Below are 42,915 nucleotides of genomic sequence, written 5' to 3' on the forward strand. Positions count from 1 at the left end.
CCATGAGTCACCCCAAAAAGACAGAAAACTACACAATTCCAAACGCTGTGAACAGCCCCTCTGTAACTCATTGAGCGTAAACGATTATTTCTGTGGGTCGACGACAATGGCATTCGCATTTTGATGCAATTGCCCTGGCAGCGAGCAGAATAGGTTCTCATGTGACAATTTTTGTATTATAGTGACGTCGGCGGTTAGCCTTTTTCAGTTCCGCCGTCAAGCGTGGCTGTTTTTAAAGGGATTTTAACCTGGCATGGAATTTGAGTGCATAAACATCAACGGGCCATCCGTTTTACACCAGAAGGAGTCACACCATGAAAAAGTTACAAAAGGGCTTTACCCTGATAGAACTGATGATCGTTGTCGCGATTATCGGCATTCTGGCGGCCATCGCCATTCCGCAGTATCAGGATTACATCATTCGTTCACGTCTGGCAAAAGTAAACGCATCTCTAGACCCGATCAAGCTTGCCATTGCAGAGTATGCGCAATTCAATGGTGGATCGCTGGCCGCTTTAGCAGGTGCGGCCGACGTTACTGGTGCCGCTTGGACTAATCCGCAGACCTCCGGCGGTTTGGGCCTGGCAGGACAACCGACGCTTGCGCGCGAAGTTAGTAACATGGCCTTGGCTGCCGGAACAGGTGATATAACTTTGACACTACAATTTATCGGTACGTGTGCAGATGGCCTTAACTTAGCAATTGTACCAAACGTCGGCGCAACTGCGGTTACTTGGAATTACATTGGTGCTGGCACAACGCTAACCGGGGTATGCAGGGCCGAAGTAACCAAGTGGAGATGATTTGCTCTGAGTTTGGTTTTATTTGAACAAAAGCCCGCTGTAAGCGGGCTTTTGTTTGTCTGGATAAACAATGAATTTACGCGTTCTTTCAAGTCGGGGCGCCATGTCAATTTGCTTGGCGGGTGGTATTGCGCTGGCGATCGCGGCGCTCTATCTGCCGTTTTTAAGTAATCCAGCCGTTTTCGACGACCACAACCTCTTTAACAATCTGGATGTCTATGATGCCGCCCAAGTAGTTTTCTCTCGGTACACGCGAACCTTCCCCAATTTTACGATCGGTTTTATTCACGTCCTCGCCAGTGGTGACCTGACATGGAACCGTTACTTCGGTGCCGCTCTCCATGGCAGCGTGGTACTTTCGCTCTATTTCTTGCTCGCCCGGGCCATTGCCCGAGTTCCTGATGCCACCGATGATGCAAGAAAATGGCTGCCTGTTTTCGTCTGCCTTTGGATTGCGCTCAATCCGACCGCCGTCTACGCGGCCGGATATCTGATCCAGCGGACGATCGTTCTGGCAACCCTGTTTGCGATCGTCTCGATCAATCTCTACCTGCGCGCGCAACAGCGAGAAAGAAACGTCGACGTTCTCTCCGCTGCGCTGTTTTCCGGCCTGTCGATGATGTGCAAAGAGCATGCGCTGCTGCTTCCGTTCGCCACCGTTGCACTAACACCTTTGGGATGCGAGTGGAGCAGGGCGGCGGTCAGGCGCGCCCTGGGCTATCTTGCGTTGACTTTGCCGTGCTCTGTCTGGGCACTACTCTATCGTCCGATGATCGATCTGGGAACGAGCTACGAGATCTACACGGGCCAAGTGCTGTCGCAATTGGCCCGTTCCGGGGGGGGGCTTGATTTTCCCGGTGGCGTTTGGGCGATGAGCATCGCGACACAATTGTTGTTGTTCTGGAAATATTTGTTTCTCTGGGTCGTTCCCAATCCGCAGTGGATGTCGGCCGATTTGCGCATCAATTTTTCCGGTCTCTGGTCAAGTCGGTGGGCGTATGTCGGAGTATTCACTTCCTTGACCGTGTTTCTTGCCGCGGCTGTGATCTGGCTACGTACGCGGGCCGTGTCCAGGATCGGGCAATTGTCGGCGGTCCTGTTGTTCGCGGCGATTTCGTTCGTGGTTGAATTGTCTGTCGTGCGCGTGCAGGAGCCTTTTGTCATCTATCGCAGCTATCTGTGGATGCCGGCTTACGCGCTGTTACTTTGTTTCGCGTTGAGTTGGTGCGACGCCCGGATAACTCGGAGCGGCGCTCTTTCGCGGCGTCTCTACTGGGGTAGCCTGGTGCTGGCGTGTTTGGCACTGTTTCCTCTGGCGCAGGATCGTCTGCGCAGTTTTTCGAGCGAGGAAGCGTTGTGGCAGGATGCGCTGCTCAAATTGCCGCGCCCCGATGTTCCAGGCGCCGACCGCATCTACTACAACGTCGCTGGCGAAGCCTACAAACGCAAGGACTATGCCGAGGCGCTGCGGCTTAGCGAAAAAGTTATTGTGCAGAACCCTGTTGCTTTTCAGGGTTATCTGGCCAAAGGGACGAGCCTGCTGGCGTTGCGCGAGCTTGACGCTGCCTCACTCGCCTTTGACGAGGCCACGGCGCACCGACCGCCGCCAGAGTTCATGGGTTATATCGAGTTCAAGCGCTGTGGCGTGCTCGAAGCGCGTGGCGATCGTTCGGCGACGATCGCCTGCCTCAAGCGCTCGGCCAGGATGGGCTACGAGATGGCGCGCTTTCGCCTAAAAATGGCGGGGATAGAGGACGTGCGTTAAAGCCCGAAATCCGGCGGAATCACCGCCGTCAAAACCATCTGCGCCGTCCCTGGCCGCGTGCGCTTACTGAGCCACCAGAGCGCGCCCTTCTTGATCGTCCAGTTGGCTTCTTCACCGGAGAGGAGCAGCGCCGCGGCCTGGCCGAGGAGCGGCTGGTGTCCGACGACGAGAACGGCGCGCTCGCCGCCGTCCGGCCAGTCGATGGCGGCTAACAGGTTCGAGACCGTGCCGTCAGTGCCGAGGCGCTGGTCGGTGGTGAACGGCTGGCCGAGGGCGTGGGCGGTTTGCTGACAGCGCAGCGCCGGGCTGGACAGGATGCGCAGCTTCTTCGGCGCGTGTTGTTTTAGCCACTCGGCCAGTTGAGCGGCCTGCTTTTCGCCACGAGCAGTGAGCTTGCGCTTCAGGTCGGGGGCACCCTGTTCAGCTTCGGCGTGCCGCCAGAGCAGAATATCCATAAAGTATTTCCGGGCCGCTTAGTGATCGTAACAGCGCAGTTTCTCGACGTCGGGGATAGTGATCTTGCGGCCTGCAACGATGATCAGTCCCTTTTCGGAAAGTTCGTGCAGGATGCGCGAGAAGTGTTCCTGGGTAAGGTTCAGGCGCGAGGCAATCACTCCCTTGTTGGTCGGCAGGGTGACGACCAGCGACTTGACGTCGCTTTCCATGTTCTCGCGCAGCAGGTAGCCGATGATGCGCTGGCGACCTGAGTGCAGCGAATACGATTCGACGTCGGTAATCAGGTGATGCAGGCGGAGCGAGAGCCCGGCGATCATTTTGCGGCCGAGTTTGGGGTCTTTTTCCAGCTCTTCGAGGATGACGGTTTTCGAAATGTGCAGCAGCAGCGAATCGGAGAGCGCCTGCGCGAAAACCATATAGGGTTTTTCCATGAACATCACGGCTTCGCCAAAGGAGTGGCCTTGGCTAAGGATGTCCACCACCTTCTCGCCGCCTTGCGCTGAGGTGAAGGCCAGTTTTACCTGGCCATAGACGATCAGGTGGAAACCCGTCGAGACGTCGCCCTTATGAAACAGGATGTCGCCGCGAACCGCGTTGACCTCGCGCGTTCCACGGGCGATACGGGCGATTTCATCCTTTTCGAGACCATTGAACAATGGCACATGCGAGAGCAGCGCCTCGATGTTGATACTCTGATTCCCATGCATGCGCGGCCTTCGAAATGACGTCAGTTTGCCGTGACGGTCGGCAACGGCGCAGGCGGCTCGACCCTGGGGGCGGCAGTAAATACCAGCGCGTCCTGGCGCATTTCGAAAGCACCCAGCAGCGGCCCGAGGCCGTCTTCCGGAACCTTGTCCAGATTGGCGAAACCTTCACAGGTGCGGGTTTCGACGACGAACATGCGCCCGTCCTGTTTGAGAATCCAGGCGTTGTTGCCCGGCGAATAGACCTCGACCCTGGCGTTAAGCCCGGCCTCTGACATTGGATGGCGACGCATGCAGTCCGGCATGCGCGCTGCGACAATCGAGTATTTCGCCGTTTTCTGCCACGGGTAACTGGTCACCCGAATCAGGCTCAGGGAATGGGCGCTACCCTTGATCTGATAGGTCGCACGCAAGTCAGAGCAGGCGGTGAGCACTGGCAACAGGAGCAAGAACAGCCATGTTCGGAGCAGCATCACTGAAAACCTTTCAAAACATTCGCAGGTTAAACTGCCCGTAAACGTATGGATAACCCGGGTGCGTTTAAATTTGTTGGTCAAAGAAGCCTAATCCCAATAACACTACCGTAAGCTGAATATCAGCCATTTCTTTTTTTTGCCACAAGTGGTTGCAAGAGCAACGCAGGATGGCACGTCGTCCCGGCGACCGCCGGGACCCAGCTCGGAGCGCCATTCTGGACACCGGCTTGCGCCGGTGTGACGGTCGCTGGCAACAACCACCAACAGTTTTAAACGCACCCGGATAACCCCCCGTCCGGCGTAGGCCGGAATCCAGTGGCACACTTCTGGATTCCGGCTTGCGCCGGAATGACGCAAATTGGCGACTGGTCAAGCAAGCAGTGCCCAGTGTAGCGATTCTCCGGCGCGCAGTGGAACCAATGTGTCGCCATCAGCATAAGGGAAAGCTTCCGGCAGCGTCCAGCGCTGCTTTTCCAGTGTCACTTTGGCGGTATTGCGTGGCAGGCGATAAAAATCTGGGCCGTTGAAACTGGCAAAGGCTTCCAGCCTGTCGAGCGCACCTGCCGCAGCGAAGGCTTCGGCATAGAGTTCCAGCGCTGCTGGCGCCGTGTAGCAACCGGCGCAACCGCAGGCCGTTTCTTTGGCGCCGCACGCGTGCGGCGCCGAATCGGTGCCGAGAAAAAACTTTCCGTTATCCGAAATGGCTGCGCTGACCAGCGCCTGGCGGTGACTTTCGCGCTTTAACACCGGCAGGCAGTAGTAGTGCGGACGCAAACCGCCAAGAAAAATCGCGTTGCGGTTATAGAGCAGATGATGCGCGGTGATGGTCGCCGCCACATTGGAGCCGGCGGCGGCGACAAACTGCGCCGCCGCCTTGGTGGTGATGTGCTCGAACACCACGCGCAAGCCTGGATAGCGTGTCAGCAGAGGCTGCAAGACCGTGTCGATAAAGACGTTCTCACGGTCAAACAGGTCGATGGCCGGATCGGTCACTTCGCCGTGGACCAGTAGCGGGAGTCCGAGCCTCTCCATCTGTGCGAGCGCTGTGTCGCACTTGACGAGGTCGCTCACCCCGGCATCCGAATTGGTCGTCGCCCCGGCCGGATAGAGTTTGACGGCCTTGACGAAGCTGCTCTGCGCGGCGCGCCGGATCTCGTCCGCCGGTGTGTTGTCGGTGAGGTAAAGCGTCATCAGGGGTTCAAAACTCAAGCCTGTCGGCAAGGCAGCGAGTATGCGCTGGCGATACGCTGCAGCCGCGTCGACAGTAGTCACCGGCGGTCGCAGATTGGGCATGACAATGGCACGGGCAAATTGTCGTGCGCTATGCGGCAGGACGGCAGCCAGCGCGGCGCCGTCACGCAGATGGAGATGCCAGTCGTCGGGGCGGGTGATGGTGATTTGCATGATTGTGTTCGCAATGGGATAGGCGATTTTAGATTAAAAGCAGTCAAGCGCAACGGGCACCAGCGCTACTTCAACGACAAGGCCAGTTCATACAGCGCATTTTTCCCAACACCGGTTATGGCCTGCCCCAGCTTCGCCGCCTGCTTGACTGGCAAGCCTTCGGCGAGCAGCAGCTTGAGCACGCGCTCGCCTTCACCATCATCGCCGACGGGCATTGCGCCTGAGACGAGCAGTACGAATTCGCCACGTTGGCGGTTGGCATCGGCGAGCAGCCAGTCGTGCGCCCCACCCAGCGGACCGCTGTGTATCGTCTCGAACAGTTTGGTCAGCTCGCGAGCCATGACTAGCGTGCGTTGCGGGCCGAGTACCGCAGCCAGCGCAGCGACTGTTTCCAGGATACGATGCGGCGCTTCATAAAAGACCAGGGCGTAGGGCAAGGCCGCCAGTCCGCGCAGCGCATCTTCGCGCTGCCTGGCTCGAGCCGGCAAAAAACCGTAGAAGAGAAAATGCGGCTCAGTGAGCCCGGAGGCCGACAGGGCAGTGACGGCAGCGCAGGGGCCCGGCAGCGGCACCACGCGGAAACCGGCCAGGCGCACCCGCGCCACCAGCCGTGCCCCAGGGTCGGAAACAGCCGGCGTTCCGGCGTCGGAAACCAGCGCTACCGATTCACCCTCGGCCAGGTGTTCGATCACCTGCTGAGCCGCTGCTTCTTCGTTATGCTCGTGTGCTGCCAGCAGTCGGGCGGTGCAGCCGTAATGCCTGAGTAGTGGCGCGCTATGGCGCGTATCCTCGGCCGCCACCCAGGCTACCCGACGCAGGACATCAATGGCGCGCTGCGTCATGTCGCCCAGATTTCCAAGCGGCGTCGGGACTACATATAATGCGGGAGAGTCTTCCGTCATGGCGGTCATTTAATCAATGGGCGACAACAATACCACGAGCGAATGGACTAAAGTCAGCCGCAAAGCCAGTGACGGAGGCAAACTCGCCGAAGATCTGTCCGCCCGTTTTCTCGAACAGCGGGGCCTGGCGGTGCTGACCCGCAATTTCCGTTGTCGTGGCGGTGAAATCGATCTTGTCTGCCGCGACGGAAAAGCCATCGTCTTCGTCGAAGTACGCCTGCGTCGCAATGACGACTACGGTGGCGCGGCGGCGAGCATCACCGCGCGCAAACAACGACGCATCATTCTGGCGGCCAAGCTTTATCTCGCAGCGCACGGCAAAACCGAGTGTGCTTGTCGCTTCGATTGCGTATTGCTCGATGGTGAAAAAATCGTCTGGGTACGTGATGCGTTTGCTGCAAATTAGCCTGCTCCTGCTCGGCATGGGTCTGGCGCACTGCGCCGGGGCCGAGTCGGTAAAAATCCTCGTTCAGAGCTCGCCGCTGGCCGGCAGCCAATACTATGCCGCCGCCAGGGTATGGCCGCAAATCAGGCTGGGCGACCGCCTGACCCTGAGCCGCGAGCCGGGCAACCGCCACGACCGCAATGCGGTCCGCGTCGACTGGAACGGCCAGCAACTCGGCTACGTCCCGCGTGCCGAGAACCGCGCCGTGGCACGGGCGCTCGACGCTGGAGAGAAGCTCGAAGCGCGTGTTGCGAAATTGCGTGACGACCCCAATCCCTGGCGGCGCGTCGAGTTTGAGGTCTATCTGGTGCTCTGATGTTAGACTAGGCACCCGTTTAACCTTGACAACACCCCTACCATGGATTTGATTTCACGTATCGGCCAGCACTTCCAGGACAGCGCCCAGACCAAACTCGACGCCAGCGAAATGCTCGCCGCCCCGATCGCCCAGGCCGCCGAACTGATGGTCGGCTGCCTGCTCGGCAACGGCAAAATTCTGGCCTGCGGCAACGGCGGCTCGGCTGCTGATGCACAGCACTTTGCCGCTGAACTGGTCGGCCGTTTCGAGATGGAGCGCCAGGGGCTGGCAGCGATTGCGCTGACCACCGACAGTTCGATCCTGACCGCAGTCGCCAACGACTATGGTTACCCGGCAGTCTTTGACCGCCAGGTGCGCGCACTCGGCCAGTCCGGCGACGTGCTACTGGCCATCTCGACCTCGGGCAACTCGGCCAGCGTCATTGAAGCCATTCACGCGGCCCATGACAACGAACTGCACGTCGTTGCCCTGACCGGCAGAGGAGGTGGCGAAATCGCCGGCTTGTTGCGCGACACAGACGTCCACATTTGCGTCCCCAGTGAGCGTACGGCACGTATTCAGGAAGTCCACTTACTGACCGTCCACTGCCTGTGTGATGGCATTGACTGTCTGCTGCTAGGAGTTGAAGAATGAAAAAAAATGTCATTGCCGCGCTGCTGCTCGGCGCCACCGTCCTTCCCGCTCTGCAGGGCTGCTTCCCGATGGTCGCCGCAGGCGTCACCACCGGCGTTCTGGCGACCATGGACCGGCGCTCGCTAGGCACCCAGACCGAAGATGAATCGATCGAATGGAAAGCCAGTTCCCGCGTTGGCGACAAGCTCGGTGACAAGGCACATCTGAACTTCACCAGCTTTAACCGCAAGGTGCTGATGACCGGTGAGGTGCCCAGCAGTCTGGACAAGGCCGAAGCTGAACGCATCGTCACCGGCATTACCAACGTCCAGGGCGTCTATAACGAACTGGCCGTCGGCCCCGTCTCCTCGTATTCGGAGCGCAGCAACGACTCCTTCATCACCTCCAAGGTCAAGAGCCGCTCGGTCGATTCCGGAAAATTCAACCCGGTGCACGTCAAAGTCGTCACTGAGGCCGGCGTAGTCTTCCTGCTCGGGATGGTCACTCAGCCCGAGGCCGATTCGGCGATCGGCGTTGCGCGCACCACCGCCGGGGTCAAGAAGGTGGTCAACCTGCTGGAGATCATCACTCCGGCGCAGGCCAGGGAGCTCGACCTGACCCAGTCGAGTAACGGCAAGCCAACGGCTGTGAAAGCCCCTTAATGACGAAATAAAGGAGAAAGAAAATGATCGACAACCCCGTTCGCTGGTTTGAAATTTACGTGCAGGATATGGCGCGTGCAAAATCGTTCTATGAATCCGTCTTCCAGGTAAAGCTCGAAAAACTCAATACCCCAGATGCTGAAATTGAAATGTGGGCCTTTCCGATGCAGATGGGGCGCATGGGGATCACCGGTTCGCTGGTCAAGATGAACGGCGTTCCTTCAGGAGGCAACAGTACGCTGGTGTACTTCGCTTGCGAGGATTGTGCAGTCGAGGCGGCGCGTATCGCGCAATTCGGTGGGCGCGTTGAGCGGGCGAAGTTTTCCATCGGCGAGTACGGCTTCATTGCGCTGACGCTCGATAGCGAGGGGAACATGATCGGTCTACATTCGATGCAATAGCGTGTGGCATTCGCAGGCTAAATGACGACCTGTGAGCCCAACTCAACGACCCGGTTCGACGGAATCTTGAAGAAGGCGGTGAGACTGCTGGCGTTGCGGAACATGACGGCGAACAGCAGAATGCGCCAATACGCCATTGCTCCGCCGAAGCGCGGAACCAGCGTCTCTCTGCCGAGGAAGAATGAAGTGTCCATCATGTCGAATTCCAGCCCGAAATGTGCGCACAGGGCGAGCGCCGCCGGCAGGTCAGGCTCATCCTTGAAACCATACTGGACCGTCACCTGCCAGAAGCGCTCACCAAGCTCAGCAACCTCGACCCGGTCAATCTCGGGCACATAGGGCACGTCAAAGATGCGGATGGTGACGATCACCATGCGCTCGTGCAGCACCTTGTAGTGCTTTAAACTGTGCAGCATGGCGCGCGGCACGCCTTGCGGCCGGCCGGTCATGAAGACGGCGGTTCCCGGAACGCGCGCCGCGCCACCCAGCGCCAGACTTTCGATGAAAGGCGCGAGTTCGATCGCGTCCTGCCCCAGTTTGTCGTGCAGCAGTTCGCGTCCCCGCTTCCACGTCGTCAGCACGGCGAAGACGAGCAGACCGAAAGCCAGCGGGAACCAGCCGCCAGCGATAATTTTGGTCGAATTGGCCGAGAAGAAGGCCATGTCAATCAGCACAAAAGGCAGAATGCAGCAGAATGCCTGCCAGGATTTCCATCCCCACTGATTGCGGGCGACGACAAAAACCAGCAGGTTGGTGATCAGCATGGTGCCGGTGACGGCGATGCCATAGGCCGCCGCAAGATTGCTTGACGAGCCAAAGCCGAGCACCAGAGCGATCACCGAAGCGAGCAGCAACCAGTTGATGGCTGGCAGATAGATCTGGCCCATCTCACTTTCCGAGGTGTGACGCACCTGAAAGCACGGCAAATAGCCCAGTTGCATGGCCTGCAAGGTCATCGAAAAAGCGCCGGAAATCACCGCCTGCGAAGCAATGACGGTAGCCACGGTAGATAGCATAACCAGCGGGAAAAGCGCCCAGCCAGGCGCCAGCAGATAAAACGGATTTTCGATTGTTGCCGGGTCGCTCAGGAGCAGTGCGCCCTGGCCGAAATAATTGAGCAGCAAGGCCGGCAATACCATGGCGAACCAGGCCCGTTGAATCGGCTTGCGCCCGAAGTGCCCCATGTCGGCGTACAGCGCCTCGCCGCCAGTGAGGACCAGAACCACCGCGCCAAGCGAGAAAAAACCCAGGCGCGGATTAGTGATCAAAAAGCACGCGCCCCAAACCGGATTGAGCGCCCGCATGACACCCGGTTCAGCAATGATATTGATCAAACCGAGCACGGCCAGTACGCCGAACCAGATCAGCATCACCGGCCCGAACAAGCGGCCAACGCTAGCCGTTCCGTGACGCTGGAGGACGAAAAGAAAAACCAGAACGAGCAGCACCAGCGGAATGACAAATGGTTTGAAGGTCGGAGTCATGACCTCGAGCCCCTCGACTGCCGAGAGCACCGAAATGGCCGGGGTGATCACCCCGTCGCCATAAAACAACGCGGCGCCGAAGAGACCGAGGGTGACAATCGCATTGCGTCGCCAAGAGCCCTCCTTTTCCTTGTGCAAAGCCAGCGCCATCAGGGCCATGATGCCACCTTCGCCGCGGTTGTCGGCGCGCATGATGAAGAGGACGTACTTGCCGGTCACCACCATCATCAAGGCCCAGAAAACCAGCGACAGGATGCCGAGCACGTTATCCGTGGTGATCGGTATCGGGTGATGCGGACTGCCGAAGACCTCCTTGAGGGCATAGAGCGGGCTGGTGCCGATATCGCCATAAACGACGCCGAGCGCAGCGAGCGCTAGAGCATTGAGTCGTTTTCGGTCAGACGGTGCTGAATGACTCATCAAATGGATCCGGAAAGATTGAACCTGAAACTCATTTACTCATCGCAAAGACGACTGAAATCACGGCAAGAAGCGGTAGCCGACACCGGTTTCGGTCAGTAGATACTTTGGTTGCGTCGGGTCGTCTTCGAGTTTCTGGCGCAGGTGGCCGACATAAACCCGCAGGTAGTGATAGCTCTCGACACTTGACGCTCCCCACACGTCGCGCAGCAGGTGACGCTGGGTCATGACCTTGCCGGTATTGGCCAGCAGTACGCAGAGCAGGCGATATTCGATCGGCGTCAGGTGCACCACTGCGCCGCTACGCGTTACAAGGCGTCGCGAGAGATCGACCCGCACCGCGCCAAAGTCGATGATCGGTGTCGCCGCCTCGCCGCCCCGACTCTGTCGTCGCAGCAGGGCGCGCGCCCGGGCGCGCAGTTCGCCCACGCCAAAAGGCTTGGTTAGATAGTCGTCGGCGCCGACGTCGAGCGCCTGGATCTTGTCCTTTTCGTGCGCACGCGCCGAAAGAACGAGGATAGGCACATCCGACCAGCCGCGCAGGTGACCGATGAAATCGATGCCGTTGCCATCGGGCAGACCGAGATCAAGAATCACCAGATCGGGCTTCTGCTCACCTGATTGAAGCAGGCCCTGCGCCGATGTTGCCGCCTCAAAGACGCGGCAGCCCTCGTCTTCAAGCGCTGTGCGCACAAAGCGGCGAATCAGCATTTCGTCCTCGACGATCAGGACCACTGGGGCGACACGTGCACATTCGTTCAAAATTTCGCTCACGGCTGGCGCTCGCCATGCTGGAAAATGACGTCCTCTTCGATAAGCGGCGGCAGGCCAAGAGGCAGGCTAAAGGTCACACAAGCACCGCCCGGTGCGCGATTGGCCGCCGTAATCGTACCGGCATGGGCGTCAATAATGGCTTTGCAAATCGCCAGACCAAGGCCGACGCCCGGGGTGGACGACTCCAGCTCGCCACGCACGAACATCTCGAACGTTGCGCTGTTTTTTTCCACGGCAAAGCCCTGCCCGCTATCGCAGACGGCGACCTCAACCCTGTCGTCCCGCGCCTGCACGACGATCTCGATGGGTGAACCCGGCGGTGAATATTTCGCGGCATTTTCCAACAGATTGCAGAGCACCCGTTCAATCAGCACGGCGTCAAACTCGACCAGCGGGAAATCCTTGGCCAGCGACACCTTGACCGGGTGCTCGGCCAGCGCGCGGCCGAGCAGCTTGATGCTGGCGCCGATGACTTCCTCAATGGGCTGCCATTCTTTTTGCAGCGTTATGTCGCCTGCATGCAGACGAGCCATGTCGAGCAGATTGCCGACCAGGCCGGCCAGCCGTTCGGCCTGCTGGCGAATGGCTTCGGCCGTTTCCTGCGCCACCTCGCCCAGCGGCGGTTTACTGACGGTCAGCGAATCGGCCAGCCCAACCAGCGCCGTCAGCGGGGTGCGCAGGTCGTGCGAAATGGCGGAAAGAATCGAGCTGCGCAGGCGTTCCGAAACCACCTGCACTTGGGTATGCTGGGCGACCTCGACGTAATGCAGGCGCTCGACGGCAATGGCGGCCAGCGAAGCCATCGTTTCCAGCCGCTCGCGCTGGTCGAGCAAAGTCTCGGCACAAGAATCCGCCGGCACCACCGCGATGACGCCACGCACGCGCATTGGCGCCTTCAACGGCAGGTAGAGAACGGCGTAGCCGCTGTCGGCCAGTTGCGGGCATTCGACGGGTTTGCCACCGTCAAAGCTCATGATCGCCAAGCGCGGCTCGATCTGCAAACGGACGTCTTGCTGCCCGGCGCAGGGCTGCAAACTGCCCGTGCTGTCGGGCAGAAGAATCATGGCATCGGCGTCAAGCACGCTGCGCAGGAACTTGCGCGTGATTTCGGCGACCTGCTCGACCATAAGCGCCCCCGACAGGTCGCGCGCCATTTCGTAGAGTGCACGTGATCGCAGGGCCTCGCGGTCTGATTCATCGGCCTGCTGGCGCAGACCGCCGGTCAGCCGGCCAGTAATGAGCGCCACGGCAAGCATGACGACAAAAGTGACCAGATACTGCCCATCTTGCACTTCAAGGGAAAAGCGCGGCGGAACGAAGAAGAAATCAAACAGCCCGACACTGAGGAAGGCAGCCAGCAAGGCCGCTTCCAGACCGAGGCTGACCGCAACGAGCAGCACCGTGAGCAGAAATAGCATCACGATATTGGCCGGATCCAGAAAACCGAGCAAAGGCGTAGCGATCAGCGTCGTTGCCGCGCAGGCGAGGACAGCCAATACGAAGCGCTGCCAAGTGGCAAGTGAGGACATCGTCATTTTCCCGAATAATCCGCCTGCAATCAAGCGTTCGGCGATTGTCCCGCGCTGAAAGTAAAAATGGTGTAAAGATTGGGCTGGCGAAACATCAATCGAAGTAGCTGCGCGCCGCTTCGAAACGCTGAGCGTAGTAGTTGGCATTCATCTGATCGATGCGCACCCGGCCGTTACCCGAAGGTGCGTGGACGAAGCGGTTTTCTCCGATATAAACACCGACGTGCGAGAACGGTGCGTTGCGCGTATTGAAGAAAACCAGGTCGCCCGGACGTAGGCTGGCGCGCTCGATCGGGCGACCCTTGCCAGCAATGTCGGCGGCGCTGCCGCCAATCTTCAGCCCCGCGCCATGGCGGTAGATGTAGGACACCATACCGCTACAGTCGAGCCCGGCTTCAGGATTCTTTCCGCCAAAACGGTAGCCGGTGTCGATCAGGCCGAGAGCGAACAACGCAACTTCATTGCCCTTCTCGCTGAAAGCGGCGCGCTGGGCATCGGGCGGAGGTGGTGCGCTCGCGCACGCCGCTAGAAGCAGGAGCAGCCCACCGGCGATCAGAGTTCGGATCTGCATAACAATCGCTGCTACACCCCGTTCTGCTTGAACCATGCGAGCAGCCGCTGCCAGCCGTCGGCGGCTTCCTGCGGGCGATAGCTTGGCCGGTAATCGGCGTGAAAGGCGTGCGGGGCGTCAGCATAAACGTGGATCGCTGATGCCTTGCTGGCCGCATTGCCGGAATCGACTAGCGCCTTGCGCATCTGTTCCAGCGAATCGAGCGGAATACCCTGGTCCTGCCCGCCGTAAAGCCCCAGCACCGGCCCCTTCAACTGGTCGGCAATATCGATCGGATTTTTCGGGGTCAGATCGCTGACCGGCCCGACGATGCGTCCGTACCACGCCACGCCGGCCTTTACCTGCGGGTTGTGCGCGGCGTACAACCAGGTGATGCGTCCGCCCCAACAAAAGCCGGTGATGCCAAGTCGGGCGCTATCGCCGTCATGCGCTTTGGCCCAGGCGACGCAGGCGTCCAGATCGGCCAGCACCTGCGCGTCTGGCACCTTGCTGACCAGAGTGCTAATCAGTTCCTGAACATTGGTGTATTGCCGCGGGTCGCCCTGACGCGCATACAACTCGGGGGCGATGGCCAGATAGCCCTGCTTGGCGAGACGCCGGCAAACATCCTTGATGTGTTCGTGCACGCCAAAAACTTCCTGCACGACCAAAATGACCGGGAAATTGCTCCCTTTGGCTGGCTGAGCGCGGTAGGCGGGCATCTCGCCACCAGCGACGGGCACCTTGATCTCGCCAGCAATCAGGCCGCTGGCATTGGTGGTGATCACCGCTTGCGCCATAACCGGTTGCACCGCGAGCGCAAAACCCGCCCCCAGCGCCGAGACAATGAAACTGCGACGACCGAACGGAATAGCGGGAACGAGACTGTCAAAATCAGCACTTGGCCTGGCATCTTGAATCATGTGTATTTCCTCGGCAGGTGAGAGGTTTGTGTATCATGGGAAAACCTGAATTCCATGGACACGGAGAAGCGCAATGAATTCCCTTGGCGGCTACAACATCGAAGATCTGCAACCCGGCATGAGCGCCAGTGTGGCGAAAACAGTCACCGAAGCCGACGTGGTACTGTTTGCCGGAATCTCGACCGACGTCAATCCAGTACATCTGGACGAAGAGTTTGCAAAAACAACCCAGTTTGGCGGACGCATTGCGCAGGGCATGCTGTCTGCCGGTTTCATCTCGGCCGTGCTGGCCAACAAACTGCCCGGCCCAGGCACCGTCTATCTTGGGCAGACGCTTAAATTCAAGGCGCCGGTGCGCATTGGCGATACCGTCCGGGCGACCGTCACGGTGCGTGAAGTCACCACTGGCAAACGACGCTGCGTCCTCGACTCGGTGTGTTCGGTTAATGGCAAAACCGTGATTGAAGGCGAATCGACGATGTATTGCACGACTGCGGCTTGAGCCTCGAAACTTCAGTTCGCCGCCAGGCAGACCCGGTTGCGGCCCTGCTGCTTGGCGGCGTACAGCGCCTGATCAGCCGCCGCCACGGCCTGACTGGCCTGCGACTGCCGTTCAGGCAGGAGCGAGGCCACGCCGATGCTCACCGTCACGTACTCAGCCACCGTTGATGCACAGTGCGCAATGTTCAGCGCAGATACCGCCGCACAAATACTGAGCGCGACTTTGTGCGCGCCCTGAATCGCCGTGTTCGGCAGAACCACGACAAATTCCTCGCCGCCATAGCGCGCCAGCAGGTCCACCGACCGCACCATCTTGGCTGCCGCGGCCCTGGCTACCGCTTGCAGGCAGGCATCTCCGGCCTGGTGCCCGTAATGATCGTTGTAGTTTTTGAAAAAATCGACATCGATCATCAGCAGAGCGACCGGACTGCGTTCACGAATGCCACGATTCCAGTCCTCACTGAGCCGGGCGTCAAAAAAATCCCGGTTGGCGATACCGAGCAAACCATCCGTCTGCGCATAAACTTCGAGTTTCTGGTTGGCCACCATCAACGCCGCGTTGGCCTGTTGCAACTCGGCGGTGCGCGCGGCAACCCTTTGTTCAAGAAAACGGTTTGCCGAAATCAGCTCAAGATTCAAACGGAACACCACCTGGTAAGTGTTGCGCAGCGCCTTGATCATGGCCTCGGCGCTCTTGTCCCGGGGCCTGAGCAATTCCAGTTCAAAGGCCCGCTCCGGCGTCTCATCTCGGCCGATCGAGTCCAGTTGTCGCGCCATCGACTGATCAACACCGAGAACGTGTGCACACAACCAGGAGGTCAGAAAGGACAGGAAGACTTCCGCCGGGTTGCTCAGTGCCGCCCGGGCGCCCCACAAGGCGCGCACCTGCCCGATGAAATCATCATGCAGTTTGAGGTGCAGCATGACGTGCCGGGCATCAACGCCCTGCCCCTGCATCAAGGCCTGCTCGACCGTAAAGTGATGCTGCGCATAGTCCATCAACTGCGAAAAAACGCTTTCCACGGTATTGTCGGCCGTCCCCTGCTCCCCCTCCCTCTCCGTCAGTGATTCACTCAACCGGTTGAACAGATCAACCAGCCCGTGGTGCTGCTCATCAATCGGACCGACGCCGGTATAAAACTCTTCCCCCCATACGAAGGTTTGCATGACTCGACCTTAGCGTGCCTTTGAGAAAGTCGCTCAGCGCATGAAGCGGAAGTAGGCAATCAACTGCCGCAAGCTCGAAGCACCGGCCTTCATCTCCACTGTTTTCTCGGTCACCGCGGAAATCGCCACGGTTGTCTTCTCGATACCGGCGACGATGTCCTCGACCTGGCCGGCGATTTCATTCCCCGCGGCCGCCTGCTGACGCGTTCCGTCGGAAATATGCCGGGAAATAGACGCTACTTCCTCGCCGTGGTGGGCTACCGAATCGAGCCCGCTACGCGCCGAGTTCATCGCCACATCGGTACTGGCGACGTGTGTTCCCGCCGCTTCCATAGTGCCCAGCACAAGTTGCGTAACACGCTGAATCTCCTGAACGCTGGTCGCAATCTCAATCGTTTGCCGGCTTGATTGCTCGGCCAGTTTCCTTACCTCATCCGCCACCACGGCAAAACCGCGGCCCGCTTCTCCGGCTCGCGCCGCCTCGATGGCGGCATTCAGTGCCAGCAGGTTCGTTTGATCAGCAATACCGCGAATGACATGGCTGACGCGATCAATGGCAAGGATGGACTGGGAAAGCTCAGCCATCGTCTTGCTGGCATCCCCAACGGTAGACACGACATTGGCCGTCGCCGCCATGCTTTGGCCCATGCTCGAAGACGCCTGGCCGAGCAATCCGTGCGATGCCTCAACGGCCTGCGTTGCCTGCTGCGCACTGTCGGCAATTTCATTGACTGAAGCGACCAGTTGCTCGACCGCAGCCGCAATGCGGCTCACGGCGTCGGATTGTGCCAATGTTACACGGCGGGTATTTTCCATTTCACTGCTCAGCGCCTGGGCACCCTCGCCCATCAGGTCAGCCGACTCGGAAATTTCGGCCATCATCGCCTTAATATGCGTCTGCATGGTAATCAGTGAATTGTTGAGTTTGCCCAGCTCATCCTCGCGCGTCAGGGGGATATCGTCGGTCAGGTCGCCCTGAGCGATGTTGTCAAGTCGGCCAACAATCCGGTCGATGACGGTCAGCACCTGACTTTGCCCGACTAGCAGCGCAATACTGGCAGCGATGCCGGTGATGCCAAAGAATTGAAGCAGCGTCCGGACTGCATCCGGCGAAAAGCCAATCGACGAACCGGATTGATAGACCACCCAGCCGACAATCTGCATACCCAGCAACAGAGAAACCAGGCCGTTGAGCTTGACTTTCAGTGAAATGCGTTTCCACCAGACCGTCTTCGGAAGCGACGCCTGGCCGTCTTTCAACTGTTGATAGAAGGCCTCGGCCTGCGCGATCTGCTGCTTGCTCGGTGCCGTGCGCACCGACATGTACCCGATGATTTCGCTGGCCTTGAGGACCGGGACAACCAGCGCATCAACCCAATAGAAATCACCGTTCTTGCACCGATTTTTTACGATGCCGCGCCAGGGGCGCCCCTCCTTGACCGTATCCCACAGCCACTGAAAAGCGCCGGGCAGCATGTCCGGGTGACGAACCAGGTTGTGGTTCTTGCCAATCAATTCTTCGCGCGTAAAACCGCTTATCTTGACGAAGGTCTCGTTAACGTAAGTGATCGACCCTTTAAGATCGGTGCGTGAAACGATGTAGTGCCCTTTCGGAAACGGCACCTCAGTCGTGGTGATCGGCAGGTTGGTTTTCATAAACGACTCTCCATATTGGCGAATTGGTGTTACCAACCCGGATTCTCAGTCATATACGCCGGCTTGTCATGACATAATCGAAAGAGTAGCTGAAAAATAAGGCACTTGGGCCTCCGTAACCGTCAAAGCTCACATTCCCAAACCCAACTCACATCAAGACAATGTCGTATTGTTCCTGCGCATAGCTGGGTTCGGCCTGTACCGAGATGGGCTTGCCGATAAAGTCGGAGAGCATGGCCAGTCCCTGAGACTCTTCGTCAAGAAAAATATCGATCACTGAAAGGCTGCCGAGCACGCGAAATTCGCGGGCGTTGAACTGCCGCGCTTCACGCAGCAGTTCGCGCAGAATCTCGTAGCACACGGTACGCGCCGTCTTGACTTCGCCACGACCGCCACAGGTGGGACATTCCTCGCACAGCACGTGGGCCAGCGATTCGCGCGTGCGCTTGCGCGTCATTTCAACCAGGCCAAGCGCGGTAAACCCATTGACCGTTAAGCGCGTGTGGTCACGCGCCAGCGCCTTGTTGAACTCGGCGAGAACGGCCAAACGGTGTTCATCACTATCCATATCGATAAAATCAGTAATGATGATGCCGCCAAGGTTGCGCAGGCGCAACTGGCGGGCGATGGTTTGCGCCGCTTCGAGATTGGTCTTGAAAATGGTGTCATCAAAGTTGCGCACGCCAACGAAACCACCGGTATTGACATCGATGGTTGTCATCGCCTCGGTCTGGTCGATGATCAGGTAGCCGCCCGATTTCAGTTCGACGCGGCGCGCCAGCGCCTTCTGGATTTCGTCCTCGACGCCGTGCAGGTCAAACAGCGGGCGCTCGCCAATGTAATGGTTGAGCAGCGGCGCAACCGTCGGCGTATATTCGGCGGCAAAGGCCGTCAGCTTCTGGAAGTTCTCGCGCGAGTCAATGACGATGCTCGCCGTTTCCGGGTTGACGAAATCACGCAGTACGCGCTGGCCGAGCGACAGTTCCTGATAAAGCAGCGCTGGGGCCGCAGCAGTTTTTGACTGCGCCTGAATGTCGTGCCAAATCTTGCGCAGATATTCAATGTCCTTGCTCAGCTCTTCTTCCGTGGCGCCCTCGGCCATCGTGCGCACGATAAAACCGCCCCCGTCGTCGCCGGGGACCAGGCGGGTTATTTTTTCGCGCAATGCCTCGCGTTCGACCTCGCTTTCGATGCGCTGTGAAATACCGATGCGTTTCTCCTGCGGCAAGTAGACCAGCATCCGCCCGGCCACCGACATCTGGGTCGACAGGCGTGCGCCCTTGCTGCCGATCGGATCCTTAATCACCTGCACGACAATACTCTGCCCCTCGAACAGGATGCGCTCTATGGGTCGGACAGGATCGTCACTGCCCCGCGGCTCCCAAATATCGGCAACGTGCAGGAATGCGGTTCGTTCCAGCCCAACGTCAATGAATGCCGATTGCATGCCGGGCAAAATGCGGACAATGCGTCCGACATAGATATTACCGACCAGCCCCCGGCTGGCGGTACGTTCGATGTGCAGCTCCTGAGCGACGCCCTGGTACATGACGGCAACGCGCGTTTCCTGCGGGGTAAAGTTGATCAGGATATCTTCGGACATAGGAGGGCGATCTGAAAAATGCGGTTAAAATCGGGGATTCAAAGAGCTCGCAGCATTCTACCCCTTCCCCCAGCAAAGCTTCCATGTCCAACGCTCCTGCCTTGCTCGCCCCCGAGTTGCTGGCTCCCGCCGGTTCGCTGACCATGATGCGCACCGCCTTTGCCTTCGCTGCCGACGCCGTCTATGCCGGACAGCCGCGCTACAGCCTGCGCGTGCGCAACAACGAATTCGGCAACATTGAAACGCTGGGCAACGCCATCGGCGAAGCGCACGCCGACGGCAAGCGCTTCTACGTTGTCAGCAACGTCCTGCCGCACAATGCCAAGGTCCGCACCTACCTGGCCGACATGGCGCCGGTGGTGGCTCTCAAGCCCGACGCGCTGATCATGGCCGACCCCGGCCTGATCGATCTGGTGCGCGAAACCTGGCCGGAAATGCCAGTGCATCTGTCGGTGCAGACCAATACCGTCAACTTTGCCGCCGTGCGCTTCTGGAAAAAACTCGGCGTCTCGCGCATCATTCTCTCGCGCGAACTGTCGCTCGACGAGGTCGCCGAGATCCGTCAGGAATGCCCGGACATCGAACTCGAAGTCTTCGTGCATGGTGCGCTGTGCATCGCCTACTCGGGCCGCTGCCTGCTCTCCGGCTATTTCAACCATCGCGACCCGAACCAGGGCACCTGCACCAACTCCTGCCGCTGGGATTACAAGGTCAAGGCGGGCCAGGAAGACGCCGGCGGTGATGTCCATGCCAAGGTCTGGCTGCTCGAAGAAAAAGAGCGCCCCGGCGAACTAATGCCGATCGAGGAAGACGAGCACGGCACCTACATCATGAACTCCAAGGACCTGCGTGCCATCGAGCATGTGCAGCGTCTGGTCGCGATCGGCATCGATTCGCTGAAGATCGAGGGCCGCACCAAGTCGCCCTATTATGCCGCGCGCACGGCCCAGGTTTATCGCCGTGCCATTGATGACGCCGTCGCCGGCCGCCCCTTCGACCCAACGCTGCTCGGCGAACTTGAGGGACTGGCCAATCGCGGCTACACCGACGGTTTTTACCAGCGCCACCACGACCACGAAATGCAGAACTACCTGCGCGGCCACTCCGAGTCCGGACGCAGCCTTTACGTTGGCGACGTGATCGCCTGGGACGCCGCACGCGGCCTGGGAGAGATCGAGGTGAGAAACCGCTTTGCAGTCGGCGACCGCATCGAGGTCATTCACCCCACGGGAAATTTTGAACTAACCCTGGCGCGCATGGAAAAAGCCGATGGCTCACCCATCAACGTCGCCCCGGGCAACGGCCACCGGGTCTGGATTCCACTCCCCGCCGAACTCCCCGGCGCCCTGCTGGCGCGCTTTGTTTAATGAAAGACCACGGCTGCGACCTCTTTCAACGCAGAGGCGCAGAGGGCGCAGAGACAAGCCCAACATTTACTCGTGTGAGTAGCTAATCTTTCGGAAACCTCCGCGTTCTCTGCGCCTCTGCGATCTCTGCGTTAAATGCGGTTTATTCTTCTATTCTCGGGATCATTCAAGGTCTGACTGCATGAACCGTTTGCCACCGCACCCACCCCACCTTTTCGTCGACATCTCGTCGCACGGACTTGGCCATCTGGCGCAGGTGGCGCCTATCCTCAACGAACTTTTTCGCCTGTTGCCCAAACTGCGGCTGACCGTGCGCAGCGGGCTAGCACTGGAAAAACTGCGTGCGCGCCTGCACAGCGACTTTGCTCATATTGCGGAACGTAGCGACTTCGGCTTCATCATGCACGATGCGCTCTGCATCGACCACGCGGCGACGGCTACCGCTTATCGGGCATACCACGCCAACTGGCCGCAACGGGTCGCCGCAGAAGCCGCGCTGCTTGGCGCACTACGTCCTGATCTGGTGCTAAGCGATGTCGCCTATCTGCCACTGGCCGGCGCTGCCAAGGCCGGCATTGCGTCGCTGGCAATGTGCTCACTCAACTGGGCCGACCTCTTCGCCTATTTTTTTGGCGGCGAAGACTGGGCCCCACCAATCCACGACCAGATGCTGGCCGCCTACCTCAGTGCCGAATGTTTCCTGCGTCTGACCCCGGCCATGCCGATGAGCGATCTGCCACGCCGGCACACCATCGCACCGGTCGCCACAATCGGTCGCGATTGCCGTACTCCTTTGCGCGAACAACTAGGATGCACGCCGGACGAGAAACTGGTTCTGATCGCCTTCGGTGGCATCGACAAGGAAGCGCCGGTTAAACGCTGGCCGCACACCGCAGACCTACGCTGGTTGGTGCCGCAGAGCTGGAGAGTCGAGCGTGATGATATGACCGCCATCGAAGCACTCGGCCTGCCCTTTACCGACCTCCTGTGCAGCGTCGATGCCGTGCTCACCAAGCCCGGCTACGGCATCTTCACCGAAGCGGCATGCGCTGGCATCCCGGTGCTGTACCTGCGCCGTGACGACTGGCCCGAACAGGACTGCCTGATCGACTGGCTGAAAGACAAAGCCCGCTGCCACGAGATTGATGACAACGAGTTATCCAGCGGACAGTTAAAGGCTGCGCTCGCTGCCCTGTGGCAGCAATTCACCCCGCCCATCCCCCACCCGACCGGAGCGCTCGAAGCGGCAACGCTGATCCTGGACTGGCTGCGTAGATAGCCAACGTGAGGTTTTTGACTAAACCGGGTAGCCAAAGCGCCTGAGCAGCACGGCGGTTTCGAACAACGGCAGGCCCATGACCCCGGAATAGCTGCCGGACAGGTGTTCGACAAACTGGCCGGCGCGACCCTGGATCGCGTAAGCACCGGCCTTGTCCATCGGTTCGCCGCTGGCGACATAGTTGCGGATCTGGGTCTCGTCAAGAACGCCAAAGCGCACCTCGCTGACCGATAACAAGGCTTCAATGCGCCCGTCCAGAAACACGGCGACCGCCGTGAGCACACGATGCGGCTTTCCCGAAAGGCGGCGCAGAATGGATTTCGCGTCCTCGCTGTCGAGCGGCTTGCCAATGATCCCGCCATCAAATTCGATGGTGGTATCGGCTGCCAGGACCGGCTGCGACTGCATTTTTCGCCAACCGGCAATGCCCCCGCCATGTTCGGCCTTGGCTCGGGCAACTCGCTCAACATAGGCCGCTGGCATTTCACCCCGATGTGGCGTCTCGTCGACTTCCTTGTCCTCGCGCGGGTGATTGCGAAAAACGACGGTATCGAACTGGATCCCGATCTGAGTCAGCAATTCGCGCCGGCGCGGGCTGCGCGAGGCCAGGTAAAGACGGGGATGGTACGGGTCGATCATCAGCCCTCCCGGTGATATGGATGATTCCTGACCACGCTGAGCGCACGATACAGCTGTTCGCAGAGGATCAATCGCGCCACGGCGTGCGGCAAGGTCAGGCTGGAAAGACGGATCGTATCATCGGCCTGTTGCTTCAAGGCCGCGTCGATACCGTCGGCGCCGCCAATGACGAGGGCCGTATCGCCGCCTTCGCGCATCCAGTCTTCAAGACGCGCTGCCAGTTGCAGCGTACTCAGGTCAGTTCCCCGCTCGTCAAGCACGACGATCCGGGAAAACCCATGCAGACTGGCCTGCAAACGGACTTTTTCGGCAGCCAAAAGTTGTTCGCGGGTTTTCGATCCGCGCGGCTCGGGTTTGATTTCGACAACAACGATCGGCAATTCGCGTGGCATGCGCTTGATGTATTCGGCACAGCCTTTGGCGACCCACTCGGGAAGCTTGTGACCAACCGCCAGAATGCCGAGCTTCATGAAGCGGGGAATGAGCGCATACGAACGTTCATCCTTAAAACCTCAATTCAAACCTCTTTTAACGCAGAGATCGCAGAGACGCAGAGGGCGCAGAGAGAAATTCGCAACTCGCCTTTCGGGCGAGTGATGTCATTCTCAGAATTCTTTGCGCTCTCTGCACCCCAAGGGTGTTTCCTGCGGGGCACGTTGAATGCGTTTTCTGGTCTCATGCAGTTGCGCTCGGACTTAGCTCTCTTGCACCGCCGGGGCCGCCAGCGCCTTACGCACGCGCGTCGGGCCTTTACCGCCCCACAGCTCTTCAAGATTGTAATAGCTGCGGATGGCTGGCTGCATGACATGGACAACGATATCGCCCAGATCGACCAGCACCCATTCGCCGCTATCTTCGCCTTCGGTAGAAATGATGTGACCACCGGCTTCGCGCACCTTGTCCTCGACGTTGCGCGCCAATGACCTGACTTGACGGTTCGAATCACCGCAAGCAATGACGATTCGTTCAAAAAGAGGCGTGAGCTTGGCGGTGTTGATGACTTCAATGTCGCGACCCTTGATCTCTTCGAGGGCGGCAACAACAAGTTTTTCGAGCTGGGGTAATTTCATTGGCTGCTCAGTTTTCCAGATAAAGGTGGTGGTCGTGAATATAGGTGACAAGCGCGTCGGGAATCAAATAACGCGTACTGTGGCCTTTCGACAGCAGGGCGCGGACCTTGGTTGCCGAAATATCGAGTTGCGTCATGGCGAAATTGACGATGCAACCCGCTGGCGCCGCAGCCAGCGCCGCGGCATCCGGGCGATAGCGCTCCTTATAGATGCTGGCCAGTGCGCCGGGCAGACTCGCCGCATCGACTGGAAAGCCCGGCCGGTGCGCCACAGCGATGTGTGCCAGTGCCAACAGGCTCTCCCAGCGATGCCAGGCGGGGAGGCCGGCGAAGGCATCGGCGCCGACCAGCAGGACCAGTGGCCGCTGTGCGCCGCAAGCTGCCGTCTGGCGCAACCGTTCAAGCGTTGGCACGGTATAGCTCGACTGGGCGGCGTCAACTTCAGCGCTATCGAGTTCAAAACGCGGGTTGCCGGCGATGGCCAGGCGCACCATCTCAAGACGCTGCGCGGCGCTAACTAGTGGCGCCGCACGACACGCCGGCTGGCCGGCGGGAATCCAGCGCACCTGCGCCAGCCCCAGGCGGTCAAGCGCCTCTTCAGCCAGACGCAGGTGAGCGTTATGAACCGGGTCAAACGTGCCGCCGAAGACCCCCAGCGGTTTGCCGCCCGGGGCTTCAGACATTTTCGTCAATGGTCACAAAAACGTCGCGATAGCTCACGTAGAAACTGGCATACAGCGTCGGCACGAGAGTGAAGACGGTCACTGCGGTCAGCACCACCGAGAACAGCTCACCAACACCGGCGAACAGGGCGCTGAACAGTCCGACCAGCACACCGGGAATGAGCGCACCGACCACCAGGGTCGCGACAGAATAGACAAGGAAAGCACGCCAGTTGCGCAAGCAGGCGACGAAACTGAAGAATAGCGACTTGCCGGCAGACAGGTCATGCCAGGCGACGAGCATCGGCGCGTACCAATAGGCCATCATCAGCGGCAAAAAGAGGAGCAGCGCCAGTTGTCCGCCAAACATCACGCTATCGCTGGTCAGCACCTGCTTCCCAGGTCGTTGACCCAGAACCACGAGCCGGAACAGCACGCCGTCGTCGACCGAAGCGACGATCCCGAGGACGACAACGCCGACGACAATGTAGACGGCGCCGAGCACCAGCAGCGCGCGCAGGTTCTTCTGAAAACCCGAGAACAGCAGATGCGGAGGAAGCGGGCCGCCCTGCGCGAGCAGACGGCAGGCGTTCATCAAGCTGACCGTGAAAACCGGAATCAGCAACGGTGCGGCCACTTGCCCGATCAGCGGAAAGGAACTGATCAGGGCCATCAACATCCAGTAGCCGAGCACGGCAAGCGAAAGCACCAACTGATTTCTGCGAAAGATTCCGAAACCGTCGTACAACCAGTGCCAGCCACGACGAGAAGGAAGAGTCAGCGCCTGCATAGGGTGACGAACATACGTTTAGTTGGCAACAAAGACATCCCGATACGAGGCATAAACCGACCCGGAAAGCACAGGAATGAGGACCAGGAAGCCAAGGCCAACAGGCAAGGCCGCGAAGAACATGAGCACCATGACGACCAGGCTATAGACCAGCAACGGCAGCGTGTTCTTCAGGCAGGCATTGAAGCTGGCCCTGAGCGCCTCGACCGGCGGCATATTGTTGAAGAAGACCAGCGCCGGCGCAAACCAGATGGCCATAAACAGGGGCACCAAAAGCACCAGCGAGAGCAGCATGGCGATCATCAGTCCGCCAAGGGCCAGCCCAAAACCAGCCGCATGTCCCATCATCAGGCCGCCGGCAATACTGCCACCGCCGAGCACGACGACGATAAACATGATGAGCAGCATCGCCACCATATAGAGCACCCCGACCATCACCAGATTACCGGTGTTCTGCTTGAAGCCGGCAAACAGATCGGCAATCTCCAGTGCTTCACCGTCCGCCGCTTTCTGGCATGCCAGCAACATGCCAGCGCCAAGCAAGGGGGTGAACAAGTTAGCAGCCAGCGTGCCGACCAGGGGGACAATGCTCAGCCCAATAATGATTACCAGCAGCACGAGGGTCAGCGCGATCCACACCCCCGGATTGAAAACAAACAGCGCCCAGCCCTGCCTGAGCCATTCGAAGGCATTACCTGCTGCGACGACGCGACTATTACCGTTGAAGGCTGGCGCCGCCAGGGGGAAGGGTTCCATGGATTTGTTCACCTGCATCGTTGGAAAGAAGATTCTGTGCGACGCGACATGGCGCGTTGCCAGCAAGCGGGTCGGCTTAGAAGGTGCCGATCACCCACATCGGCACACTCAGTCCCGGAGTACCCTGGGTATCGGTGGAAAATGAACCGTCGCCGCGCTGATCAATCAGCGTGTAGGGAATGCCGTTTTCCGGCGTGACCGTTATCTTGTACAGCCTGCCGTTGATGCGGTGCTCCTCGATCGTGTTGCCGTCGCGTTTCTTGATCGTCACCTGCGGCTCCAGTGAATCGTCGAGCGGCACCATGACCGGAGGCTTGGCATCCGGGGGGAGTTGCTGGTCGGCGCCAGTCTGGGCGAAAACCGGGGGGGCCAGGAGAGCCAGCAGGGAAAGAAAGGGGGGAAGGCAGCGCATAAAAAACTTCCGAGAGGCATTCGACAGGCCTTGATTGTATTACAGATTGAGCATCATCTCGTGCTCAGCAGGGAGCGGAGCAAAACCGCGAGTCTCGTAATGCTTGAAAATGGCCTCGACAACGTCCTCCGGTTTATCGATAACCTGGATCAAATCGATGTCCTCGGGCGAAATGACTTCCTCGTTGACCAGGGTGGTGCGGAACCAGTCGAGCATGCCGCGCCAGAAAGGCTCATGCACCAGAATGATCGGAATCTTGCGGCTCTTTCCGGTCTGGATCAAGGTCAGGGCTTCGAGCAGTTCGTCAAGCGTGCCGAAGCCGCCGGGCATTACGACATAGGCATTGGCAAAGCGAACGAACATGTATTTGCGCGCAAAAAAGTGGCGAAAGGTCTGCGAAATATCCTGGTAGTCATTGGCCGCCTGCTCATGCGGCAACTGGATATTCAGACCAACGCTCAGCGACTTGCCGTGAAACGCGCCCCGGTTGGCGGCCTCCATTATCCCCGGCCCGCCGCCAGAAATCACCGAGAACCCGGCATCCGAAAGCTGCCGCGCGATACTTTCGGTCAGGTTGTAATAGGGTGAATCGGGCGCTGTCCGCGCGCTGCCAAAGATCGAAACCGCCGGCCGGATCGCCGACAGACGCTGCGCCGCCTCGACGAACTCTGACATAATGCCAAAAATCCGCCAGGCCTCCTGTGAGGCGTTGGATTTTGATCCATTGGCGTCTGCCAGCGGGGGGATCTTTTCTTTTTCGCTCATTTTATCTGCCCAAATATGCCTACATTACTGCTGGTCGACGGATCGTCATATCTCTACCGCGCCTTTCACGCCATGCCGGATCTGCGCAACACGCTGGGCGAACCGACCGGTGCAATTTATGGCGTGCTGAACATGCTACGCCGGCTCGATAGTGATCACAAGGCGCACAACGTCGTATTCAAGGCCTGTGTCTTCGACGCCAAGGGAAAAACCTTTCGCGACGACTGGTATGCCGATTACAAGGCCAACCGCCCGAGCATGCCGGACGATCTGGTGCGTCAGATCGAACCGATTCACGCCGGCGTTGCGGCCTACGGCTGGCCAATCCTGATGGTCGATGGCGTCGAGGCCGATGACGTGATCGGCACACTGGCCAGGCAGGCTGCTGCGCAAGACATCAAGGTGCTGATCTCGACTGGCGACAAAGACCTCGCACAACTCGTCAACCCACACATCACGTTAGTCAATACCATGAGCAACGAAATGCTCGACGAAGCCGGCGTGCTCGCCAAATTCGGCGTACCGCCGCAGCGCATCGTCGACTACCTGACACTGGTCGGTGATGCGGTCGATAACGTCCCGGGCGTAGACAAAGTCGGGCCGAAGACGGCGGTCAAATGGCTGGCCCAGTACGGTTCACTCGACGGCGTCATGGCCGCTGCGACCGACATCGGCGGGGTGGTCGGCGAGAATCTGCGTCGCACCCTCGATTTTCTGCCGCTGGGGCGCCGCTTGGTCACCGTGCGCTGCGACCTCGAACTGCCGCTGGCGCTGACTGACCTGACACCACGCGAAATGGATACAGTGCGACTGACTGAATTATTCACGCGCTACGAAATGAAGTCGTGGCTCAAAGAGGTCAGCCAACCCACCGACCCGATCCCCGGCACTACGGCCGGCGAACTGCTTGCACCCTCCCCGCCGCTTGCCACTCAGACCTCACTGCTCACGCCTGACCGCAGCAATTACACCAGCATCCTAGACTGGGCCACATTCGCCGCGTGGCTGGCAAAGATCGAAGCTGCGCCGCTTACCGCGCTGGATACCGAAACGACCAGCCTGGACCCTTTTGCCGCGCGCCTGGTCGGTATTTCCTTTGCCGTTTCTCCCGGCGAGGCCGCCTATCTGCCACTCGCCCACGACTACCCCGGAGCGCCTGCGCAACTTGAGTGCGCCGCAGTGCTGGCGCGCCTCAAACCGTGGCTGGAATCGGCGCAGCACAAAAAAATCGGTCAGACCCTGAAATATGACCAGCACGTATTTGCCAATCACGGCATCGCGCTGGCCGGCGTCGCGCACGACACCCTGCTGCAATCCTATGTGCTCGAAGCGGGCAAGGACGGCGTGCGTGGCCACGACCTTGGCCAGCTCGCGCTGCGCCACCTCGGCCTGGCAACAATTTCCTACGAGGAACTGTGCGGCAAGGGCGCCAACCAGATCGGCTTCAATCAGGTAGCGCTCGACCAGGCCGCCGACTACGGCGCCGAGGATTCCGACCTTTGCCTGCGCTTGCATGCCCGACTATTTCCACAGATTGCCGCAGATCAGGGCCTGGCCTATATCTACAATGACATTGAAATTCCCGTTCGCGATATTCTTTTTCGCATGGAACGCACCGGGGTGCGCATTGACTGCGCACTGCTTGCCGAACAAAGCAAGGAACTGGGCACCCGGCTGCTCGAACTTGAAACACTTGCCCATGAGGCCGCCGGGCAGCCATTTAACGTCAATTCGCCGAAACAACTGGCCGAAATCCTGTTCGTCAAACTCGGCCTGCCGGTAAAAAAGAAGACGCCCTCGGGCACGCCATCGACCGACGAGGAGGTGCTTTCAGAGCTGGCACTCGACTATCCGCTGCCGAAAATCCTGCTCGAATCGCGCCAGCTTGCGAAACTGAAAAGTACCTACACCGACAAGCTGCCGAAAATGGTCAATGTAGAAACCAATCGCGTGCATACCAGCTACGCGCAGGCAGTGGCGGTCACCGGACGCCTGTCTTCGAGCGACCCCAATCTGCAGAATATCCCGGTACGTACCGCCGAGGGTCGGCGCATTCGCGCCGCCTTTATCGCCCCGCCGGGCGGGCACATCGTCTCCGCTGATTATTCGCAAATCGAATTGCGCATCATGGCGCACCTCTCCGAAGACGCCCGCCTGCTCGATGCCTTCGCCCAGGGTGAGGACGTGCACCGGGCCACCGCTGGCGAAATTTTCGGCGTTACGCCGATCGAAGTCGGCCCCGACCAGCGGCGTGTCGCCAAGGTGATCAACTTCGGCCTGATCTACGGCATGAGCGCCTTCGGCCTCGCCCGCCAGCTCGACATCGAACGCGGTGCGGCTCAGGCCTACATCGAACGCTATTTCGCGCGCTATCCCGGTGTCGCCCGCTACATGGAAAGCACGCGCAACGAAGCCAGAATCAAGGGCTGCGTCGAAACCGTTTTCGGCCGTCGCCTGTGGCTGCCCGAGATCCGCGCCAGCCAGGCCGGACGGCGCCAGGGCGCCGAACGTGCGGCAATCAACGCGCCGATGCAAGGCACTGCCGCCGACCTCATCAAGCTGGCGATGATTGCGGTACAGCGCTGGATCGACAACGAAGGGCTGAAAACTCGCCTGGTCATGCAGGTGCACGACGAACTTGTTCTCGAAGTACCGGACGACGAACTGGAAAGAGTGCGTATCGAACTGCCGCCACACATGACGCAAGTGGCCAAATTGCGCGTGCCGCTAGTCGTCGAAGTGGGCGTCGGCGCCAACTGGGATGAAGCACACTGACTTGGCGAGTCATAACCACCCAAAGCGCTTGAAACGCAGGTAAAGCGTGATGCAGGCAACCGAAATGACGCCAATAGCCGCCGGGTAACCATATTCCCATTGCAACTCCGGCATGGCCTTGAAGTTCATTCCCCAGATGCCGGCGAAGGCGGTGGCGACGGCGAAGATACCGGCCCAGGCCGCCAGCTTCTTGTTAACCTCGCTTTCCTCGATGGTCACCATCGACAGATTGACCTGAATCGCCGTGCCGATCGTATCGCGGCTGGTGTCGAGCGAGGCATTGATACGCGCCAGGTGGTCGTAGACGTCGCGGAAGTACTCCTGCGAATTGACGCAGGTCTTCGGCACCCGCGCACCGTACAGCTTACCGGCGGCCTCCATCAGCGGCGCGACGGCATGCTTGAGCACCATCACCTTGCGCTTCAGGGCATAGAGCCGCTCGATATTGCTCCGCGCCGTCCCCTTGGCAAAGATTTGCTCCTCGATCGTTTCAAGCTCGCTTTCGAGCACATCAACGATCGGAAAATAGCGGTCGACAACGGCATCCATCAAGGCATAGAAGACGAAACTAGCGCCGTGCGAAAGCAGGTCCGGTTCGCGTTCGCAGCGTTCGCGCACGCTGCGAAAATTCCGCGAGTTGCGGTTGCGAACAGAAAGCACGTAATTGGCGCCAACGAAGATGTCGAGCTCGCCGACCGAGATTTCGTCGTCCTTCAGTTCGAGCAGGTGCAGCACGCAGAACAGCGAGTCGCCGTACTCCTCGATTTTCGGCCGCTGATGGCCCTTGCGCGCATCCTCGACAGCGAGTTCGTGCAGATCGAATTCGAGCTTCATCTCGTCGAGCTCGGCCGGATCAGGATCGCACAGCGCAACCCAGACGAAGGCGTCGCTGTGTTCAACGTAGTTGCTGATGTCGGCTGCGGGAATATCGGCAAGCTTCTTGCCGTTGGCATAGGCCACGCAATTGATCAGCATCGGCGTCTTTCCAGGTTATTGGCGTTGGTCAAAGTATAACTTCGGACCTCTGCCGGCGACCAGATTTCGTTTGGCCAGGCAGCCGCCGGTCCGCGCGGCAATGCTAGAATCCCGGCTCGCCGCACCTGGAGCCAAAGACCATGAATTTCCCGCCGCCCGCCTTTGAAGCCAAGATCGTCGCCCCCGGCGACCTCGTCGCGCATCTGCCGCAACTGCCGCGCCCGCTGGTATTTACCAACGGCTGCTTCGATATTCTGCACCGCGGCCACGTCACCCTGCTCGGGCAAGCGCGCGCGCTGGGCGCCTCGCTACTGGTTGCGCTCAACTCCGACGCATCGGTCAGGAAGTTGGGCAAGGGCGACGACCGGCCGGTCAATGCGCTGGCCGACCGCCTGGCGGTAATCGCTGCCCTTGAATGCGTATCCTTGGTCACCTGGTTCGACGAAGACACGCCGATCGAACGCATTCTCGACTGCCGGCCGGATGTGCTGGTCAAGGGCGGCGACTGGCCGCTGGCGAAGATCGTCGGCAATCGGGAAGTCGCGGATGGGGGTGGTCGCGTGGTATCTATCCCCTTTATCCATCAGAAATCGACCACGGCGCTGCTGGATAAGATTCGCAACCTGTAATCGTTAGTCTTCGTATCCCAAAACATAGAAATGTCCATCAGTTTTCGCTGCGGCTCTGTTTTTTTCTAACCGGTTCTTCAGTTCACGTTCTACCTCAATCAAACCTTCCCGCCTTGCCTCACATGCACGCTCTTTTGCTCCGTCCTCGCCATATTGCTTGACCATAAACGTTCGGCTACGCCTCTTGCCATCGGCATCTCGCCAATAGGCTTGCCAAAATGGGTACTCCGTATGCTTCTTTGCTGACCGCGACACAGTCACATAACGCGCTACCCCTACAATTCCCGAAGTATTCTGTGGTCGTTTAAATTCACGCCGCCAGAGGAAATAGTCCACTCCTGAAATCTCTGGGAGAAACGCATTACGATATGCAATTGCTGCCTCAAGTGCCGCCTCCTTGCTCCCAAAAAGGTTGTCAGAAAAATATTTAGTCAGGTGTGCGCCTTGGCGTCTGACCACGACTCTCCAACAATGGGTGCGAGTTTTCAAATTATCCACCCGGTGAATCCACCGTAAATCCTTAGACATCATTCTTTCCTGATCTTGTTCTCTGTAGCCAGCATAGACTCCCAGAACGACCAATGGCTGCTTCAGAGCTTCAGCCCCACCCATGCCCGAACCGAAGCCAGCGCAGCAGGCAGTTTGGCCGGTTCAGTACCGCCGGCCTGCGCCATATCCGGTCGGCCACCGCCCTTGCCACCGACCTGCTGGGCGACCATATTGACCAGTTCGCCGGCCTTGACCTTGCTGACCAGATCGGGAGTCACGCCGGCAATCAGCGTCACCTTGCCGCCGGCGACGCTGGCCAGCACGATGGCCGCAGATTTCAGTTTGTCGCGCAGCTTGTCCATCGTTTCGCGCAGGGCGTTGATGTCGGCGCCATCGAGCGTCACGGCCAGTACTTTCGCGCCGTTCACGTCGACCGCTTGGCTCATCAGATCGTCGCCTTGCGCAGCCGCCAGGCGGCTCTTGAAGGCTGCCAGCTCGCGTTCAAGACGGCGAACCTGATCGAGTATCGAATGCACCCGTTCGGGCACCTCGCTGGGCAACACCTTGAGCGTGCCCGCGACGCCGTCAAGCGCACTTTCCATGCTTTGCATATAGGCCAGCGCGTTGTCGCCAGTCACCGCTTCAACGCGGCGCACACCGGCGGCCACTCCGCCTTCGGCGACGATGCTGAAGAGGCCAATGTCGCCGGTGCGCCGCACATGGGTTCCACCGCACAGTTCGCGCGAGAAGCCGATGTCGATGACGCGCACTTCGTCGCCGTACTTCTCGCCGAAGAGCATCACGGCGCCGAGCTTCTGCGCTTCGCCAATCGGTAACACACGACACTGGCAGGCAACGTTGGCCAGAATTTCGGCATTGACGAGGTTTTCGACGCGACGTATTTCCGCGTCGGAAAGTGGCTGGTTATGCACGAAGTCGAAGCGGGTCTTGTCCGGATCAACCTGCGAGCCTTTCTGCTGCACGTGTTCGCCGAGCACTTCGCGCAACGCCTTGTGCATGAGGTGAGTCGCCGAATGGTTGCGCATGATGCGGCTGCGCGCCAGCAAATCGACCCGGGCATTGACCGCGTCGCCAACCTTCAGAATGCCAGTCTTGAGCACACCCTGATGGCCGAAAACGGTGGCCTGTATTTTCTGCGTATCCTCGACGGCAAAAATGCCCTGCGCCGATTGCACGACACCGCGGTCGCCGACCTGGCCGCCGGATTCGGCGTAGAACGGCGTTTCGTCAAGAACGACGGCGCCCAGCTCGCCTTCATTCAGTTCATTGACCGGGCTGCCATCGCGGTAGAGTGCCAGCACCTTGCCTTTGAATTCAAGGCTGTCATAGCCATGGAAGATCGTTGCCTGACCCGCGTATTCAAGCGCTGCCGCCATCTTGAACTTGCCCGCCGCACGCGCCTGTTCCTTCTGCCGGTTCATCGCCACGTCGAAACCGGCGCTATCGACGGCAACGCCACGTTCGCGGCAGATATCGGCGGTCAAGTCAAGCGGAAAGCCGAAGGTATCGTGCAGCTTGAACGCCGTTTCGCCATTGAAAATTCCCTTGCCGTTCATGGCGGCGAGTTCGCCTTCAAGAATCGCCATGCCGTGTTCGATGGTCGAGAAGAAGCGCTCTTCTTCCTGGCGCAGCACGTCAATGATGCGCTTCTCGCCGCGGACCAGTTCGGGATAGGCGCTGCCCATCTCGGTGACCAGATCCGGCACCATGCGGTTGAAAAAAGCGGCGCGCGCGCCAAGCTTGTAGCCGTGACGAATGGCGCGCCGGATGATGCGGCGCAGGACATAGCCGCGCCCTTCATTGCCGGGAATGACGCCATCGGCAAGCAGGAAGGCGCAGGCACGGATGTGGTCGGCCAGCACGCGCAGCGATGGGCTATCCATATCCGCATCGCTGGTCTCGCGCGCCGCCGCTTTGATCAGGCTCTGGAAGAGATCGATCTCGTAGTTGCTATGGACGTGCTGCAGCACGGCAGCGATGCGCTCCAAACCCATGCCGGTGTCGACCGAGGGCTTGGGCAGCAGATGCATGACGCCGTTCTCGTCGCGATTGAACTGCATGAAAACATTGTTCCAGATCTCGATGTAGCGGTCGCCGTCTTCATCGGGCGAGCCGGGTGGACCGCCCGGAATATGCTCGCCGTGATCAAAAAATATCTCGGTACATGGGCCGCAGGGCCCGGTATCGCCCATCATCCAGAAGTTGTCGGAGGCGTAGCGCGCCCCCTTGTTGTCGCCGATGCGCACGATGCGCTCGGCCGGGATGCCGATTACCTTGTTCCAAATGTCATAAGCCTCGTCGTCCTCGGCATAGACGGTGACCCACAGGCGATCCCCGGGTAATTGGTAGACCTCGACCAGCAGTTCCCAAGCGTACTTGATGGCGTCCAGCTTGAAGTAATCGCCGAACGAGAAATTGCCGAGCATCTCGAAGAAGGTGTGATGACGCGCCGTGTAGCCGACGTTTTCCAGATCGTTGTGCTTGCCGCCGGCACGCACACACTTCTGCGACGTGGTGGCGCGCTCGTAGGGCCGTTTGTCGAAACCAAGGAAGACATCCTTGAACTGGTTCATTCCGGCGTTGGTGAACAGCAAGGTCGGGTCCGCGTGCGGAACGAGTGAACTGGAAGCCACAATCTGGTGGCCCTTGGACTCGAAAAATTTGAGGAACTGGTCGCGTATTTCGGCGCTTTTCATCGGCAGGTATCCCGGCTAGGGCTTATTTCAAAGGGTTCCGATTCTAGCACCGATGGCCGGAATGTCATTCCGGGCTTGACCCGGAATCCAGTTCGTTTATCAAACAGGTCTTTTAACACCTTGATCAGATGGACAAATCTGGATTCCGGCGTGTGCCGGAATGACGACGACGGTTGATGACGATTCCAATGACATTCATGAAATCGCCCTGTCATAAGCCCCTTACACGCGGAACCGTTCGACCATTTCGTGCATTTGCGTCGATAGCCGCTTCATCTCCGCCGCCGCATCTTTAGCTGCGCCCATGGCTGAGGTGTTTTCTTCACTCATCGACGAGATCACTTCAACCTGCTTGGCGATCAGCTCGCTGGCGGACGTTTGTTCCTGAAGTGCGGTAGCGATATCCGAAGAGACATCGACCACGCGCTGCGATCCTTTGCGAATCAGGGCGATTGCCTCGCCGGCTTGACGCGCACTGTCGGCATTGGCCGTCACTTGGCTCACGATCTGACGCATATCAGTGACCGCATTGCGCGTCTCGCTTTGAATCGCCGAGATAACACCAGCAATTTCCTTGGTCGACGATGAAGTTCGTTCGGCCAGTTTGCGGACCTCGTCGGCCACCACGGCAAATCCCCGTCCCTGCTCACCGGCCCGCGCCGCTTCGATGGCGGCGTTCAACGCCAACAGATTGGTCTGATCGGCGACCTCCTTGATCACGCTGACAATGCTGCCAATTTCGTCGGTACGCTTGCTCAATTCTTCCATGGTGTGCGAGGTGCCTTGAACGGTTTGGGCCATTTGCACCATTTCGCCTACCGTTTTGTCGATCACTTGCCCGCCTTGATCAGCGCTGCTCAGCGACTCCTGTGAAATACCCTTGGCCGCCGCCGAGGAATTGGAAACGTGCGAAACGCTAACCGCCATCTCTTCGACCGAGGCCGCCATCGAGCAGGTTGCCTCATTCTGCTGCTCGACCGCGACCGAGAGTTGAGCGACTGATTGTGATAAACCATTGGAAGCGTCGGACACATGACCACCAGCTTCCTTCATGCGGCGTACCACCACCTGAAACTGATCGAGCAGGACATTCACGCTGGTGGACACCTCGGCCAATTCATTGCGCCCGCTAACCGAGATGCGCCGCGTCAGATCCAGCGTTTCCTTTATCTGCAGCGTAGTCTCCTGGACGTCGGCAATCTGACTGGAAATCTGTTTCAGAGAGAAAAACGCAATCCCGCCCGACAGGACAAGACCAATCGCCATCATGACGAGTAGCAGATTGCGCGAACTGGTAAAAGCCGCCGCCTGCGCGACGACTTGCTTCTCGAGATGCGCCAATTCGCCTTTTTCGAAGGTCTCCACCAGCTTTGTGATGCCTTCGGTGGTCGGCCTGTCCTTGCCTTTGACGGCCAGATCAACCTTCTTTCCGGCTTCGGGGTCGGCCTTGTTAAAGCCACTGAGGGCGGCTTTATAAATGGTGCCAAGTTCGGCATGAGTTTTGATCAACTTTTCGATGTCAGCGATCGCCCAGTCGTTACCCGGGTCGTTCTCCTTCTTGAGAATATCAAGCTCCTTGCCGAGCCGTTCCTGAACGGCCTTCTCACTGGCCAGGAAGGAGTTTTCATATTTTGTAAAATCCTCCTGATTATTGCCACGAATCAGGATGTTTTTCCACTCCTGCACCTGTGTCTTGAGTTCAACATTGGCCAACTGCAAGCCGAGCAGGGTATGCATACCCGCCCGGATATCGGCCATACTAGCCGCCTGGTGCGTATTGAAGCGCGATAACTGATAGATGCCAAAGCTGCTGGAAACGACCATGCCACCGACAGCTAACATGCTCAAAATTATGATTTGTAACTTAATGGTTAAGTTTTTCATGCGGCCTCCAGTATTGGTGTGTTTTTGGAAAGCACAGAGCAGCTTGCGCAGCGAGCGATCCAGAATGCTGACTCGCATTGCGGGGGATAATCTCCCTTGCTGTTTGATTCTGAAATCTGTGCAAGTTCATCTTTAATGTGAAGTTATTAAGGGCCCGATCAGGCGCGATGAAATATTACCCTAGCACCCTGACCGAACTGAACATTACCAGATTGTCACAATTTGATGAAAAATTTGAGACCCTCCCAAGTTTGGTCGCGAGATGGAGTCTAAGAGTCGAAGTTTTTAAATACCCATCAAGAGATCGATGCGATCGCTGAACACAGCCGCAACGCCGCGCTTGAACAGCGACTCGGCGGCCTGGCGCTGATTGACCGTATAACACAGCACCAGAATCCCGTCAGCATGGGCAGCAGCGAGTATGTCGTCGTCAAGCTGATTGGCCGCACAATGCAGGCTGAACCCGCCCAGGGCGGCAAGGCGCTGCTGCCAGTCGGCCGGCGGACAATCCCACAGGCACGCGAGCGGGAGCTGCGGCGCAACGCGGCGAGCTGCTTCCAGCGCCACTTCCGAGAATGAGGAGACTAGCGGGAACGACTCTCCCGGCCACAGATCGACGATGTGCCGGGCGACGACTTCGCCGGTAAGTGCTGCAAATCCAGCAGCCGGTTTGATCTCGACATTGGCCATCAGGCCAAGTTCGCGGCAGCTGGCGGCAGCGGCCGTGAAGGTTGGCAGCATCTCGCCAGCAAAAGCGCGATGCTGGTAAGTACCGGCATCGAGACGGCGCAGTACAGCGTCTGCCGTGTCGCATACACGACCGCTACCGCTCGTTGTGCGCTCCAGCGTTTCGTCATGAATCAGCCAGGGCGAGCCATCTGCTGAGAGCATGACGTCGAACTCGACGGCACGAAAGCCCATCGCTGCCGCAATGCGCAGTCCGGCCAGGGTATTCTCCGGCGCCAGCGCGCCGCCGCAGCGATGCGCGAAGACGCGCGGCAGCGGCCAGGCGGGCGCTGGGCGCTTCATTTGACGCGCTTCCGGGCCGTGGCGACGGCCGCTCCCGACATCGAGTGCAGGACAGCATTGCCGCGCGCCACGGCGTTATCGAGCGCTTCCTTGGCCGGTTTCTTGTTGGCCCAGACCGTTTCGAGCTCTTCCTCGACGATGGCGCGCACCGGTTCGAGCTGCGCAACGCGGATGAGCGGCGTCAGCGGCTTGCCTCTGATCTGGGAATACGCCACGTGCAGCCCGGCCAGATCCGCATTCAGCAACTTGCTGCTGGCCGCCAGGCGAGCCACCGGGGTCATCGGCAAAAAACCGCCGGCCAGGGTGAGATTGATCTGCACTTCCGGGCCGAGAACATAACGAATAAAACTGGCGACCCCCTTCGTTTCAGCCGGCTTCAAGCCGCTGGCGACCCACAGCGAGGCGCCGTCGGCCAGCGTGCTTTGTGGCGCACCGCGAATGTCGTCGTGATAAGGCAACGCGGAAACACCAGCCTCCAGCGTATTGCTTTCAACCAGGGAGGCGAAAATGGACGACGTACTGGTCAGCATCGCACATTCGCCGCTGGCAAAACGGCGATCAGCTTCGTCGCGCCGGCCAAAATAGGAAAAGTACTTGCTCTTGTACCAGGTTGCCAGCATGGCCACGTGCTTGATCTGGGCCAGCCCGTTGAAAGTTAGCGTGCCTTTGGCGTCACTCACCTCGGCGCCGTTCCACGCGCTCAGATTGTCAATATGCACCAGGGCGGGCCATGAGGTGGTGAACGGGCAACGACTGCCGGAATCGGCAAGCTTGCCGGCGGCATACTGTGTCTCGGCCCAGGTTTTCGGGGGCAGATCGGGGTTCAGTCCGGCTTTGCGGAAAGCGGCCCTGTTGATGTAAAGCACCGGCGTTGAAAAAGCCACGGGCAGTGCGAAAAGCTGGCCTTTGCCATCGAGCAGTCCGACGATCAGTTCGGGCGCAAACTTGCCCGCATCGAGTGGCTGTTTGGCTTCACGCATGACCTCATGGAGCGGCTTGAACTTCGCCTTATTGGCCACAAAACGGGAATATTCTTCGCGCGTCACGAGATTGAGCTGCTTTAGCGCCCCACCTTCGACCCGGCGCACCAGAGTCAGATGGACGTCTTTCTGCTGGCTGTTGAAATGCGCCACCAGCGGTTCAAGGCGATCGGCCCGCTCCTCATCAAGCTGGTGCGACAATTCGATCTGGACCGGCGCCGGAGCAGCGGCGGCCATGAGAGCGAGCAGCAGCCCGCCGACGACCATGAGAATTTTTGAGAAATGCATCGAGCTTCCTTGGTGATGACAACAGGGCCGTGAATTATAGTCCCGGAAAAGCAAGGAGACATCCGGCAACAAGGCGATTGCATGAATAGCAGACAAGGTTAAAATGGGTTCCATGCCAACCAATACTCAGGGATCATCGTGCGGGACATGCTAGGGAGATCACCGCGTACGCTCTTGACCGCCGTCTTACTATTGCTCTATCTGGCTGGCTGCGACATGATCCAGCAACAGATGGGGATCGAAGACCCGGTCGCCAAAGCGGCCCGTACCGATTCTGAAGGCAAGGCGGTCGGTGGTGCCTGCCGCCAGTCAGGGCGCGCCATTGAGGACTGTTATTCGATTTACTCGTGGCTTCCCAAGGCCCCTATCTACGAAGGCTGGCGTGACATGGATGCCTACATGCGTGACAACAAGCTGGAAACCGTCGAACCCCAGCTTCCCCCTGTTGGAGCACCCGGCGCCAGAAAAAGGGCATCGATTGCAGAAGACGCTTCGAGCGGCGCAAAAAACAGTAAGAAAACAGCAGAGAAACATTGAGGAAACGGCCCGTCAGAATTTCCACCTATTGACGCTTAACAAAAAGGAGTAGCCATGAATCATGGAAAATATCGATTGGTCACACGCAGCGATTTCGACGGCCTGGTCAGTGCCGTGCTGCTTACCGAACTCGATATGATCGACGAGATCAAATTCGTTCACCCCAAAGACATGCAGGACGGCAAGATCGATATTACCGACCGCGACATTACGACCAACCTGCCCTACGTCGCCACCGCGCACCTCGCCTTTGACCACCATATTTCGGAAACCATCCGCGTCGCCGGCGAACCCGACAACCACATCATCGACCCCAATGCCCCTTCGGCGGCACGCGTGGTTTATAACTACCTCGGCGGCAAGAAAGCTTTCCCGAACATTACTGACGACATGATGGACGCCGTCGATAAGGCCGACTCTGCCCAATTTAGTCGCGACGAGATTCTCGACCCAAAAGGCTGGGTCCTGCTCAATTACATGATGGATTCACGCACCGGCCTCGGTCGCTTCCGTGTGTTCCGCGTCAGCAACTACACGCTGATGATGAATCTGATCGAATGCTGCCGCACTCACACCATTGCCGAGATTCTCAATCTGCCGGACGTCAAAGAGCGGATGGATCTGTATTTCGAACATGCCACCAAGGCCAAAGAGCAGATTCTGCGCTGCACCACGGTATACCAAAACCTGGCCGTGCTCGATTTGCGTAATGAAGAAACCATTTACGCCACCAACCGCTTCATGATCTACGCGCTTTTTCCGCAAACCAATATTTCGATCCACGTCATGTGGGGTGTGCAAAAACAGAACACGGTTTTGGCAACGGGCAAATCAATTCTTGATCGCAGTTGCATAACCAACATCGGCGAGTTGATGCTCAAATACGGCGGCGGCGGACACCATGCCGCTGGTACCTGTCAGGTGGCCAATGATCAGGCCGAAGCGAAACTCAAAGAAATCATCGCCCTGATCAACGCCGATGATGAATCAAGACGCTCGACCGACCAGCCGTAGTCACGTAATCACCTGCAATGCCTGAGCAGACTGTCGCACCAGACACTCCCAAAAAAGCGATCGAGGATCCCTTTTTCGTCCTGCGTGACTGCTGTGAACTTTTCCAACGCAAGCTCGTTGAAATCGTCAAGCAGTCGGGGCTTATGACGCCCGCGGAAATTGAAGCCTTTGCCCGCGTCGTCGGCGAAGCGCATGATGAACTGGCCGCCGCCAAGCAACAGGACGGATTCGAGCAGACCGCCGGTCTGACTGCCTCGCGCATCTCGCTCGTTGGCTTTGACGACCTCGAACTGGATATCCGGATCGGTGATATTGCCAATCGTTTGAAGGGCAATGAACGCATCGACCGGTGGCGGGTTCAGCTACGCTACATGACCTTGCTCAATCGGCCGAACATGGCTGCGGAAAGCAGTCCGGTCGGCCTTGACCCGATCTGCCAGGGCTTGTGGGCGATTTGCCGGGCCGGCAACAACAACCTTGAGCAGAATCTTGAACGCCTTGGCCGACTGGAGGAGCAACTCCAGGCCCAACTCCCCAACGTTTATACCGAACTGAACGACCTGCTTGAACACCATGGCATTGAACCAGCGCAGGTTCAGTTGATGCAGCGCGCCACCGGCGGAAAACCGGCTTCTGGCCCGGGGTTTGGTGGTGCGGGTGGCGACAACTTCATGCCCGGAGCAAACGCACTCGCGAACTTGCAACATGCCTTGCGCCAACAGTTCACCAGCGATGATTCCTTTTTCGACGATCACTCGCCGGGCAATGCCAGCAGTGGTTCGAGTGCGCTCAATGCCTCGGCCCTAGTGATGCTCAACCACCTGATGGAACGCCTGAACGCGCTTGAATCTCAGCACGCCTCCGGCGTCGCCAACGGACCAGCGGATGGCGGCAACGGTAATCCGCCACTGAGCGCACTCCGCTCGAAGGATCTCGACCTGCCGCTGGGAAAACCCGCTGCCATCGCCCTCGATACCCTGTCGCTCATTTTCGAGCTCATCTTCGCCGCACCAGACCTGCCTGATGTGGTCAAGGCCGCCATCGGCCGCCTGCAGATTCCTCTGCTCAAGCTGGCCATCCTCGACGCTTCATTCTTTGCCGACTCCCGGCACCCGGGCCGACGCCTGATCAACCGCATGGCGCGCGCGGCCGTCGGACTGGCCCAGGATACCGGACGCGAACACCCGATATGCACCAGCCTCGGAAAAATGGCGGATGCCGTGCGCACAACACTGGAAAAAAACGACGGCGATCTATCCCCCCATCTTGACGAACTCGAAACGCTGATCGCCGAACGGGATCAGTCGCTCAAGGCCAATGCCCGGCCCTATCTGCAACTACTACTTGGGCACGAAGCCCGGGAAGCGGCAATAGCCAATGCCCAGGACTGGCTGTTCAAGGCGCTGGGCAAAACCTCGCACGCCCAGATCGCGAGATTTCTTTCCGATTACTGGGTTCGCTTGATGCAATTGGCATTTATGGAAGGTGGCGCCGATGGCGCCCTCTGGAAGGAATGCGCAGCCACTTGCGAACAACTGCTGTCAAGCGTCCGACCCCAACAATCGGCCGAAGAACGCAAGCAGTTACTTGCCCTGATCCCCTCGCTGCTCAAGAGTCTCAATGACGGACTGGACCGTCTCGAAATTTCATCCACGGAAAGAACACTGTTTCTTAATACCTGCTTTCACCTGCAAACTGCCGCCCTGCGCAACCGCCCCGAAATGCAGGACGCCGAATCCTACGCCCGGCCCGTAACACCGCCAGCCGCGCGCACCGCCAGCTCAGTCGCGAGCAGCCCGGCACAAATCCTCGAAGGGGACGGCAAGCGGGTGCGCTACCTGGGACTGCCAAGCTCAGTCCAATCCCCGTGGCGCAGCGGCAATAGCGCCTGGAAGGAGGGCGAGTGGATCAGTTTTCAGTTACCCAGCGGCGAACACCTGTGTGGCCTTCACTGCGGACAGGGCACGCCTACCGGAACCGTCCTGCTGTTCAACGATCAATGGGACTACGCCGTCGCCGTCGCCCCTTCGCTGCTCGAACAACAACTGCGCGCCCGCATCGTCTCTGCATCGTCGCTCTTCGATGATGCGGCGGAGCGGGCACTGAGCCAGGTCAAGCCGCGCTGATTTTTTGGCCCGTTGCCCGCCCCCTGCCCGTAAAGCGCAGGGCAATTGCATCAAAATGCGAATGCCATTGTCGTCGACCCACAGAAATAATCGTTTACGCTCAATGAGTTACAGAGGGGCTGTTCACAGCGTTTGGAATTGTGTAGTTTTCTGTCTTTTTGGGGTGACTCATGGAGA

The 42,915-nt window shown here is 59.0% G+C and carries 42 protein-coding genes; 15 read left to right on the plus strand and 27 right to left on the minus strand.

Features of this window, described 5'->3' with window-relative positions; translation table 11 throughout:
* Positions 1 to 314 precede the first annotated feature (314 nt).
* Together Q1J43_RS02400 and Q1J43_RS02405 are read left to right on the plus strand one after the other, a co-directional pair.
* Complete coding sequence (locus tag Q1J43_RS02400) at positions 315 to 803, plus strand: prepilin-type N-terminal cleavage/methylation domain-containing protein (RefSeq protein ID WP_301100730.1); 489 nt, start codon at positions 315 to 317, stop codon at positions 801 to 803.
* 103 nt (positions 804 to 906) lie between these two features.
* Complete coding sequence (locus tag Q1J43_RS02405; RefSeq protein WP_301100732.1) at positions 907 to 2,568, plus strand: hypothetical protein; 1,662 nt, start codon at positions 907 to 909, stop codon at positions 2,566 to 2,568.
* Here the strand turns inward: Q1J43_RS02405 and Q1J43_RS02410 are convergent.
* The 5 genes from Q1J43_RS02410 to rsmI all read right to left on the minus strand — a co-directional run bounded on the left by Q1J43_RS02410 (position 2,565) and on the right by rsmI (position 6,510).
* On the minus strand, positions 2,565 to 3,023 hold the full coding sequence (locus tag Q1J43_RS02410) for a histidine phosphatase family protein (protein WP_301100734.1): 459 nt from the start codon (positions 3,021 to 3,023) through the stop codon (positions 2,565 to 2,567). The two genes, Q1J43_RS02405 and Q1J43_RS02410, sit on opposite strands and share 4 nt — an antisense overlap.
* Positions 3,024 to 3,041: 18 nt before the next feature.
* Positions 3,042 to 3,731 carry a Crp/Fnr family transcriptional regulator gene (locus Q1J43_RS02415; protein ID WP_301100736.1) on the minus strand — a complete coding sequence of 230 codons (690 nt, stop codon included), beginning with the start codon at positions 3,729 to 3,731 and terminating at the stop codon, positions 3,042 to 3,044.
* A gap of 20 nt (positions 3,732 to 3,751) precedes the next feature.
* Positions 3,752 to 4,201, minus strand: coding sequence for a hypothetical protein (locus Q1J43_RS02420; protein WP_301100737.1), 450 nt, complete (start codon positions 4,199 to 4,201; stop codon positions 3,752 to 3,754).
* A 372-nt stretch (positions 4,202 to 4,573) separates the two neighbouring features.
* Positions 4,574 to 5,611 (minus strand): dihydroorotase, encoded by a 1,038-nt coding sequence (gene pyrC / locus Q1J43_RS02425; RefSeq protein WP_301100774.1) that lies wholly within the window; start codon positions 5,609 to 5,611, stop codon positions 4,574 to 4,576.
* A gap of 62 nt (positions 5,612 to 5,673) precedes the next feature.
* Positions 5,674 to 6,510 carry a 16S rRNA (cytidine(1402)-2'-O)-methyltransferase gene (rsmI, locus tag Q1J43_RS02430; protein ID WP_301100776.1) on the minus strand — a complete coding sequence of 279 codons (837 nt, stop codon included), beginning with the start codon at positions 6,508 to 6,510 and terminating at the stop codon, positions 5,674 to 5,676.
* A gap of 16 nt (positions 6,511 to 6,526) precedes the next feature.
* Here rsmI and Q1J43_RS02435 point away from each other — a divergent pair, with 16 nt between their 5' ends.
* The 5 genes from Q1J43_RS02435 to Q1J43_RS02455 are packed head-to-tail and all read left to right on the plus strand — an operon-like array spanning position 6,527 to position 8,949.
* On the plus strand, positions 6,527 to 6,916 hold the full coding sequence (locus Q1J43_RS02435; RefSeq protein ID WP_301100738.1) for a YraN family protein: 390 nt from the start codon (positions 6,527 to 6,529) through the stop codon (positions 6,914 to 6,916).
* Positions 6,897 to 7,271, plus strand: a complete 375-nt coding sequence (locus tag Q1J43_RS02440) for an HIRAN domain-containing protein (RefSeq protein ID WP_301100739.1) — start codon at positions 6,897 to 6,899, stop codon at positions 7,269 to 7,271. The genes Q1J43_RS02435 and Q1J43_RS02440 overlap by 20 nt, the downstream gene beginning before the upstream one ends.
* 42 nt (positions 7,272 to 7,313) lie before the next feature.
* Positions 7,314 to 7,907, plus strand: a complete 594-nt coding sequence (locus tag Q1J43_RS02445) for a phosphoheptose isomerase (RefSeq protein WP_301100740.1) — start codon at positions 7,314 to 7,316, stop codon at positions 7,905 to 7,907.
* A complete protein-coding gene (locus Q1J43_RS02450) occupies positions 7,904 to 8,548 on the plus strand; it encodes a BON domain-containing protein (protein ID WP_301100741.1) in 645 nt (214 codons plus the stop codon). Before Q1J43_RS02445 ends, Q1J43_RS02450 begins: the two co-directional genes overlap by 4 nt.
* Before the next feature lie 23 nt (positions 8,549 to 8,571).
* Positions 8,572 to 8,949: a VOC family protein gene (locus tag Q1J43_RS02455; protein ID WP_301100742.1), complete on the plus strand. Its 378-nt coding sequence runs from the start codon at positions 8,572 to 8,574 to the stop codon at positions 8,947 to 8,949.
* 17 nt (positions 8,950 to 8,966) lie between these two features.
* Here Q1J43_RS02455 and Q1J43_RS02460 read toward each other — a convergent pair whose 3' ends face one another.
* The 5 genes from Q1J43_RS02460 to Q1J43_RS02480 form a co-directional block, all read right to left on the minus strand.
* Positions 8,967 to 10,853: a potassium transporter Kup gene (locus tag Q1J43_RS02460; protein WP_301100743.1), complete on the minus strand. Its 1,887-nt coding sequence runs from the start codon at positions 10,851 to 10,853 to the stop codon at positions 8,967 to 8,969.
* A 60-nt stretch (positions 10,854 to 10,913) separates the two neighbouring features.
* Entirely contained in the window at positions 10,914 to 11,627 is a 714-nt protein-coding gene (kdpE, locus tag Q1J43_RS02465; RefSeq protein WP_301100744.1) for a two-component system response regulator KdpE, read from the minus strand.
* Positions 11,624 to 13,156, minus strand: coding sequence for a DUF4118 domain-containing protein (locus Q1J43_RS02470; RefSeq protein ID WP_301100745.1), 1,533 nt, complete (start codon positions 13,154 to 13,156; stop codon positions 11,624 to 11,626). The genes kdpE and Q1J43_RS02470 overlap by 4 nt, the downstream gene beginning before the upstream one ends.
* Before the next feature lie 94 nt (positions 13,157 to 13,250).
* Entirely contained in the window at positions 13,251 to 13,727 is a 477-nt protein-coding gene (locus tag Q1J43_RS02475) for a C40 family peptidase (protein WP_301100746.1), read from the minus strand.
* Between the two features lie 11 nt (positions 13,728 to 13,738).
* Positions 13,739 to 14,629 carry a dienelactone hydrolase family protein gene (locus Q1J43_RS02480; protein ID WP_301100747.1) on the minus strand — a complete coding sequence of 297 codons (891 nt, stop codon included), beginning with the start codon at positions 14,627 to 14,629 and terminating at the stop codon, positions 13,739 to 13,741.
* Between the two features lie 73 nt (positions 14,630 to 14,702).
* Here Q1J43_RS02480 and Q1J43_RS02485 point away from each other — a divergent pair, with 73 nt between their 5' ends.
* Positions 14,703 to 15,131 carry a MaoC family dehydratase gene (locus tag Q1J43_RS02485; protein WP_301100749.1) on the plus strand — a complete coding sequence of 143 codons (429 nt, stop codon included), beginning with the start codon at positions 14,703 to 14,705 and terminating at the stop codon, positions 15,129 to 15,131.
* An 11-nt stretch (positions 15,132 to 15,142) separates the two neighbouring features.
* Here Q1J43_RS02485 and Q1J43_RS02490 read toward each other — a convergent pair whose 3' ends face one another.
* The 3 genes from Q1J43_RS02490 to rng form a co-directional block, all read right to left on the minus strand.
* Positions 15,143 to 16,297 (minus strand): diguanylate cyclase, encoded by a 1,155-nt coding sequence (locus tag Q1J43_RS02490; RefSeq protein ID WP_301100750.1) that lies wholly within the window; start codon positions 16,295 to 16,297, stop codon positions 15,143 to 15,145.
* 33 nt (positions 16,298 to 16,330) lie between these two features.
* Positions 16,331 to 17,953 carry a methyl-accepting chemotaxis protein gene (locus Q1J43_RS02495; protein ID WP_301100751.1) on the minus strand — a complete coding sequence of 541 codons (1,623 nt, stop codon included), beginning with the start codon at positions 17,951 to 17,953 and terminating at the stop codon, positions 16,331 to 16,333.
* Between the two features lie 148 nt (positions 17,954 to 18,101).
* A complete protein-coding gene (gene rng / locus Q1J43_RS02500; protein WP_301100752.1) occupies positions 18,102 to 19,556 on the minus strand; it encodes a ribonuclease G in 1,455 nt (484 codons plus the stop codon).
* Between the two features lie 83 nt (positions 19,557 to 19,639).
* Here rng and yegQ point away from each other — a divergent pair, with 83 nt between their 5' ends.
* Together yegQ and Q1J43_RS02510 are read left to right on the plus strand one after the other, a co-directional pair.
* Positions 19,640 to 20,923 carry a tRNA 5-hydroxyuridine modification protein YegQ gene (gene yegQ / locus Q1J43_RS02505; protein ID WP_301100753.1) on the plus strand — a complete coding sequence of 428 codons (1,284 nt, stop codon included), beginning with the start codon at positions 19,640 to 19,642 and terminating at the stop codon, positions 20,921 to 20,923.
* 181 nt (positions 20,924 to 21,104) lie between these two features.
* Positions 21,105 to 22,202 (plus strand): hypothetical protein, encoded by a 1,098-nt coding sequence (locus Q1J43_RS02510; RefSeq protein ID WP_301100754.1) that lies wholly within the window; start codon positions 21,105 to 21,107, stop codon positions 22,200 to 22,202.
* 18 nt (positions 22,203 to 22,220) lie between these two features.
* Here the strand turns inward: Q1J43_RS02510 and Q1J43_RS02515 are convergent, their stop codons facing one another.
* The 8 genes from Q1J43_RS02515 to Q1J43_RS02550 all read right to left on the minus strand — a co-directional run bounded on the left by Q1J43_RS02515 (position 22,221) and on the right by Q1J43_RS02550 (position 27,295).
* Positions 22,221 to 22,841, minus strand: coding sequence for a Maf family protein (locus Q1J43_RS02515; protein ID WP_301100755.1), 621 nt, complete (start codon positions 22,839 to 22,841; stop codon positions 22,221 to 22,223).
* Complete coding sequence (gene rlmH, locus Q1J43_RS02520; RefSeq protein WP_301100756.1) at positions 22,841 to 23,311, minus strand: 23S rRNA (pseudouridine(1915)-N(3))-methyltransferase RlmH; 471 nt, start codon at positions 23,309 to 23,311, stop codon at positions 22,841 to 22,843. Before rlmH ends, Q1J43_RS02515 begins: the two co-directional genes overlap by 1 nt.
* A 225-nt stretch (positions 23,312 to 23,536) precedes the next feature.
* Entirely contained in the window at positions 23,537 to 23,911 is a 375-nt protein-coding gene (rsfS, locus tag Q1J43_RS02525; RefSeq protein ID WP_301100757.1) for a ribosome silencing factor, read from the minus strand.
* A gap of 7 nt (positions 23,912 to 23,918) precedes the next feature.
* Entirely contained in the window at positions 23,919 to 24,593 is a 675-nt protein-coding gene (nadD, locus tag Q1J43_RS02530) for a nicotinate-nucleotide adenylyltransferase (RefSeq protein WP_301100758.1), read from the minus strand.
* Positions 24,586 to 25,362 (minus strand): BPSS1780 family membrane protein, encoded by a 777-nt coding sequence (locus tag Q1J43_RS02535; protein WP_301100759.1) that lies wholly within the window; start codon positions 25,360 to 25,362, stop codon positions 24,586 to 24,588. The genes nadD and Q1J43_RS02535 overlap by 8 nt, the downstream gene beginning before the upstream one ends.
* Before the next feature lie 18 nt (positions 25,363 to 25,380).
* Positions 25,381 to 26,118: a BPSS1780 family membrane protein gene (locus Q1J43_RS02540; protein WP_301100760.1), complete on the minus strand. Its 738-nt coding sequence runs from the start codon at positions 26,116 to 26,118 to the stop codon at positions 25,381 to 25,383.
* Positions 26,119 to 26,194: 76 nt separating this feature from the next.
* Positions 26,195 to 26,530, minus strand: coding sequence for a DUF2782 domain-containing protein (locus Q1J43_RS02545; protein ID WP_301100761.1), 336 nt, complete (start codon positions 26,528 to 26,530; stop codon positions 26,195 to 26,197).
* Positions 26,531 to 26,569: 39 nt separating this feature from the next.
* Positions 26,570 to 27,295, minus strand: coding sequence for a TIGR00730 family Rossman fold protein (locus tag Q1J43_RS02550; protein WP_301100762.1), 726 nt, complete (start codon positions 27,293 to 27,295; stop codon positions 26,570 to 26,572).
* Between the two features lie 15 nt (positions 27,296 to 27,310).
* Between Q1J43_RS02550 and polA the strand changes: the two genes are divergently transcribed.
* The gene (polA, locus tag Q1J43_RS02555) at positions 27,311 to 30,070 is read left to right on the plus strand and encodes a DNA polymerase I (protein ID WP_301100763.1); all 2,760 of its coding nucleotides are present in this window, start codon (positions 27,311 to 27,313) and stop codon (positions 30,068 to 30,070) included.
* A gap of 9 nt (positions 30,071 to 30,079) precedes the next feature.
* On the opposite strand, the gene corA is transcribed toward polA, so the two are convergent.
* A complete protein-coding gene (gene corA, locus Q1J43_RS02560; RefSeq protein ID WP_301100764.1) occupies positions 30,080 to 31,045 on the minus strand; it encodes a magnesium/cobalt transporter CorA in 966 nt (321 codons plus the stop codon).
* Between the two features lie 140 nt (positions 31,046 to 31,185).
* On the opposite strand from corA, the gene Q1J43_RS02565 reads away from it, so the two are divergent.
* Entirely contained in the window at positions 31,186 to 31,674 is a 489-nt protein-coding gene (locus tag Q1J43_RS02565) for an adenylyltransferase/cytidyltransferase family protein (protein WP_301100765.1), read from the plus strand.
* A gap of 3 nt (positions 31,675 to 31,677) precedes the next feature.
* On the opposite strand, the gene Q1J43_RS02570 is transcribed toward Q1J43_RS02565, so the two are convergent.
* The 5 genes from Q1J43_RS02570 to Q1J43_RS02590 all read right to left on the minus strand — a co-directional run bounded on the left by Q1J43_RS02570 (position 31,678) and on the right by Q1J43_RS02590 (position 39,061).
* Entirely contained in the window at positions 31,678 to 32,286 is a 609-nt protein-coding gene (locus tag Q1J43_RS02570; RefSeq protein WP_301100766.1) for an AP2 domain-containing protein, read from the minus strand.
* Positions 32,265 to 34,880, minus strand: coding sequence for an alanine--tRNA ligase (gene alaS, locus Q1J43_RS02575; RefSeq protein ID WP_301100767.1), 2,616 nt, complete (start codon positions 34,878 to 34,880; stop codon positions 32,265 to 32,267). The genes Q1J43_RS02570 and alaS overlap by 22 nt, the downstream gene beginning before the upstream one ends.
* A 222-nt stretch (positions 34,881 to 35,102) precedes the next feature.
* Entirely contained in the window at positions 35,103 to 36,764 is a 1,662-nt protein-coding gene (locus tag Q1J43_RS02580) for a methyl-accepting chemotaxis protein (protein WP_301100768.1), read from the minus strand.
* 285 nt (positions 36,765 to 37,049) lie between these two features.
* Positions 37,050 to 37,793 (minus strand): glycerophosphodiester phosphodiesterase, encoded by a 744-nt coding sequence (gene ugpQ / locus Q1J43_RS02585; protein WP_301100769.1) that lies wholly within the window; start codon positions 37,791 to 37,793, stop codon positions 37,050 to 37,052.
* Positions 37,790 to 39,061 (minus strand): extracellular solute-binding protein, encoded by a 1,272-nt coding sequence (locus Q1J43_RS02590; RefSeq protein WP_301100770.1) that lies wholly within the window; start codon positions 39,059 to 39,061, stop codon positions 37,790 to 37,792. Before Q1J43_RS02590 ends, ugpQ begins: the two co-directional genes overlap by 4 nt.
* A 174-nt stretch (positions 39,062 to 39,235) precedes the next feature.
* Here Q1J43_RS02590 and Q1J43_RS02595 point away from each other — a divergent pair, with 174 nt between their 5' ends.
* The 3 genes from Q1J43_RS02595 (at position 39,236) to Q1J43_RS02605 (ending at position 42,738) form a co-directional block, all read left to right on the plus strand.
* Positions 39,236 to 39,598: a hypothetical protein gene (locus Q1J43_RS02595; protein ID WP_301100771.1), complete on the plus strand. Its 363-nt coding sequence runs from the start codon at positions 39,236 to 39,238 to the stop codon at positions 39,596 to 39,598.
* 54 nt (positions 39,599 to 39,652) lie between these two features.
* Positions 39,653 to 40,612, plus strand: coding sequence for an exopolyphosphatase (locus Q1J43_RS02600; protein ID WP_301100772.1), 960 nt, complete (start codon positions 39,653 to 39,655; stop codon positions 40,610 to 40,612).
* 143 nt (positions 40,613 to 40,755) lie between these two features.
* Entirely contained in the window at positions 40,756 to 42,738 is a 1,983-nt protein-coding gene (locus Q1J43_RS02605; protein ID WP_301100773.1) for a DUF1631 family protein, read from the plus strand.
* The last annotated feature ends 177 nt before the right edge of the window (positions 42,739 to 42,915 follow it).

The organism is Propionivibrio sp. (genome assembly GCF_029255185.1).
In the GTDB taxonomy this organism is placed as follows: Bacteria; Pseudomonadota; Gammaproteobacteria; order Burkholderiales; family Rhodocyclaceae; genus Propionivibrio.

What these genes read in the sequence shown, in the direction of transcription:
- Q1J43_RS02400 (WP_301100730.1), top strand. Translation starts at nt 315, where the DNA reads ATGAAAAAGTTACAAAAGGGCTTTACCCTGATAGAACTGATGATCGTT.
- Q1J43_RS02405 (WP_301100732.1), top strand. Translation starts at nt 907, where the DNA reads ATGTCAATTTGCTTGGCGGGTGGTATTGCGCTGGCGATCGCGGCGCTC.
- Q1J43_RS02410 (WP_301100734.1), bottom strand. Translation starts at nt 3,023, where the DNA reads ATGGATATTCTGCTCTGGCGGCACGCCGAAGCTGAACAGGGTGCCCCC.
- Q1J43_RS02415 (WP_301100736.1), bottom strand. Translation starts at nt 3,731, where the DNA reads ATGCATGGGAATCAGAGTATCAACATCGAGGCGCTGCTCTCGCATGTG.
- Q1J43_RS02420 (WP_301100737.1), bottom strand. Translation starts at nt 4,201, where the DNA reads ATGCTGCTCCGAACATGGCTGTTCTTGCTCCTGTTGCCAGTGCTCACC.
- rsmI (WP_301100776.1), bottom strand. Translation starts at nt 6,510, where the DNA reads ATGACGGAAGACTCTCCCGCATTATATGTAGTCCCGACGCCGCTTGGA.
- Q1J43_RS02435 (WP_301100738.1), top strand. Translation starts at nt 6,527, where the DNA reads ATGGGCGACAACAATACCACGAGCGAATGGACTAAAGTCAGCCGCAAA.
- Q1J43_RS02440 (WP_301100739.1), top strand. Translation starts at nt 6,897, where the DNA reads ATGCGTTTGCTGCAAATTAGCCTGCTCCTGCTCGGCATGGGTCTGGCG.
- Q1J43_RS02445 (WP_301100740.1), top strand. Translation starts at nt 7,314, where the DNA reads ATGGATTTGATTTCACGTATCGGCCAGCACTTCCAGGACAGCGCCCAG.
- Q1J43_RS02450 (WP_301100741.1), top strand. Translation starts at nt 7,904, where the DNA reads ATGAAAAAAAATGTCATTGCCGCGCTGCTGCTCGGCGCCACCGTCCTT.
- Q1J43_RS02455 (WP_301100742.1), top strand. Translation starts at nt 8,572, where the DNA reads ATGATCGACAACCCCGTTCGCTGGTTTGAAATTTACGTGCAGGATATG.
- Q1J43_RS02460 (WP_301100743.1), bottom strand. Translation starts at nt 10,853, where the DNA reads ATGAGTCATTCAGCACCGTCTGACCGAAAACGACTCAATGCTCTAGCG.
- Q1J43_RS02470 (WP_301100745.1), bottom strand. Translation starts at nt 13,156, where the DNA reads ATGTCCTCACTTGCCACTTGGCAGCGCTTCGTATTGGCTGTCCTCGCC.
- Q1J43_RS02475 (WP_301100746.1), bottom strand. Translation starts at nt 13,727, where the DNA reads ATGCAGATCCGAACTCTGATCGCCGGTGGGCTGCTCCTGCTTCTAGCG.
- Q1J43_RS02480 (WP_301100747.1), bottom strand. Translation starts at nt 14,629, where the DNA reads ATGATTCAAGATGCCAGGCCAAGTGCTGATTTTGACAGTCTCGTTCCC.
- Q1J43_RS02485 (WP_301100749.1), top strand. Translation starts at nt 14,703, where the DNA reads ATGAATTCCCTTGGCGGCTACAACATCGAAGATCTGCAACCCGGCATG.
- Q1J43_RS02490 (WP_301100750.1), bottom strand. Translation starts at nt 16,297, where the DNA reads ATGCAAACCTTCGTATGGGGGGAAGAGTTTTATACCGGCGTCGGTCCG.
- Q1J43_RS02495 (WP_301100751.1), bottom strand. Translation starts at nt 17,953, where the DNA reads ATGAAAACCAACCTGCCGATCACCACGACTGAGGTGCCGTTTCCGAAA.
- rng (WP_301100752.1), bottom strand. Translation starts at nt 19,556, where the DNA reads ATGTCCGAAGATATCCTGATCAACTTTACCCCGCAGGAAACGCGCGTT.
- yegQ (WP_301100753.1), top strand. Translation starts at nt 19,640, where the DNA reads ATGTCCAACGCTCCTGCCTTGCTCGCCCCCGAGTTGCTGGCTCCCGCC.
- Q1J43_RS02510 (WP_301100754.1), top strand. Translation starts at nt 21,105, where the DNA reads ATGAACCGTTTGCCACCGCACCCACCCCACCTTTTCGTCGACATCTCG.
- Q1J43_RS02515 (WP_301100755.1), bottom strand. Translation starts at nt 22,841, where the DNA reads ATGATCGACCCGTACCATCCCCGTCTTTACCTGGCCTCGCGCAGCCCG.
- rlmH (WP_301100756.1), bottom strand. Translation starts at nt 23,311, where the DNA reads ATGAAGCTCGGCATTCTGGCGGTTGGTCACAAGCTTCCCGAGTGGGTC.
- rsfS (WP_301100757.1), bottom strand. Translation starts at nt 23,911, where the DNA reads ATGAAATTACCCCAGCTCGAAAAACTTGTTGTTGCCGCCCTCGAAGAG.
- nadD (WP_301100758.1), bottom strand. Translation starts at nt 24,593, where the DNA reads ATGTCTGAAGCCCCGGGCGGCAAACCGCTGGGGGTCTTCGGCGGCACG.
- Q1J43_RS02535 (WP_301100759.1), bottom strand. Translation starts at nt 25,362, where the DNA reads ATGCAGGCGCTGACTCTTCCTTCTCGTCGTGGCTGGCACTGGTTGTAC.
- Q1J43_RS02540 (WP_301100760.1), bottom strand. Translation starts at nt 26,118, where the DNA reads ATGGAACCCTTCCCCCTGGCGGCGCCAGCCTTCAACGGTAATAGTCGC.
- Q1J43_RS02545 (WP_301100761.1), bottom strand. Translation starts at nt 26,530, where the DNA reads ATGCGCTGCCTTCCCCCCTTTCTTTCCCTGCTGGCTCTCCTGGCCCCC.
- Q1J43_RS02550 (WP_301100762.1), bottom strand. Translation starts at nt 27,295, where the DNA reads ATGAGCGAAAAAGAAAAGATCCCCCCGCTGGCAGACGCCAATGGATCA.
- polA (WP_301100763.1), top strand. Translation starts at nt 27,311, where the DNA reads ATGCCTACATTACTGCTGGTCGACGGATCGTCATATCTCTACCGCGCC.
- corA (WP_301100764.1), bottom strand. Translation starts at nt 31,045, where the DNA reads ATGCTGATCAATTGCGTGGCCTATGCCAACGGCAAGAAGCTTGCCGAT.
- Q1J43_RS02565 (WP_301100765.1), top strand. Translation starts at nt 31,186, where the DNA reads ATGAATTTCCCGCCGCCCGCCTTTGAAGCCAAGATCGTCGCCCCCGGC.
- Q1J43_RS02570 (WP_301100766.1), bottom strand. Translation starts at nt 32,286, where the DNA reads ATGGGTGGGGCTGAAGCTCTGAAGCAGCCATTGGTCGTTCTGGGAGTC.
- alaS (WP_301100767.1), bottom strand. Translation starts at nt 34,880, where the DNA reads ATGAAAAGCGCCGAAATACGCGACCAGTTCCTCAAATTTTTCGAGTCC.
- Q1J43_RS02580 (WP_301100768.1), bottom strand. Translation starts at nt 36,764, where the DNA reads ATGAAAAACTTAACCATTAAGTTACAAATCATAATTTTGAGCATGTTA.
- ugpQ (WP_301100769.1), bottom strand. Translation starts at nt 37,793, where the DNA reads ATGAAGCGCCCAGCGCCCGCCTGGCCGCTGCCGCGCGTCTTCGCGCAT.
- Q1J43_RS02590 (WP_301100770.1), bottom strand. Translation starts at nt 39,061, where the DNA reads ATGCATTTCTCAAAAATTCTCATGGTCGTCGGCGGGCTGCTGCTCGCT.
- Q1J43_RS02600 (WP_301100772.1), top strand. Translation starts at nt 39,653, where the DNA reads ATGAATCATGGAAAATATCGATTGGTCACACGCAGCGATTTCGACGGC.
- Q1J43_RS02605 (WP_301100773.1), top strand. Translation starts at nt 40,756, where the DNA reads ATGACGCCCGCGGAAATTGAAGCCTTTGCCCGCGTCGTCGGCGAAGCG.